The organism is Candidatus Binatia bacterium (assembly GCA_036382395.1).
Taxonomy (GTDB): Bacteria; Desulfobacterota; Binatia; order HRBIN30; family HRBIN30; genus JAGDMS01.
In genome coordinates, this window is sequence record DASVHW010000109.1 from 1 (window position 1) to 42,131 (window position 42,131).

General features: G+C 63.2%; 39 protein-coding genes and 1 pseudogene. 25 read left to right on the forward strand and 15 right to left on the reverse strand.

From position 1 onward, the window contains the following. From VF515_05080 to msrP, 7 genes and pseudogenes are all read right to left on the reverse strand, one after another. Window positions 1-307: F0F1 ATP synthase subunit A (locus VF515_05080; protein ID HEX7407009.1), on the reverse strand; the 307-nt coding region annotated here is incomplete at its 3' end. A 211-nt stretch (window positions 308-518) separates the two neighbouring features. Next, window positions 519-776: pseudogene (locus VF515_05085) on the reverse strand (ATP synthase subunit I). Further along, complete coding sequence (locus tag VF515_05090; GenBank protein HEX7407010.1) at window positions 769-1,101, reverse strand: AtpZ/AtpI family protein; 333 nt, start codon at window positions 1,099-1,101, stop codon at window positions 769-771. Before VF515_05090 ends, VF515_05085 begins: the two are co-directional and overlap by 8 nt. Continuing rightward, window positions 1,094-1,483 carry a F0F1 ATP synthase subunit epsilon gene (locus VF515_05095; GenBank protein HEX7407011.1) on the reverse strand — a complete coding sequence of 130 codons (390 nt, stop codon included), beginning with the start codon at window positions 1,481-1,483 and terminating at the stop codon, window positions 1,094-1,096. Before VF515_05095 ends, VF515_05090 begins: the two co-directional genes overlap by 8 nt. Next, window positions 1,480-2,871 (reverse strand): F0F1 ATP synthase subunit beta, encoded by a 1,392-nt coding sequence (atpD, locus tag VF515_05100; GenBank protein ID HEX7407012.1) that lies wholly within the window; start codon window positions 2,869-2,871, stop codon window positions 1,480-1,482. The genes VF515_05095 and atpD overlap by 4 nt, the downstream gene beginning before the upstream one ends. Window positions 2,872-2,942: 71 nt before the next feature. After that, window positions 2,943-3,644, reverse strand: a complete 702-nt coding sequence (locus tag VF515_05105) for a protein-methionine-sulfoxide reductase heme-binding subunit MsrQ (GenBank protein HEX7407013.1) — start codon at window positions 3,642-3,644, stop codon at window positions 2,943-2,945. A gap of 59 nt (window positions 3,645-3,703) precedes the next feature. Further along, window positions 3,704-4,696: a protein-methionine-sulfoxide reductase catalytic subunit MsrP gene (gene msrP / locus VF515_05110; GenBank protein HEX7407014.1), complete on the reverse strand. Its 993-nt coding sequence runs from the start codon at window positions 4,694-4,696 to the stop codon at window positions 3,704-3,706. 898 nt (window positions 4,697-5,594) lie between these two features. Here msrP and VF515_05115 point away from each other — a divergent pair. The 8 genes from VF515_05115 (at window position 5,595) to VF515_05150 (ending at window position 11,924) form a co-directional block, all read left to right on the forward strand. Continuing rightward, window positions 5,595-5,924: an RNA-binding protein gene (locus VF515_05115; GenBank protein HEX7407015.1), complete on the forward strand. Its 330-nt coding sequence runs from the start codon at window positions 5,595-5,597 to the stop codon at window positions 5,922-5,924. 111 nt (window positions 5,925-6,035) lie between these two features. Further along, the gene (locus tag VF515_05120) at window positions 6,036-6,389 is read left to right on the forward strand and encodes a hypothetical protein (GenBank protein ID HEX7407016.1); all 354 of its coding nucleotides are present in this window, start codon (window positions 6,036-6,038) and stop codon (window positions 6,387-6,389) included. Window positions 6,390-6,403: 14 nt separating this feature from the next. Beyond that, window positions 6,404-6,805, forward strand: a complete 402-nt coding sequence (locus VF515_05125; GenBank protein HEX7407017.1) for a hypothetical protein — start codon at window positions 6,404-6,406, stop codon at window positions 6,803-6,805. Between the two features lie 154 nt (window positions 6,806-6,959). Beyond that, window positions 6,960-8,090, forward strand: a complete 1,131-nt coding sequence (locus VF515_05130) for a DEAD/DEAH box helicase (protein ID HEX7407018.1) — start codon at window positions 6,960-6,962, stop codon at window positions 8,088-8,090. A 25-nt stretch (window positions 8,091-8,115) separates the two neighbouring features. After that, window positions 8,116-8,481, forward strand: coding sequence for a hypothetical protein (locus tag VF515_05135; protein HEX7407019.1), 366 nt, complete (start codon window positions 8,116-8,118; stop codon window positions 8,479-8,481). A gap of 5 nt (window positions 8,482-8,486) precedes the next feature. Then, window positions 8,487-10,088, forward strand: a complete 1,602-nt coding sequence (locus tag VF515_05140; protein HEX7407020.1) for a radical SAM protein — start codon at window positions 8,487-8,489, stop codon at window positions 10,086-10,088. 151 nt (window positions 10,089-10,239) lie between these two features. Then, a complete protein-coding gene (locus VF515_05145) occupies window positions 10,240-11,367 on the forward strand; it encodes a nitronate monooxygenase family protein (GenBank protein ID HEX7407021.1) in 1,128 nt (375 codons plus the stop codon). 404 nt (window positions 11,368-11,771) lie between these two features. Next, complete coding sequence (locus VF515_05150) at window positions 11,772-11,924, forward strand: hypothetical protein (GenBank protein ID HEX7407022.1); 153 nt, start codon at window positions 11,772-11,774, stop codon at window positions 11,922-11,924. A 69-nt stretch (window positions 11,925-11,993) separates the two neighbouring features. Here VF515_05150 and VF515_05155 read toward each other — a convergent pair whose 3' ends face one another. Then, window positions 11,994-12,350, reverse strand: coding sequence for a hemerythrin domain-containing protein (locus VF515_05155; GenBank protein HEX7407023.1), 357 nt, complete (start codon window positions 12,348-12,350; stop codon window positions 11,994-11,996). Window positions 12,351-12,380: 30 nt separating this feature from the next. On the opposite strand from VF515_05155, the gene VF515_05160 reads away from it, so the two are divergent. From VF515_05160 to VF515_05210, 11 genes are all read left to right on the forward strand, one after another. After that, window positions 12,381-12,554, forward strand: coding sequence for a hypothetical protein (locus VF515_05160; GenBank protein HEX7407024.1), 174 nt, complete (start codon window positions 12,381-12,383; stop codon window positions 12,552-12,554). A 256-nt stretch (window positions 12,555-12,810) separates the two neighbouring features. Then, window positions 12,811-13,755, forward strand: a complete 945-nt coding sequence (locus tag VF515_05165; GenBank protein ID HEX7407025.1) for an SDR family oxidoreductase — start codon at window positions 12,811-12,813, stop codon at window positions 13,753-13,755. Continuing rightward, the gene (locus VF515_05170) at window positions 13,752-14,747 is read left to right on the forward strand and encodes a ketoacyl-ACP synthase III (protein HEX7407026.1); all 996 of its coding nucleotides are present in this window, start codon (window positions 13,752-13,754) and stop codon (window positions 14,745-14,747) included. Before VF515_05165 ends, VF515_05170 begins: the two co-directional genes overlap by 4 nt. Continuing rightward, window positions 14,744-15,334: a bifunctional 3-hydroxydecanoyl-ACP dehydratase/trans-2-decenoyl-ACP isomerase gene (gene fabA, locus VF515_05175; protein HEX7407027.1), complete on the forward strand. Its 591-nt coding sequence runs from the start codon at window positions 14,744-14,746 to the stop codon at window positions 15,332-15,334. Before VF515_05170 ends, fabA begins: the two co-directional genes overlap by 4 nt. Further along, window positions 15,334-16,065 carry a 3-oxoacyl-ACP reductase family protein gene (locus tag VF515_05180; protein ID HEX7407028.1) on the forward strand — a complete coding sequence of 244 codons (732 nt, stop codon included), beginning with the start codon at window positions 15,334-15,336 and terminating at the stop codon, window positions 16,063-16,065. The genes fabA and VF515_05180 overlap by 1 nt, the downstream gene beginning before the upstream one ends. After that, on the forward strand, window positions 16,058-16,516 hold the full coding sequence (locus VF515_05185) for a 3-hydroxyacyl-ACP dehydratase FabZ family protein (GenBank protein HEX7407029.1): 459 nt from the start codon (window positions 16,058-16,060) through the stop codon (window positions 16,514-16,516). Before VF515_05180 ends, VF515_05185 begins: the two co-directional genes overlap by 8 nt. After that, entirely contained in the window at window positions 16,513-17,838 is a 1,326-nt protein-coding gene (locus VF515_05190) for a beta-ketoacyl-[acyl-carrier-protein] synthase family protein (protein ID HEX7407030.1), read from the forward strand. The genes VF515_05185 and VF515_05190 overlap by 4 nt, the downstream gene beginning before the upstream one ends. Continuing rightward, the gene (locus VF515_05195; GenBank protein HEX7407031.1) at window positions 17,816-18,064 is read left to right on the forward strand and encodes a phosphopantetheine-binding protein; all 249 of its coding nucleotides are present in this window, start codon (window positions 17,816-17,818) and stop codon (window positions 18,062-18,064) included. The genes VF515_05190 and VF515_05195 overlap by 23 nt, the downstream gene beginning before the upstream one ends. A 20-nt stretch (window positions 18,065-18,084) precedes the next feature. Continuing rightward, window positions 18,085-18,822: a lysophospholipid acyltransferase family protein gene (locus VF515_05200; GenBank protein HEX7407032.1), complete on the forward strand. Its 738-nt coding sequence runs from the start codon at window positions 18,085-18,087 to the stop codon at window positions 18,820-18,822. After that, window positions 18,812-19,453 carry a 4'-phosphopantetheinyl transferase superfamily protein gene (locus VF515_05205; protein HEX7407033.1) on the forward strand — a complete coding sequence of 214 codons (642 nt, stop codon included), beginning with the start codon at window positions 18,812-18,814 and terminating at the stop codon, window positions 19,451-19,453. Before VF515_05200 ends, VF515_05205 begins: the two co-directional genes overlap by 11 nt. After that, the gene (locus VF515_05210; GenBank protein HEX7407034.1) at window positions 19,450-25,047 is read left to right on the forward strand and encodes a carboxyl transferase domain-containing protein; all 5,598 of its coding nucleotides are present in this window, start codon (window positions 19,450-19,452) and stop codon (window positions 25,045-25,047) included. The genes VF515_05205 and VF515_05210 overlap by 4 nt, the downstream gene beginning before the upstream one ends. Here the strand turns inward: VF515_05210 and VF515_05215 are convergent. Together VF515_05215 and VF515_05220 are read right to left on the reverse strand one after the other, a co-directional pair. After that, window positions 25,040-25,828, reverse strand: a complete 789-nt coding sequence (locus tag VF515_05215; protein ID HEX7407035.1) for a HAMP domain-containing sensor histidine kinase — start codon at window positions 25,826-25,828, stop codon at window positions 25,040-25,042. The genes VF515_05210 and VF515_05215 overlap by 8 nt on opposite strands. A 252-nt stretch (window positions 25,829-26,080) precedes the next feature. Then, window positions 26,081-27,373 (reverse strand): hypothetical protein, encoded by a 1,293-nt coding sequence (locus VF515_05220; GenBank protein ID HEX7407036.1) that lies wholly within the window; start codon window positions 27,371-27,373, stop codon window positions 26,081-26,083. Window positions 27,374-27,503: 130 nt separating this feature from the next. On the opposite strand from VF515_05220, the gene VF515_05225 reads away from it, so the two are divergent. From VF515_05225 to VF515_05240, 4 genes are all read left to right on the forward strand, one after another. Continuing rightward, complete coding sequence (locus VF515_05225) at window positions 27,504-29,369, forward strand: DUF1302 family protein (protein HEX7407037.1); 1,866 nt, start codon at window positions 27,504-27,506, stop codon at window positions 29,367-29,369. Window positions 29,370-29,458: 89 nt separating this feature from the next. After that, window positions 29,459-30,475, forward strand: coding sequence for a YCF48-related protein (locus VF515_05230; GenBank protein HEX7407038.1), 1,017 nt, complete (start codon window positions 29,459-29,461; stop codon window positions 30,473-30,475). Between the two features lie 27 nt (window positions 30,476-30,502). Beyond that, complete coding sequence (locus VF515_05235; GenBank protein ID HEX7407039.1) at window positions 30,503-33,019, forward strand: MMPL family transporter; 2,517 nt, start codon at window positions 30,503-30,505, stop codon at window positions 33,017-33,019. A gap of 28 nt (window positions 33,020-33,047) precedes the next feature. Next, window positions 33,048-34,346: a DUF1329 domain-containing protein gene (locus tag VF515_05240; GenBank protein ID HEX7407040.1), complete on the forward strand. Its 1,299-nt coding sequence runs from the start codon at window positions 33,048-33,050 to the stop codon at window positions 34,344-34,346. A 60-nt stretch (window positions 34,347-34,406) separates the two neighbouring features. Here the strand turns inward: VF515_05240 and VF515_05245 are convergent, their stop codons facing one another. Next, on the reverse strand, window positions 34,407-34,748 hold the full coding sequence (locus tag VF515_05245; protein HEX7407041.1) for a zf-TFIIB domain-containing protein: 342 nt from the start codon (window positions 34,746-34,748) through the stop codon (window positions 34,407-34,409). A 189-nt stretch (window positions 34,749-34,937) separates the two neighbouring features. Between VF515_05245 and VF515_05250 the strand changes: the two genes are divergently transcribed. Continuing rightward, entirely contained in the window at window positions 34,938-35,633 is a 696-nt protein-coding gene (locus tag VF515_05250) for a rhomboid family intramembrane serine protease (protein ID HEX7407042.1), read from the forward strand. Between the two features lie 18 nt (window positions 35,634-35,651). Further along, window positions 35,652-38,273 carry an ATP-dependent chaperone ClpB gene (gene clpB, locus VF515_05255; protein ID HEX7407043.1) on the forward strand — a complete coding sequence of 874 codons (2,622 nt, stop codon included), beginning with the start codon at window positions 35,652-35,654 and terminating at the stop codon, window positions 38,271-38,273. A gap of 137 nt (window positions 38,274-38,410) precedes the next feature. On the opposite strand, the gene VF515_05260 is transcribed toward clpB, so the two are convergent. The 4 genes from VF515_05260 to VF515_05275 all read right to left on the reverse strand — a co-directional run. Further along, entirely contained in the window at window positions 38,411-39,406 is a 996-nt protein-coding gene (locus VF515_05260) for a glycosyltransferase family 2 protein (protein HEX7407044.1), read from the reverse strand. Next, a complete protein-coding gene (locus VF515_05265; GenBank protein ID HEX7407045.1) occupies window positions 39,318-40,475 on the reverse strand; it encodes a radical SAM protein in 1,158 nt (385 codons plus the stop codon). The genes VF515_05260 and VF515_05265 overlap by 89 nt, the downstream gene beginning before the upstream one ends. A gap of 13 nt (window positions 40,476-40,488) precedes the next feature. Then, window positions 40,489-41,619 (reverse strand): radical SAM protein, encoded by a 1,131-nt coding sequence (locus tag VF515_05270; protein ID HEX7407046.1) that lies wholly within the window; start codon window positions 41,617-41,619, stop codon window positions 40,489-40,491. Between the two features lie 35 nt (window positions 41,620-41,654). Continuing rightward, the coding region (locus tag VF515_05275) for a hypothetical protein (protein ID HEX7407047.1) at window positions 41,655-42,131 on the reverse strand (477 nt) is incomplete at its 5' end.

Consider the following 42,131-nt stretch of genomic DNA (forward strand, 5'->3'; position numbering starts at 1 on the left):
GCTCGTAGCCGGGAATAATCGTGCAGAGAGCGGCCAGCGCCACAAACAGGAAGAGCGTGCCCAGAAAGCCGATATACTTCTCCGGATGTTGGAGGCCGACTTCTTCGATTTGTTTCTCGATACCGGTGACGACGATTTCCAGCAGGTTCTGCCAGCTGGAACGTTTCAGATCCGTGGAGAGTTTGCGCGTGATCAGTTTTGAACCGACGGCCAGCACGAGCATCAGTCCCCACGTGAACACAATGGTGCCGTTGAGTTTGAGAAACCCATGTTGCCAGAAGATCATCTCGTCGGGACTAAGGCGCATGACCAGCCTCCCTCGCCGGGGAACCGTGGTGTTCGAGCGGTTGGGCAGCACACGCCTCCGGCGTGTGGTTTTCGGCGCCACGCCGAAAACATAGTCCCTCAGACTTTTCCGCACTGGAAAGTCCGGGAATAGCGGGTGACAAAAGTTCGGGCGCGACGCCCGAACTCGCACGCGGGACGCGTGCGCTCCCCATTCTAGTTTCGAAGTTTGAGGTCAGCCGCGTCACGATGAAACGCGCGACGATAAATCCCAGGAGACACAGCAGCAGCCGCTCCCAATGACGGCCCGAGACAAAATAAAATCCAGCCAGGGCAATGCTCATCCGCAACAGCAAGCTGCCGAAGAACCACAGCGCCGGCCGTTGGGATGAAGCGCCCTTGCGAATCGTCCACCAAAGGCCGCCGAAGAAGAGCGCGCCGAGAAGAACACCTGCGCCCCCCGCCAGCACCAGTACCAAGGCTTCAGCCATGGTCATCCTCCTGCTCGTCTCGCATGGCCTTGTCTTCCTTGGCGACCCAATGCCACGCATTGATACAGCCGATCGCCAGCCCGGCAACCAATAGCGCCAGCGTCCAGGAATGGGTGCCCGGATGGTGTTTGTCCAACCAGATACCGAGCGCGGCGCCGAGCAGCGTCGGAACGACCACCGACCAGCCGATCAGCCCCATCATGCCCAAGCCGAACCAGACGCCCGGCGTGGATTTACGCGCCTTGAGCTTGCGAGCCGCTTTCGCGCCGACCTGGGCGGCTAAGGTCGGCTCGTTCTTCGCAGTTTTCTTTGGCTCGTCATTCATGTTGAAAGGTCGCGAAGCGACGCAGAAATCCAGTTTCCAATTTCGCCGTTACCGTGCGCACGCTTTGCTCGTGCTCGTCCAGGGTCAGAAACTCCTTTTCCACCGAAGCGCGCAATTGACCGAGGTCCGTTCCACCTATCGCCCGGCGCACGGAAACGAGCACGTCCAGGCCGGTCTTGACCAGCACCCCTTCATCCACGGCCACGAAAACCTCGCCCTCCGCTTCGGTTTCGTAGATCAGAATTCCCGGCGTGAGCGCCGCCACACAATCGAGTCGGTGTGGCAAGAGTCCGAACGAACCCTCGCGCGTCTCCGCCACCATGCGCGACACGCCGGTTTTCTCAGCGAAGATTTGGAACGGCAGGAGAATCTTAAGATTCATGGGGCCTTTATCTTCGCTTCGCCAATCGTACCGATCATGTAGAGCGCGCTCTCCGGGTAGTCTTTGAATTCATCGCGCAGGATTAGCTCACAGCCGTCCAGCGCGTCCTTGAGGTTGACGAGCTTTCCTTTGAGGCCGGTGAACTGCTCGGTCGTGAAAAAGGGTTGGGTGAGAAAACGCTCCAACCGGCGGGCGCGCGCGACCACGTTGCGGTCCTCCGGCGAAAGCTGCTCCAGGCCGAGCATGGCAATGATGTCCTTGAGATCCGCGTATTGCGCGAGCGTCCGCCGGATTTCCTGCGCCAAGCCGTAATGCCGTTCGCCGACGATACCCGGCGTGGCCATCTTGGAACTGGATTGTAGCGGGTCGATGGCCGGGAAAAGCCCTTCGCTGGCCCGCTTGCGCGAGAGCACGATGGAGGCGGAGAGATGCGAGAACGTATGCACCGCCGCCGGATCAGTGAAATCATCCGCCGGCACATACACCGCCTGGATTGAGGTGATGGCGCCGGTATCGGTGTTGGCGATGCGCTCCTCCAACCTCGACAACTCCGTGCCCATGGTCGGCTGATAGCCCAGACGCGACGGCATTTGCCCCATCAAGCCGGACACCTCCATGCCGGCCTGAATGAAGCGGAAAATATTATCGATGAGCAGCAGCACGTCGCGGTGCTCGTCGTCTCGGAAATACTCGGCCATCGTCAGCGCCGCATGCCCCACCCGAAACCGGCTGCCCGGCGGCTCGTTCATCTGGCCGAAGACCATAACCATGTTCGGCAGCACGCCGGCTTCCTTCATGTCGCGGTAAAGCTCCTCGCCTTCGCGACAACGTTCGCCGATGCCGCAAAAAATGCTTACGCCCTCGTGGTGCCCGATCATGTTGTGGATCATTTCGGTGAGCAACACCGTCTTGCCCACGCCCGCCCCCCCGAAAAGTCCCGCCTTGCCGCCGCGCTCCAGCGGCACGAGCACATCGATGACCTTGATGCCCGTTTCAAAGATTTCAGATTTGGTGGAACGTCGTGCCAGCGGCGGCGGAGCCCGATGCACAGAACGCCATTGGACATCGGACAACGCCGCTTCGCGGTCGACGGCGTTGCCAAACACGTCGAACATTCGCGAGAGAATTCCCTTGCCGACCGGCGCCTTCAACGGCCCGCCCGTGTCTTCCACCGCCATGCCGCGGGCGAGACCTTGGGTGGGGGTCAGCGCGATTCCACGCACGCGATGCGCGTCGAGTTGAGCTAAAACCTCGATGGCAATTTCCCCCTCCTTCGCGTGCAGCAACGAGTAGATGGGCGGCAAAGGTGCATCGAACCGTATATCTACGACACTGCCGCGCACCGAGACCACCGCGCCGAGGTTTGAAGGACTGGTTTTGTTCTTCATGTTTGCTCTCGCTGGTCCACCGTCAGCTTAATTTAGTTACACACGTCTTTTCCCGCCAGCGCTTTCTCTTTCTACGTTCCGTCCCGACTCCACTTCCAGTTTGTCAGTGCCCTGGTACCCCACATGGGTGAGGGTGGGGGCTGACGCGTACGCGGACACTCTCTTGGCTGCGTCTGATAGTCTGTAAGTCCAGGGTTGTTTCTGGGTGGCACCCTAATCTGTGGGGCGCGCGCACGCAGGGTCGTCATCACCCGAACGAGGAGTAGCGCGCCCAGCACGGCGCCGTAGGTTGCGGGCTCGCTGATGTCCTTCTTCACGCGCCAGATGAAGTGCAGCACACCAAGCGTCGGCGCAACGTACGCGAGCCGATGGCGCAGCTTACAACGCGCGAAGCCCATGCGTTTCACGGCGCCGTTGGTCGACGTGACGGCGAGTGGAATGAGGAGAACGAACGCCGCGAAACCGACGAAGATCAACTTGCGCTTGGTCACGTCAGCCCATATCGCTGGCCAGTCGAAGGTCTGATCCAGCCCGGTGTACGTGCTGACGTGCAGCGCCGCGTAGAAGAATGCGAACAGGCCAAGCATGCGGCGCAGTCGAAGCGGCCAGGTCCAGCCGAAGAGCGTCTTGAGCGGCGTACACGCAAGCGCAGCGACTAGGAAAATGAGGGCGACCAGACCCAATTGATTGAGTGCCTGCTCCGTCGGGTTTGCGCCCAGCTCTCCGCTCAGTCCGCGCAGGACGATGGCGGCAATCGGCGTGAGCGAACCCATGAAAACTGCTGGCTTCAGCCACGGCAGCGGCCCCGAGCGTTTTCCCGTTTGTTGCATTGCTAGAAGTAGCCCCGCAGGTCCATGCCGCTGTACAAGCTCGCAACCTGCTCGGCGTAGCCGTTGAACGGCAGCGTCGGACGCCGGCGCAATTCGCCAATGCGGCGCTGGCTCGCCTGACTCCAACGCGGATGATCGACTGCCGGATTGACGTTCGCGTAGAAGCCGTACTCCTGCGGCGCGGCAAGATTCCAAGTCGTCGGCGGTTGCTGCTCAGTCAGGCGAATGTTGACGATCGATTTGATGCCCTTGAAGCCGTACTTCCACGGCACGACCAGACGCAGCGGCGCACCGTTCTGGTTCGGAAGGACCTTGCCGTATAAGCCCGTGGCCATCATCGTGAGCGGATGCATCGCCTCGTCGATCCGCAGGCCTTCCACATACGGCCAATCGAGCACCCGACTTCGTTGCGCCGGCATCTGCTCGGAGTCGAGCAGTGAGGTGAAGGCGACGTACTTTGCCCGCGAAGTCGGCCCGGCGCGTTTAATGAGCGCATTCAGCGGAAAGCCGACCCAGGGTATGACCATCGACCACGCCTCAACGCAGCGCATGCGATACACGCGTTCTTCGAGCGGGAACCACGTGAGGAGCTGGTCAATGTCGGTCACGAGCGGTTTGTGTACTTCTCCTACGACGCGGAGGGTCCACGGATGTGGCTTCAAGGTATGCGCGTAGGCGGCCGGATCGCTTTTGTCCGTGCCGAACTCGTAGAAATTGTTGTACGAGGTGACAGCCTCCTCAGGAGTCGTCGGCTCGTCGCTGCGGTAGAGGCCGCGATTCGCGATCGTGAACGCACTTGCGGGTGCGTTCACCGCGTTCGCTGGGCGCCGGCGCTCGCTCGCTCGGCCGCCCTTCATCAACCACAGCAAGCTTCCGCCGACACCGGTGCTTGTCGCGGTGAACAACAGGGCGTTGCGGAGGAACTCGCGCCGGGGCAGATACCAGTGCTCCGGCGTGATCTCAGCAGTGGGAGGTATTTTGCCGAGCTTCTCCATCTCTCATCTGATGATGCGCAAGCTCCGAGGGTTTCGTCGCCGCGCCGGCTGCTTCAGATTTTCCGTGCCGCGAGCCGAGCGCATTGCTATCTGAACTACGTTTTCGAGGCTCGGTTGGCGGCGCAGTCCCCGCTGGTGGTGTCGCCCACCGCATTCACGTTGGCGATTGCCTCCCGCAGCGTGCACGTCGCATCACCGGCTGTCGTATTGTCCGCAGTGCTGCTTACGGTGATAGTCGCGGCCCTCGCAGAGCACGGTACCAGCGCCATCTCAATCGTGGTGCCCAGCGCCACCGCGGTGCCGAGGCTTGCCCTTGTGCGCCCAGTCACCATTCGACCGAGCTTTCTTAGCATTTTTCAGATGGCTGAACTATGAGTGCCAGGTGAGTGTCCAGAAAAGGGGCCTGTGTCTGTATTCGAGGGGCGTGCCGTGCCGCCGGCAAATCCCATAACCCTACCACTATGGGATTGGACCGGCGGCGATCCCGCCATGACGAAGCGAGTCGTTCAGGCGGCGGCGTGTGCGCCTGCGGCAGCCCGCTGCGGCGCAAGCGGCCTGAGCGTCAGCATCCCTCGCTACTTCAGCTCCGACGACACTCTTCGTGCCACACTCTGCTGCGTGGCCAGGTGGTGTTCACCACACGCTTAGCTGCCTCTTCTGTTGCACCTCTGTGGGGCAGCTGCTAATGTCTAGTTCACACTGACTGTCCGGCGCGAGAATCCCCCCTCGTTTGAAGGCCTCTGAGAGTCCGCACCCCACATTCAGGAAAACATGGCGATGGCAACCGGTGCCGTTGGCCGTGAGGTGCACCGCAAGTCGGTTGCGCCGGGGTCTGGCACACACCGGGCCCAACGTCAACGTGGTCGCTGCGGCGGCCCAAACAGAGGGAGTTCATGCAATGGGTAAGAAACTGTACGTAGGCAACCTGGCCTTCGGCGTCAGCGACAAGGATCTGGAGGAGCTGTTCGCGCAGGCCGGCGTGTGCGAGTCTGCCGCGGTCATCACCGATCGCGCCACGGGTCAGTCCCGAGGCTTTGGTTTCGTCGAAATGGGTTCGAACGCCGATGCGCAGAAGGCGATCCAACAGTTTGACGGGCAGGAGTTCAAGGGCCGCGCCCTGAAGGTCAACGAAGCGCGAGACCGCGAAGGCGGCGGTGGAGGCGGTGGGGGCGGTGGGGGCGGTGGCGGCCGCGGCGGCCGCGGCGGTGGGTTCAACCGGCGCTACTAATCGCATCCGATGCGCCCGCCGTAGGCGCGTGCAGACGCGACCACGGTCGCTGGAATTGCGCAGCCTACGGCGGCGCGCCCGTGTATTCCACGGGATCTGAGGGGAGAACAGATGTCATTCGACAACTTGCCCGCTTCAAAGCCGGCTCCGCGGCGCACCAAGAAAGAACCGGTCTTCTGCGTGGGCTGGCGCGCCTACGTCAACTGGCCACAGCCCGCCGGGCAGCCGTCCGTTCCGGTGCCGTTGACCGATGCGAGCGGCAAGCAGATTGCCAACGATCTCGCCGACGGCCAAGAGGTCGAGATACTTTCCTGGCGGCCCCGCGCGCGTGAAGGCTTGGCCTATCAGATCCGCAGGCTCATCGACAGCAGTGAATGGTGGATCGCCGCCGTTTACCTGCGCCGGCTGCGTGAGGGACAGCCAGGTGCGGGTGCGGAAGGCCGGCTGCACGCCGAGGGCCGGTGACCATGGAGCGACCGATGGACGCTTCGCCCCGTCTGCATCTACGCCGTGAACTTGAGGCGCATTTGACGCAGCTCGGATACTCCAGCGTGCGCGCCAGGCGTGCGAAGACAGCCGAGCCCGAAATCGTGCGCGTGAGCCCGGTGCGCGGTCGCATCGCCTACGGCGAAACCGTGCTGCGCAGCGACCTGCGCCGCCGACAGTGCCACGAGCGATTGCTCTGCTTTTCGCAACGGCGGACGCGTCATCGCGGCACGATCCTGTTCTTCATCGGCGTGGCGGAAGCAGATCAGCGGGAGCTCGAAACTTTGCTGGAGCAGCTCGCAATTCGCAGCGCCCTGCGTGGCGGGCACGTGCACGTGCTGCCGATCGCAGAGCCAGAGGAGCCCCGGCGGCGGACGGCGTCGCGCGGGCAGTGACACTGACCACTTCCACGCACCACCGCCCGACAAGGCGGCAAGAGATGCCGGCCACCGGCACCACCTCCCATCCCATACGGTTCAATGCGCCTCCCGTTTGCATCAGGCGCCACAGCACAGAGGAAGGACATTCAATCTAGTGAATTCTGCAGAAATGACGTTTCAACAATTTCAGCTCTCGCCGCCGATGCAGGCGGCCTTGCGGGCCGCTGGTTACCGGACACCAACCCCAATTCAAGCAGGGACCATTCCTGCGGCCTTGACCGGGCGCGACGTGATCGGCGCGGCGCAGACCGGCACCGGCAAGACCGCTGCGTTTCTCATCCCCCTGGTGGAACGCCTCAATGCCGCGCGTCGCGGCGGCCAGCCCGGCACCGCTTTGGTCTTGGCGCCGACGCGTGAGCTCGCCGAACAAACGCATGGCTGGACTCAGCGCTTGGGCTGCGGTCTGCGCGCGACGCTGGTCGTCGGTGGTGTGGCCTACGGCCCCCAACTTGCGGCGTTTCGCAGCCGGCCCGCAATCATCATCGCGACACCGGGACGGCTCGTCGACCACCTGGAGCGCGGCACGGTGTCGTTGCGCGAAGTATGCATCCTGGTCCTCGACGAGGCCGATCGCATGCTCGACATGGGGTTCAAACCACAGCTCGATCGCATCATGCGGGTATTGCCGACACCGCGGCAGACGTTGCTGTTCTCGGCGACGCTTGCGCCCGAACTCGGTGCCTTGGCCCGGATGCACTTGCGTGATCCCATCCGCGTCGCTGTCGGCCCGCAGGCGGTACCGCCCAGCCGCACCGTTCAGGATGTGTACCTTGTCGAGCACCAGCACAAGACGCCGCTGCTGCTGTCGCTGATCGAGCGGGACGCAGGCAACGTCCTGGTGTTCGCGCGCACCAAGCACCGAACCGATCGCCTGGCACGGACGGTGCACAACGCCGGCCACGCCGTGCAGCGCCTGCACTCCGATCGTTCCCAGTCGCAACGGCGCGAAGCCCTGGAAGGATTTCGCGCCGGCCGCTACCGTATCTTGATCGCTACCGACATCGCGGCGCGGGGCATCGACGTCGCCGGCATTGGGCGCGTCATCAACTACGATCTGCCGCACACGGTCGAGGACTACGTGCATCGGGTCGGCCGTACCGCGCGCGCCGACGCCGATGGCCACGCATCGAGTTTCGCCGCACCGGAGGAACGCGCACAGCTGCACGCCATCGAACGGCACATCGGTAGCTCGCTGCCGCGGCAGTCGCACGGTGCCGACCGCGCGGCGCTCCGGGCGTGAAGTCGAACCTAAAAGGAGGTACAACATGCGCAAGGAAGAGGAGCCCGCCCGTTTCGGGCCAGGACACTGGGTGACGATGCGCGACACCGGCGAAAACGTCAAGGTTGAATCCTGGTCCGCCATCGCCGCCGCCTATCGGGTGCGCTCCCGCAAAGGCGGGCTGCAGTTTGCCGGCCAAGACGAACTGGTGGAGATCTGCGTTCACCCGGAGGATCATCTCGGCAAGCATTGGAGCCGCTGCCCGGCCCCTGGGTGCGGAGCCCCACTCACTCCGGGGCTAGCGCTGTGCGAGCACTGTCACGCCCCGATATGCACCTGCGGACGCTGCCGCTGCCCCCGCAAGCCGGCGCGCAAGCCAGCGCGTAAGAAGGCGGCGCCTAAAGCTCGGTGACGTCCATGCGGGTGTTCTTGGTACACGTTCGTGACCCCCAGTTCTACGCGCTGCCGGCAGCGACCCGCGCCAAGAACGGCAACATCCGCATCATGGGTTTCCCGCCCATCGGCATCATGGCGCTCTCCGCCGTGCTCAAACGCGCTGGCCACGAGTGCGTCATGTTCGACCAAGCGAACCCGGGAACCCCCAATGAAGTCATCATTGAGGAGATGCAGCGACAGCGACCAACTCTCGTCGGACTGAGTTTCTTGAGTACGACCAGTTACCCCTACGCCAAGATCCTCGCCCGCCAGATCCGCGCCGTCGATGCCCAAGTGCGGCTGGCCTTCGGTGGGGTGTTCGCCACACTCAACGCCCAGCTGATCAAGTTGCAGTGTCCCGAGGTGGACTTCGTCTGCCGCGGCGACGGCGAGCAACTCATCCTCGATCTCGTCGGGCAGCTGGACGATCCTGGAGAAGTTGCGGGCCTGACCTGGGCGAAGGACGGCACCGTCGTCCATAACCCCAATCGGGTGCTGGACCGTGCCCTCGACCAGTGGCCGTTTCCCGACCGCGAGAGCCTGCCGCTCGATTTTATCGAGTCGATGCCGCTCGACGTGCCTGCAGTCCTCTCCATGGAGCGCTTCACCACCATGCAGACCTCGCGCGGCTGTCCCTGGCCATGCGTGTTCTGCGACATCCCCATTTTCAACGAAGGCAAGTGGCGCTCGCGCAGCCCGCAACATGTCGTGGACGAGTTCAAACACCTCCAGTCGCTGGGCTACGGTGCCGTCTACTTCGTCGACGACCATTTTCTGCTGCAGCCCAAGCGCATCGAGGCGATCTGCAAGGGCATCAATGATGCCGGGGTCACCATCCAGTGGGGCTGCGAAGGACGTGTAGATTCCACGGCGCAGCATCTGTTCCCCGCCATGGCGAAGGCCCACTGCCGGACGCTGATGTTCGGCATCGAATCCGGCAGTCAGAGAGTGCTCGACCGGCTCCGAAAAGAACAGACGCTGGCGGAGGTTGAGACGGCAGTGAGCAACGCCAAGCAGGCGGGGATCGAGATCGTGCACGGGTTCTTCGTCGTCGGCAGCCCGGACGAGACCGTCGAGGACTTGCGTGCCACCTTTGACTTTGCGGCCAAGCTCCGGCTGGACACCTTTGCGTTTAACCGTCTGTGCGTCTACCGCGGCACTCCGCTCTGGCAGGAGTACCTCCAACGTGGCTTGGTGAACGAAGCGACCGATTGGTACAAGTACTTCAAGTGTTCGGAGATCGATCCCACGTGTCTACCGGGGGAGGTGATCAATGCCGAACGCACCGCTGGCTTCCGGCGGGTGTTCCGGTACAAGCTGACGCGCTACCCGCTGCAGACCATGCGGCTTTTACGCCGCTTCCTGCGTCACATGCCGCTGCGGAACGTGGCTTATTTGCTCATCAAGCCATTCCTCGGGGACAAGCGCGGGCCGACGAAGAATGAAGTACTGTCCCGCGCCGTCGAGCATGGAGCGCTGAAGGACGCGGCAGCGCAGCTGACGCAGGTTTCTGATGCCCAGTTCGAAGAAGTCATCGCAGAATCGAAGGCCGGCCACATTCCGCCAAAGACTGCGGTCGGGTAGACGGACCATTCTGAAGCTGCCCGGGTTGAGTCGGCGCCCGCTACTTGACCGATCGGGTAGCGTTCGCAAACGCTCCGCGTGTCTTGCCGATTCATGCGCCACAAGGCTATACCCGGGTGAACGAACTGCATGAATCCAGGAGGGAAGAATCGTGCGCACAGAACTCTGCGACCAGCTCGGAATCGAGTTTCCCATATTTGCTTTTAGTCACTGCCGCGACGTCGTTACCGCGGTCAGTCGGGCTGGCGGGTTCGGAGTCCTCGGTGCAGTCGGCTTTCAGCCCGCCCAACTCGAGATCGAGCTGAAGTGGATTGACGAACACATCGGCGACAAGCCGTACGGTGTCGACATCGTCATCCCCGGAAAGTACGAGGGGATGGGTGAGGTCGACCCAAAGAAGCTCGAGGAGCAGTTGCTTGCTGCCATCCCCCCGCAACACCGAGCCTTCGCCGACAAGGTCCTTGCCGACCATGGCGTGCCGAAGCTGCCCGAGGGCGAGAAAATGACCGAGTTGCTCGGCTGGACGGCAGCGACGGCAACTCCGCAGATCGCGGTGGCGCTCAAACACGATAAGGTGAAGCTGATCGCCAACGCCTTGGGGACGCCTCCCGCCGACGTGATCGACGAGATTCATGGGGCGGGGCGGCTGGTCGTCGCGCTCTGCGGTTCGGTCAAGCACGCCCGCGCACACAAAGCGGCGGGGGTCGACATCATCGTCGCTCAAGGATACGAAGGCGGCGGACATACCGGTGAGATCGGCAGCGTCGTGTTATGGCCCGAAGTGATCGATGCGGTGGCGCCGACTCCCGTGCTCGCCGCCGGAGGCATCGGTACGGGCCGGCAGATCGCGGCGGCACTGGCTATGGGCGCGCAGGGTGTGTGGACCGGATCGCTCTGGCTCACGGTGCAGGAGGCAGAGGCCCCACCCGCACAGATGGACGCCCTGCTCAAGGCCACAAGCCGCGACACTGTGCGCTCACGGTCGTTTACGGGTAAGCCGTGTCGCATGCTGCGCAACGCGTGGACCGAAGCGTGGGAGGCCCCCGATTCGCCCAAGCCACTGGGTATGCCCCTGCAGTTCATGGTTACCGCAGACGCCGTTGCCCGTGGGCACCGTTATGCCGAGAGAGCCAAGGACGTCATGTTCAACCCGGTGGGGCAGATCGTCGGCCAGCTCAACGCGGTGCGCCCGGTCAAAGAGGTCATTCTGCAATTGGTCGAGGAGTACCTCGAAGCCGCGGAACGCCTGCAGCGCCTCACGAGCAACGCCCTGGGGTGACGCGGCCCGCCGTCGTGCTTTGGGGGCTGAACTGAGCCGGCAACCTATCACGACTCCGGCTCGCCCGCTGCTAAGTTTGCTCAGCAGCTAACTTTCTCAGGTAGCTCGCTCCAAGTCTTCAGAGTCCGGCCTCTCTTGGTTGACGCAAATAGTAGTTTGCGCCCGAGCGCATGCGGGCTACTGCAGCATCGCTCACCAACCCTTCCGGAGTAGGGAAGAGCGGTGCGGCACTGCCCTTGCTCACTGCCATGCACTAGGAGGTAGCGACAATGGGACTCGATATGACGGCACAGTTGGCTCCGGCGGTGTGGGGGATGGTTGTTCTGATGGTGATCTCGAGCGTGGCACTCTTGCTGTCACACCACTGACGCGAGCGCTGCAGTCAAACTGGGAGGAGCGCGACCATGTCCAATATCCTGCAGATATTTTTGATGCCAGCCTTCGGAGGCGCACTCGCGGGGACATTGAGCTGGCCTGCAATCGGAGCCGTATTTGCCTGGCTGCTCATTCTCTCCCTGCTCGGTGACTCTTCGCGGCTGGAGGATCCAGCCACCTGAAATCATTCGCGCCGGTTCATCCAGATCATGAGAGGACACGCATGCGAGGCAATTGGGAGTGAATCGAGTTCAAAGTGCTGATGCGCCGGTCCACTGTACCTTGTTGCATGGTGGCCGCGGAACGCCCTCTCGGAAGCGGCGCAGACGCTTCTGGATCGAGCCGCAACCTGGCGGCGGTGGGCGCAGCGGCTCATCACCGCGTGCGCGCTGGGCGGCAGGAAGGAGGATCTTCTCTTCCATGCCGATGTGTTTGAGCAGGCCGGCGCGGAACTCGGCATAGGTCGCATGGTCGATGGCGCCGGGCTGCGCGCCGGCACGTTGAAGCAGCGCGTCCAGGCGGACGTGGTCGACAACAAGAAACCACGAGACAGGCCCCGGCGCGTGGTGAAGCGTTGTCGTCGGGCTTCCGGACGCTGTCGGTTCCATACTGGTTCCTAGTGTAGGGTGCGCGGAGGAATGTCGACAACCCTCGGAGGCGATGAACTGGAAGGAGGCAACCACGGCGTGCAGTTCCCGTCGGGTCGCCGGCTTCATCCAGTGATGATCGCAGCCGGCGAGCTGCAATCGTCGTTGGGCTTCTTCTGGAGCACGGCTGTCGGGGGAGAGAAATATCCAAAGCGTCTCGCCTGACACACAAAATCGCAAAGCCGTGTGTTGAATAGCACACCGAAATGTGGACGCGGAGGTGCGTGGTTGATAGTTATACTCCTGTCCCGCAGTTGTGAAGTGGTAGGTGTGGAGCCAGGAATGTGTAGGGGTCTCTTAGGGCATAGAGTTCGCACGCCAGATTTCTCTTCCCACCGTGGTTCGTCGAAAGACTCCTGGGTATAGGCCGGCAGCGCGCTGTGGAGCGAGCGCGGCTCTTTGACGTGAGGGGCAGGTGTCCTTGGCGAAAGAATTTGTACGAGACGTGTGGGCGTTGATCCTCGGCGGTTCAAGTGGGTTTGGCCTGGCCGTCGCCCACAAGCTCGCGGAGCACGGCATGAACCTGTGCCTGGTCCATCGCGACCGCCGCGGGGCCATGTCCCGCATCGAGCCGGAATTTGCCAGGATTCGGTCGACTGGCGTATCGCTCCTCACCTTCAATGCGGATGCGCTCGACGCGGCGACGCGCACCACAGTTCTCGACCAGATCGCCAGCGTTGTGGGCGCCACAGGTCACGTGCGTGTGCTGCTGCACTCGATCGCATTCGGCAACCTGAAGCTGATCGCCCCCGGGAAGGCCTCATCTCACCACGCGCGTGGCGCACTGGCGTCGGCGCTCGGTGTCGACGAAGGACGGCTGACGACGAGCGTCAATTCGCTGTTTGAACAAGGTGTCGACGCGCTGCACACGCTTGTAGGCCCACCCGCGTACTCCAACTCGTACCTCGACGACGAGGACCTGGCCCGTACAATCTACAGCATGGGCACGAGTTTGCTGGGCTGGACGCAGGAGATGCTGCGGCGCGGGTTGTTTGCTGACGATGCGCGGATCTTCGGCCTCACGAGCGAAGGCAACCAGCTGGCGTGGAAGGGCTATGCCGCGGTGGCCGCGGCTAAGGCCGCGCTGGAATCGATCGTGCGGGCTATCGCCGTCGAGCTGGCGCCGTACGGCATTCGTGCCAACGTCATCCAGGCGGGCATCACCGACACGCCTGCATTGCGGGCGATTCCGGGGAGTGACCGCCTCAGGGCGCAGGCGCGTCTGCGTAATCCGTTTGGCCGCCTGACGACACCGCTCGACGTTGCCAACGTCATCTACCTACTCTCGCTCGACGAGGCCGCCTGGGTCAACGGCGAGATCATCCGCGTCGACGGTGGCGAGCACATCTCTGGGGGCATGCCGTGACCCTTTATCTCCATGGCCTGGGACACTTTCACCCGGAGAACGAGATTACGAATCGCTTCTTGGAGGAACTCGACATCGGCACCAGCGAGGAGTGGATTTGCGAACGGGTTGGCATCCGCTCGCGGCGCACCACGTTGCCGCTCGACTACATTGTCGACACACGCAACCGTGATCCGCGGGCCGCCGCCGCGGCGGCTCTGTACACACACGCGGAGTCTGGCCGGCGCGCGGCCGAGATGGCCATCGCCCGGGCCGGCATCGCCAAGTCGGATATCGGGATGGTGCTGGCCGGCTCGTCCTTGATGGACACCGCCACACCGGCCGAGGCGTGCAACATCGCACGGGCACTGGAACTCGAAGTGCCCGCCTTCGACATCAACTCGGCATGCACGAGCTTCTTCGCCAGTCTTTATGTGCTCTCGCTGATGCAGCCGGAGCGGCTCCCGGCGTTTGTGCTCATCGTTGTACCCGAGGCCCTGACCCGATCGGTCGACTACACCGACCGCGCGTCCGCCGTCCTCTGGGGCGACGGCACGATTGCCGCGGTGGTTTCTACGCAGGTGCCCGGCCCCGCCCGCATCCTGAGTAACACGCTCATGTCGAGTCCGGCCGGGGCGGACAAGGTGGTTGTGCCGCGCGTCGGCCATTTCCGCCAAGACGGGCGCCAAGTGCAAATGTTCGCGATCAAGAAAACGGCGCTGCTCCTGAAGCAGTTGCAGGATGCGTTTCAGCAGGACCGGCGCACCCTGCACTTCGTCGGCCATCAGGCCAATTTGCGTATGCTCGAAGCCGTCTGTCGGCAGTGCGGCATTCCGCCGGAGCGGCATCACTCTAATGTCGAGTGGTTCGGCAACACCGGGGCGGCCAGCGCCCCCGCGGTGATCTCGATGACGTGGGAGCGCTGGACGCCAAATGACGACATCGCGGTTGTCGGTGTCGGTGCGGGACTGACGTGGGCCAGCTTTCTCCTTCGCTTTGAGGCGGCGGCATGACCTACGCGGAGTTCCGCAGCCGATCGAGTTTCACGATGGTCGAGCTGCTCGCGTTCGCACACGGAACGCTGGTGAACGCCGCGCCGGACGGCTTCCGTGCACGTCTGCCCGCGCCGCCCTTGCTGATGCTGGATCGCATCCTTGAGATTACGCGACAGGGTGCACGCGGGCGGATTGTGGCCGAGCGCGATGTGCGTGTGGACGACTGGTTTTTCCAGTGCCACTTCCTTGGCGATCCGGTACAACCCGGCTGCCTCGGCATCGATGCCGTGTGGCAGCTGCTCGGCTTTTACGGTGTGTGGAACGGCGGCCTGGGCAGCGGTCGCGCGCTCGGCTGCGGCGAGGTCGAGTTTGCCGGACAAATCCGCCCGCACGACCACACGGTGCGCTATGACGTTGAGATCCTGCGCTGCGCCGACCTGCCAAAGTCGGGCTCGATGATCATCATCGGCGATGGGACGGTGTGCATCGACGGCGAGCCCATCTACACCATCAAGCGTGCCAAGGTCGGGGTCTTTCGCGACCTCGATTATGCCGATTACCCGCATCCATCGCCGCGCTCGCGCGGCGGCCGGCTCGGGAGCTGATGATGAGCAAGCGAAAAGTCGCCCTGATCACCGGCGGCGGGAACGGAATCGGTGCTGCCTGCTGCCGCGCGCTTGCTGCCGAGGGCTTTTGCGTTGCGGTCCACTACCGCTCGAGTGAGGCGGCGGCGCTCAGGTTGGCCGCCGAGCTGCCGGAGGCATTCACCGTGCGGGCCGACCTTGCCGTTGCATCCGACATCGAGGAACTTGTCGCGACGTTGCGGGCCAAGGCCGGGCGGATCGACGTCCTGGTGAACAACGCGGGCCTCAATCGCAACGGCGAGACCGCGTTCATGGAGATCGCCGATTACGACGCGGTCGCCAGCCTGGCGCGCGGCACTTGGTATCTCACCAAGCTCGTGCTGCGCCGCTTCATGCTGCGGGCGGGCAGCGGGCGCATCATCAACATCACCAGCGTGGTCGGACACACCGGCAATCGCGGCCAGGTGCCGTACACCATGGTGAAGAGCGGTCTCGACGCCATGACCAAGTCGCTCGCGCACGAGCTGCGTGGGCGTGACATTTTGGTGAACGCCGTGGCCCCCGGCTTTATCGACACCGGCATGACCGCGGAGCTTCCCGCCGAGATCCGTGCCGATGTCCTTGCCCGTATCCCGCTTAGCCGGATGGGCACGCCCGCAGAGGTGGCCGATGTCGTGAGCTTTCTGGCGACCCGGGGCAGCTATCTCACCGGAACCGTGATTCACGTGAATGGGGGGCTCTACGGTGGCTGACGTCCTGACCCCGGCTGAGGTGCTGGCCGCGATCCCGCAGCAAGAGCCTTTTCGCTTCGTCGACGACATTCTTGCGATCGATGATGACCACATCGTCGCCAGATATCGCTTCCGTCCGGAGGCGGAGTTTTACCGTGGGCATTTCCCCGACAGGCCGATCACACCGGGCGTGCTGCTCATCGAGTCCATGGCGCAAGCGGGCGTGGTCGGTCTGGGCATCTACTTGCTGGCGAAGGAACGCGGAAGCGACGCGCTCGCGAACTTTGTCACCTTTTTTACCGACGCCACGGTGGAGTTCTCGGGCATCGTCCGCCCGGATGAGCGGGTCGTCATCACCGGACGGAAAGTTCTCTTCCGGCGCCTGAAGATTCGTTCCAAGGTTGAGATGCGTCTCGAGAACGGCACGCTGGTATGCGCGGGAGTGCTGGCCGGAATAGGGGTGGCCAAATGAGGTGCCGCGCCGTCGTGACGGGGCTCGGCGTGGTTGCCCCCAATGCCAACTCCGTGTCGGGTTTTGAAGAAGCGCTACGACAAGGGCGTTCGGGTATCCGCGCCATCGAGCGGCTCGCGCAGCTGGGCTTCGCGTGCCGGGTTGCCGCTGTGCCACAGGGCATCGACACGATCGCAGCGTCGTATTTTGGTGAAGACGAACTGATGGCCATGAACTCGAACCTCCGCTACGCGAGCATTGCGGCTGTCGATGCGTGGTGCGACGCAGGGCTGGTGCGTCCGCACCCGGACGACGACATCGTGGATTGGGATGCCGGCGCCATGCTGGGCACCGGCATCGGCGGTTTGGATACAGTGGGTGAGAAGATCGTCCCGCTCACCGATGCCGGCAAGGTGCGCCGTCTCGGCAGCACAATGGTCGAGCAAGTGATGGGCAGCGGGGTCTCCGCCAAGGTGGCCGGCCTGCTCGCCCTTGGCAACCAGGTGACCACCAACTCCAGTGCCTGCTCCACCGGAACCGAGGCCATCGTGGAGGGCGCCCTGCGCATCCGGCACGGGTTGGCGACACGCATGCTGTGCGGTGGCTCGGAGGGATCGAGTCACTACATCTGGGCGGGCTTCGACGCCATGCGCGTGCTATGCCGCACGCACAACGACACACCGGAGCGCGCCTCGCGACCGATGAGCGCCTCGGCTGCCGGTTTCGTTCCGGGCGCCGGCGCTGGCGTGCTGCTGCTGGAGAGTCTGGAGAGTGCGTTGGAGCGCGGAGTGCGGATCTATGCGGAAGTGCTCGGTGTCGCGGTCAACTGCGGCGGCCAGCGCGGCGGCGGGAGCATGACCGCTCCCAATCCCGAAGGCGTTCGCCGCTGCGTCCGCAGCGCGCTGGCGGATGCCAACATCAGACCCGATGAAGTCGATGCCATCAACGGTCACCTCACGGCAACCGGCGCCGACCCGCGCGAGGTGCGCGCGTGGGCGGCGGCGCTGGAGCGCACACCGGAGCAGTTTCCGCCCATAGTGTCCACCAAGTCCATGATCGGGCACGCCCTCGGCGCTGCGGGCGCGATCGAAGCGGTGGCCGCGGTGCTGATGCTGCACCGCGGTTTCATTCATCCATCAATCAACTGCGAGGACGTGCACCCGGAAATTCTGCCGTACGCGGCCTCGATCCCGCACACGTTCCGCGTCATGCCCACGCTGCGCGTAATGGCCAAAGCCGGTTTCGGCTTCGGCGACGTCAACGCCTGCGTGATCTTTCGCAAATGGGACGAGTCAGACAAGGTTGAAAGGAGAGAAACGTATGCAGCAGACGGAAGTGCTTGAGAAGGTGGTGGAGATTCTCACCCCTTACGTCAAGAACGAGGCGGCGTTGACCGCCCTCACACTGGAAACCAACATCCTCGATGACCTCAAGGTCAACTCGGCGCGGCTGGTCGACGTGGTGCTGGCCTTCGAAGACGAGTTCGGCATCGAGGTGGCTGATGACGAAGTCGATACCGTCAACACGGTGGGCGACGCGGTACATTTGATTTGCACGAAGCTGCAGTAAGACTTCCTGACGAGCCGGTCGTGCCCCGGCGCCGGCGGCTCGCCCTCGTGCTGCAGCGGGAGATCGGTCGCGTCCTCGGGCCGGTGTGGATCCCCGTACTGGGCGGGCTGCTGCGCTTGTGGTTCGGCTACCGTATCGAGCGGTTGGCCGACACCCGGCGCGCGTACCGGCGCATCTGGCGTGAAGTCGACGGGCCGTTGCTGATCTGTGCAAACCACCTGACGATGATTGACTCCGCCATCATCGCCTGGGCGCTCGGGTCTCCGTGGTGGTACGTGCGGCACTTCTCGGCCCTGCCGTGGAACATGCCGGAGCGGAACAACTTTGCCCGCTCACTGCTGGCGCGGATGCTGGCTTACATCATGAAGTGTCTCCCGGTGACCCGCGGTGGGCCGCGCACCGAGGTGATGCAGGTGGTGCACTCGTTCATTGCGGTGTTGGCGAACGGCCATGTCGGTCTGATCTTTCCGGAAGGTGGCCGGAGCCGGACGGGCCGCGTCGACATCGAGCGCGCCGCGTATGGGGTCGGGCGCATCGTTCGTGAGCTACCGGGCTGCCGGGTGCTCTGCGTGTATCTGCGCGGCGCCCACCAAACAGACTTTTCGGACCTGCCGGCGCACAACGAGCGCTTTGGTGTTGCGGTGCGGCTCATTGCGCCGACATCTGCGGTCAACGGCCTCCGCGGCGATCGCGAAATCACACGGCGCATTGTAGAAGAGCTGGCGGATATGGAGCGGCAGTACTTCGATGGTCGGTAACGACGTGGTCGATCTCGCGGATCAGGACTGCCAGCCAGGGAGAACTCACCCGCGGTTCGACCGCCGGGTGTTCAGCCCCAGTGAACTGTGCCTGATCCAGACTAGCTCGGCGCCGGTACGCATGCGCTGGACCCTTTGGGCCGCGAAAGAGAGCGCCTACAAGCTGTTACGTAAGCTCGATCCTAACCTCGGGTTTGCACCGTCCCGGTTTGTCGTGCAACTGGATCGTGTGGCTCGCGCTGATGTCCGCTTTCTTGGCGAGGTAGACGGTGACGGGTCGACAACCGGAACCGTCGTGCGTGGTAACCGATGCGTATCCTTCCGTGCAATCGCAGACGCTGAGGCACTCCACGTCATTGCGACGTGCCATCGCGGGCAGAGCCGGCGGCTGCTGGCAGGGGTGGCGGAGGCAAGCGCCGAGTCTCCCAGCAGCGCTGTGCGGCGCATGGCGATTGCTGCGATCGCAGCGGCGCTGGGTGTGGCCCCCGGAGAACTGAGCGTCGTGCGCGAGGCGCGGATACCGCGGCTGCGGCGAAATGGAGAGCCGGTGCCGATCGATTTGTCATTGTCGCACCACGGTCGCTTCGTGGCCTTTGCCGCCGTGGATTCTCTTCGATGGAGCGCGGCGTGACGCGTGGTCCGATCCACTGCCTTGGCATCGTCAATCGTGGCGAGGCCGCGATGCGCTGTCTGCGTGCGGTCAAGGCGCTGCGGGCCGCGGAGCGGAGCACGCTGAGGGCACTCGCATTATACACCGAGATCGACCGTGATGCGCCTTTTGTCCGGCACGCCGACGTGGCGGTCGCGTTGCCGACACGCGGCGGTGGCGTCGGTGCCTACCTCGATCACGACCGGGTCATGGATGCGCTGCGACGGGGCGGAGCGGACGCCGTGTGGCCGGGATGGGGTTTCGTGGCAGAGGATCCCGACTTTGCCGATCGTGTGGTGGGCGAGGGCCTGCGGTTTCTGGGGCCGAGCGGCGCCACCATACGAAAGATCGGCGATAAGATCGCCGCCAAGCGGTTGGCGCAGCGCGCCGGTATCCCGGTGGCCGCCTGGAGCGGTGGCGAAGCTGCGGACGCGGATACGGCTCTGCTGCATGCTCGCGATTTGGGCTACCCGCTAGTCATCAAAGCCGTGGCCGGGGGTGGAGGACGCGGCATTCGCATGGTCACCGCCGAGGCCGAACTCGCGCCGGCCTTTCAAGCCGCCACGGCAGAATCCCATGCTGCCTTTGGTGACGGCCGACTGTTTCTCGAACGACGTATTGTGGGTGGCCGTCATATCGAAGTCCAGATCGCCGGCGATGCATACGGTCGCGTGCTCGCGCTCGGGTGCCGCGACTGCTCGGTACAGCGCCGCCATCAGAAGGTAATCGAAGAGGCGCCACCATCGGGCCTGTCGTCGGCGGAACTGGAGAGGTTGGAAGCGGCGGCGGTGCACTTGGCCATGCTCGTCGGGTATTGCGGCGTCGGCACCGTCGAGTTTCTCGTGACCGCGGCGGGGTTTTATTTTCTCGAGGTCAACCCGCGGCTCCAGGTCGAGCATGGGATCACGGAAGCCACCACGGGAATCGACCTGGTGCAGCTGCAGATTCGTATCGCGCGTGGTGAGCCGCTGCCAGCGGTGGCGCCGCCGTGCCGCGGCGTGGCCATCGAGGCGCGTGTGTGCGCGGAAGATCCGGATGCCGGTTTTCTTCCCGCTCCCGGGCGTGTCGTCCGTTTCGATCCGCCGCTCGCCCCGGCGGTGCGGGTGGATACCGGCGTTGTGGCGGGCAGCATCATCCCCGCCGATTTCGATTCGCTGGTTGCCAAGGTCATTGCCACCGGTGACACGCGGGAGGAAGCGCGGGTGCGGCTGGTGTGCGCGCTCAGCGACCTCGAGCTGGTGATTGCTGGCGGCGCCACCAACAAGGGCTATCTCCTCGATCTCCTCGCCGCGCCGGAGTTCTGTGCCGGGAAGATCGATACCACGTGGCTCGAGCGCTGGGCCGCCGTACGGGCGCGTGACCAGTTTGCGGTCGAGGCGCTGATGGTGGCCGCAATTTTAGCCTACCAACAAGCCCGCCATGCGGCGCGGTTGAATTTCTACGCCGACACGGCGAATCTCCTGCTGTGGCGTGTGCCGCCGTCAAGCGGGCAGCAAATCGACCTCCGATACAGCGGTGAGCCATACCAGCTGCAGGTGTTTGCCCTCGGCGCCTGGCGCTATCGTGTTTGTCTCGATGGGCGTGCCGTCACCGCTACGCTGCGTGAAGACAGCCCGCATGCGGCGCGACTGGTGCTGGGCGCACAGAGACTGCGGGTGCTGTACGACGTCAGCGAGGCCAGTGTGCGGGTGGAGGTCGAGGGACGCCCGCACCGTTTCGGAAGGCAAACCGCCGGCCAGGTTTGTGCGGGCACGCCGGCGCTGGTGATTGCGCTGCACGTTCGACCCGGTGACCCGGTGGCGGCGGGGCAGCCGATCGGCCTGCTGGAAGCGATGAAGATGGAGCTCGCCGTGCACGCACCGGTAGCTGGGGTGGTCAAGGAGGTCCGCGTGCGCCAAGGCGAGCAGGTGGCGGCCGGCGACGTGCTGCTGGTGATCGATCCCACCGCGGACACGGCCACCGACGAACCCGGTGCGCAGTTGCGGCTGCCTGACTATCCCGACCCGCTCGCGCTGTTCTTCCCGCTGGACGCGGGCGAGCCGCCACAGACGCCGGACTTTCGGGCAGTTGATTGTGCGGAGGCGGCAGCCCGGCACGCCGCTGTCGCCGCCGAGCGCGAGGAAATCCGGAGTCTCCTGCTTGGTTACGACGCCGACGCTCACCGCGGCGAGCTGCTCTTGTCCCTGCTCGACGCCGCGCTGCCGGACGGGTTGTCCGAGACCTTCCGGCGCGAGCTGGCGGAGATTCGGAACGAGTTGACCGCATTCGCGGACATTGAGCAGCTGTTCATTCGCACCCCACGTCTGGCCGCATCGGGCGTGCTGCGGCCGTCAAACGAGGCGCGGCTGCGCACCTTTGTCCGCCGCCTGCGGGCGGGCGGCGCGGGTCTAGCCGAAGGCTTTCTGGCGCTGTTACGGAAGGCGCTACGGCATTACGGGGTTCCGGATCTTTCTCCGAGCGATGTCCTGCAGCGTGCCTTGCTGCGGTTGCTGGCGTCGCAGCGTGCGTCCGAGTTGCGCCACCGCCTGGTGATGGGCGTCATGCGCCGCGTGGTTGCACTGGCGCGCTCTGGCGTTGCGCTCGACGATGACCGTGCGCTGGCAAAGGCGCTGGCGCGCATAGCGCGCATGCGCGGGCAGGTGCCCGATGCCTTGGCCGACGCTGCGATTGAAGCGCAGCATGTCATCTTCGAAGCCCCGACACTCGAGCGCCAACACGCCCGCCGGGGACAGCCACTGTCCGCCTGGCTCACGGGGGCAGAGGCTTCTTTCCGCGAGCCGCCCGAAGCCGTGCTGCGCCAGCTTGCCGCCGCGCCGCGCGCCGTCTTCGCTCGCGTGGAGGGGTGGTTCGACGATACCGATCCGCGCCGCCGCGCCGTGGCCGTGATGGCCACCTTGCGGCGACTGTACCCTGCGAGCGTTCCTCTGGCAGGCGTGGCGCCGCCTCGACGCCAGGCTGCGGTGCAACGGATCGAGTTCCCCGACGCCCGCGTCATCGTCGGCGGCGCGTGCGACCGCGAGGCCGTCCGTCAGACGCTCGAGCGGCTGTGTGACTGGGCATCCCGCGAGACACTACCGCTGGAGGCGATCGAGCTGATCGTGATTGCGCCTGTCCTGCAGGCCCTGGTCGACGCAGAGACCGGCCATGGTAAGAGCCCTGGGCCTGACGAACCGGACGCGTTCTCGGAGATCGCCCTGCTGTCCTCCCTGCCAGCGCGCCGTTTGACGGTGACCCTGCTGACACCCGGCGCAGCCATGGTACACCGGACGTTTGTCGCATCACCGCAGGGTGTGGTGGAGCGGCGCGATCTCCACGGCATACACCCAGAGACGGCGGCTCGCATTGATCTCGACCGCCTCGCCCGCTTCGATCTTGAACGCCTCGACAGCTCGGAGGACATCTACAGTTTCTATGGTCGAAGCCGTGAGGTACCAGGCGACGAGCGGGTCTTCGTCCTGGCCGACGTGCGGGGACCGCTCGAGGACGAGCCGGACGCGTTCCTCCAGGTGGCGACGTTCGAGCGCGCCTTCGATGCGGCCACCCGGGCACTACGCGCAATCCTGGGGACGCGCGATCAGCGGCGGCGCTTGCACTGGAACCGGATCGCGCTGTTCGTTGCACCCGAGGTCTCGCTCGATGCGGCGACGGTCGAGCGCATGGCGCGCCGTTTGGCCCCGGCCACGCGGCACCTCGGATTGGAGAAGGTTGTCGTGCGCTTGCCGGTGATCGATCGCCATGTCCTGGGCGAGCGCGCACGCACGGTTGAGATCGTCATCGCCGATCCCACCGGCAGCCGCATAGCGACTACGTGGCGCGAGCCGCATCGGGAGCCGCTGCGGCCAGCGAGCGACTACGAGCGCAAGGTGGCGGAGGCCCGGCGGCGCGGGGTGATCTACCCGTACGAAATCCTGCGTCTGCTGACTGGCGGTTCGGGTGGAAACGGGCGCTACGATACGACGGCTGGGGACTTACCGAGCGGTAGGTTCGAAGAGTATGACCTTGACCAGACCGCCGTGCCTGTGGCGGCCGTCAGTGTCACCGGTCGGCCGTACGGACTGAACACCGGCTCGGTAGTTTTCGGGATCATCTCGACGCCGATCGACAAGGTGCCCGAGGGCATGCGGCGGGTGCTGCTTCTTTCCGATCCCACAGTCGGCATGGGCGCGCTCGGCAAGGAAGAGTGCGACCGCATCGTAGCTGCCATTGATCTCGCCGAGCGCTTACGGCTCCCTGTGGAGTGGTTGCCGGTGTCGAGCGGCGCGCGCATTGCAATGGACAGCGGGACGGAGAATTTGGACGCGACGGCACGCGTGGTGCGCCGCATTGTCACCTTCACGCAGGCGGGCGGTGTCATCCACGTGATCGTGCATGGCGTGAACGTCGGTGCGCAGAGCTACTTCAACGCACTCAGCACGATGCTCATGCACACGCGTGGCGTGCTGATCATGACCCCGGGTGCCTCGATGGTCCTGACCGGCCGTGCGGCGCTGGAAGCCTCCGGGGCGGTCTCTGCGGAGGACGAAGTCGCGATCGGCGGCTTCGAGCGGATCATGGGGCCCAATGGGGAGGCGCAGTATTACGCCCATAGCCTGGTCGACGCCTACCGCATCCTCTACCAGCACTACGGTTACACGTATGTGGTTCCGGGCGAGCATGGGCCGCGGCCATGGGCGACCACCGATCAGACAGGTCGCCCCGTGACGGAGATGCCGTTCGATCCACAGGACGGCCAGGAGTTTCGCACGGTGGGGGACGTCTTCAACGACGGTATCAACCCGGGACGCAAGCGGCCGTTTGCGATGCGTGCGCTGATGCGGGCCTTGATCGATCAAGACGGCGGCCAGCTCGAGCGCTGGCGGGCGATGACCGGTGCGGAGATGGCGATCGTTTGGGATGCGCACCTCGGCGGGCATCCCGTCTGCCTGATCGGAATCGAAAGCCAGAACCTGCCGCGCGAGGGCTACCGGCCGCTGGACGGGCCCGCCACCTGGAGCGGCGGCACACTGTTCCCGCTGTCGTCGAAGAAAGTGGCGCGTGCGTTGAATGCTGCCAGCGGCAATCGGCCGGTGGTGATCCTGGCAAATTTGTCTGGCTTCGACGGCTCACCGGAATCCATGCGCAAGCTGCAGCTCGAGTACGGCGCCGAGATTGCGCGCGCGGTGGTGAACTTTCAGGGGCCGCTGCTGTTCGTGGTGGTCTCCCGCTACCACGGCGGGGCCTACGTGGTGTTCTCCCAGGCGCTCAACGACCAACTGTACGCTGCGGCGCTGGAGGGCTCGTACGCCTCGGTCATCGGCGGCTCCGCGGCAGCTGCGGTGGTCTTCCCGCGCGAGGTGCGGGCGCGCGCGGCGGCCGACCGACGCATTGCCTGGCTCCGCATGACCGGCGCGCCGCGCGAGGCCCTCGAGCGGACAATGGAAATCGTCATGCTTGAGAAGCGGGCAGAACTGGCCGCCGAGTTCGATGCGGTGCATACCGTCGAGCGCGCCCGAGACGTGGGCTCGCTCCAGAGCATTATTCCCGCCAGCGAGCTACGGCCGCACCTGATCCGGCTTCTGGACGGAGGGACTAGATGAAGTAGTTGTCGGCGGAGTAATCATCTCCCTGCCCGCGTGGTTCTGGGGGGCCTTGGCGGGGTAGGTCGATATGGAAGACGGTCCCATGCGGCTTTCGGTGTGTAAAGCGGATGCCACCGCCATGGGCCAGGACGATTTGTTTGGCGACGGCGAGGCCGAGGCCCGTGCCTTCCGCTTTGGTGGTTTCAAACAGCCGAAACGGTTCCACCGTGTCGGAAATCCCTGGCCCGGTATCCTCCACGGAAACGCGAACGGTTTCCGGGGTCAGCACGCTCACCTGGATGCTGACACATCCCGGACCGCAGTCGATCGCTTCGATGGCGTTCTTGACGAGGTTCTCGATCACCCGCCGCAGCTGTGCCGAGTCTGCCCGGATCTCTCCCACGTCGTCCGTGATCATGTTGATGTCGATTGTCCGGGCACCGGCCAACGGTTGCCAGAAATCGAGCACCTCCTGCAGCAAGTGTGGGAGATGGACGGCGTTCAGCTCCAAGCGCGGTTCGCGGGCAGCGGCCATGAACTCCTTCACCAGCCCCTCGAGCCGGCGGACGGTTGTAAGGATCTGCTCGGCTGGCTTGCGCACCGCGTCGGCGGGAGACACCTCGCCGGACTGGACGCGGCGGAGGAGCAGCTGTGCCTGCATCGACAGCCCCGCCAGGGGATTGCCGAGATCGTGAACGATCTGGGCGGCGATGGCGCCGATGTCGGCCAAGCGCTCTCGCTCGCGGCCCAGCTTGTACAGCTCAGGGGTTGCGGTTTCCGCGCGCCGTCGCGTCGGCATCAGCGGCTCTCCCGTTCTGTTCGGTCACCGTCAAGGCAGCACGACTTTCCGTGATCCCCGACCGTGGACTCCGATCCACACCCTCTACCGCGCATCATTGTTGGCTGTCCGTCCCGACGGAACCCATAGGGATGCTCGTACAGTTGGTGGCGAGTTGTCAAGCGAACTTATGCCCGCCGTCATGCCGACCCTCCGCCGATCATCCCGAGAAGAAGTACGGCGAGGTATGGGCGACGTGTCGAACAAATCTTTTCAATCGCGGGGCGGCTGAACCGTTACCCGCAAAGGTGTGGTGCGCGCAGCCATGAAGGCGCGCACGTCAACCTCCGGTGGCAGGGCATAGCTGACGGATTCCAGCTGATGGAGTCCCGCACCGACTTGTTCCCATCGATCCAGGCGGAAACCGACTCCCGGCTCTTCACCAGGCACAACTTCGGGCGGGTTTGGTTTCGTGCTCTCCCCGTAGAGGAGACGGTGGCGAACGGTTGCCAAAGACGGGCTGACGCCCATCGTTTGCACCAAGGTTATCTGTGAACCCCGCAACGCAAACCATGAATCGGCGGAATCGTTCAGGGCAGCTTTCTCTTTGGTCATGGTGCCGTCGATGGCGATGGGCGCTGGCGAGCTCGGGGCCAACAGCGACCAGCCCCTGAGGTCCCTGAAGTCAAGGACAACGCGCACGGCGATTCCGCCGAAGAAATAGCGTGGTGGAAAATTCAACCGGAGACTCACCGGTAGCTCGGCGAAGTCGCGATAGAAATAGGTATAGGATCCGAAGGTCGGCGAGCGGATGCCCCACCCGATTCGAACCCATTGCCGCTGGCGCCGGATGACCCGGATCGGTCCTTGCCGCCAGGCAATGAACTCGGTGCGCAGATCGCTTTCGTCGCGCGAGAAGCGGATCAGGCCCCAGAGGAACGTGGCCGTTGCCCGCACCTTGAGCCGATCCAGGAGGTTCGGCCCGTCCGGTGTGTCACCACTTGGCCCTGCCACCGCCAAATAGTCGGGCACGCCGTTGTTGAACCCGAGGCTGACTCGCCGTCCGCGAACGCGATCGGTGGCAGGATCATAGCGGACATAGTAAACCTCGGAGCGCGGGGCCGCGTGCGGAAACGCAACCAGGTATGCCCAACGGGGTGTGCCCGACAACGGGTCATGCACCGTAATCTCTACGGCGGGCCAACCCGGGAGATCGGCACGTCGCGCCTGATCGCCGGCGTCGGTGGCCATGAAAAGGAGGAGGTCGTTGTGATCGAGCACTCCGGAGGCTTGACCGGCGTTGGGCTCCGGCCCTTGGTCGAGCACCCAATTGCCGGTGGCGTCGCGCTCATCGATCTGAAACGGGATTGCACGGCACGCGGTCCGAACGCAGGAGACCAGCGTCAGCTGATCGAGGCGGTGACCATCGAGCATCCCGAGGTCGCTACCCGCTACACGGACAACCTCGCTGAGCCGTACGGCAGGATCACCCAATGCGAGCGCGGTGCTGAGGATGCCGGCGACTGCCACCAGCGACACGCACCCGCAGGTTGCGAGGCGTGTCATTCCGCCTCGCCGAAGCCGCACACTGCAGAAATTGCTTGACAATGGAATCGGGGCTCGCATATGGGAGCGCAGGCGCCAATCGGTCCCTATTGTATCATTCGGACGACGTCGAGTCGGAGAGGAGGTCCTGATGGCACGGAGTGGAGTGTGGTCTTGGCGGGTCCTAGGGTTGGTCATTGGCACACTGCTACTCTGGCGCGCGCAGGCTCCCGCGATTCCGTTGGACAAAGATGAGACCATCAAATTCGAGGCACGGACCTACGTCAACGCACGCGTCGGCACACAAACTACGCAGGACGGACCACCCGATACAGCGGACACTGTGCTCAGTAAAGGCACTTTCCCACACTCGGCAGCGGGGCACCTGAGGCAGAACCGTTTGTTCATCGAAGCGGAGATCAACCACGATCTCACTCGGATGGTCAAGACCGTGGGCTTGTCGGACTATCTGCCGTTCAAGGTGAAGCGTCTCGCTTACCATCTTACCTTCCGCGGCGAGGGAGAAGGCTTGTATGACTGGGGGCCCTCTGAGTACAGCACCGCCAGTGAATTTAAGAAGGCGCTAATAACAAAGGCACCTCTTTTCGTTGTGAAGAACCAGGCCTTTGTCGATGTTCTCGGCAAACGGCGCGAGCTACGGCAGCTCGGGACCGATCGGGAACGGCTGTTTCAGGCGTATATCGAGGGCGACACGGGTAACTTGTTCTGGCGGGTGGGCCGGCAGGTCCTCTCCTGGGGCGAGACAGACAGTTTTCAATTGTTGGATCATATCAATCCCATCGACAATAGTTTTGGCGGCTTCATGATCCCGCTGGACGAGCGCCGCGTTCCCCTCGATATGGCGCTCGCCAATTACTACATCGGGGACTTCGGTCCGATCAGCGAGATGTACCTGGAAGGGTACGTGGCGGTTGACAACAAAGTCGGATTCGATCCGGGTACGCCGGCAGGTTCGGCCTGGACCCTGCCTAGTTTGGGTGCCCCGGACAATAACACCCGAACCTTCATCGAAGCGCCCGCACGGACCATCGGTGACGCACGTGGAGGATTTCAACTGAAATTCAACGCGTTTGACGCCACCTTCAGCCTGGCGCACTACTACACGTACTTCGATACGCCGGCGCTCCAGATTGTCACGCACCCGGGCAGCGGGCCCGGCGGCAGGACTCCAGGCCTCTTCGCTGCCTTCAACGACGGACTACCATGTCCCATCGATGTTAATCATCCCGAACTAGGGAACGATCCAACGAACCCCTTCATTTGCGGCGCCCCAACGCGGGCGTTCCAGACGGCTCCGAAGGTCCAGGTTTCGGGTGCAGCCACAACCTTTGCCGTGCCTCGGTTCTATACCGTCGTGCGTTCCGAGTTCGCGTATTTCAAGGACGAACCAGCCTTCACCCAAGGGCAGCTCGACCCCTTCATCTTCAACCCGCTGAACGGAAAATCAGCTAATCCCAACCCGACTACGACAGGCGGGCGGGTGACTCGCGATTCGCTCAATGCCGTGCTCGGCCTCGATTCAAACGTGTGGGTTCGGTCCATCAACCCCAACCAAACGCTTCTCGTCTCGACGCAGTTTTTCTACAAGCATATCAATGGCGCTGCTCCTGGCGGTCCCATCTTTCTTCCGAACGGTCAGATCAATCCGAACCGGGAGGTTCTGCCGGTTAATACGGCATCGTACGGCCCAACCTACGCGGGCAGCACTTATAAAGGACTTGGGCCAGTTTTCGTGACGCAGCCCGCCGACCAGTTCCTGCACACGCTGTTCATCGGGACGTCGTACCGTAGCGGCACGGTCAATCCCGGTGTGACGTTCTTCTACGATTGGGGCGGGGCCATTCTGTACCAGCCCGCTCTCACGATCAGCCATGATCCCTACCGCTTCACGGTCAACTACACCATCATTGATGCCCACACGTACAAGGGCGGAAGCGGCGTGAGCCTGCTGAAGGACCGTGACAACGTCGAATTCCGTTTCGAATACGTAATCTGATGATGTTGGTCATTGTGTCGGCGACTCCGCAGCGCAAGACTCACGGCGAAGGGTGATCTCGGCTCCGAGTGTGCACTGAAAGAGGGCGTATGCTGAGGCATGTACTTTTCGCCATCGTGGTCGCAGCGGTAATAGGTAGTGTTCGTTACGGCGCTGTGGCCGAGCCGTTGCGGGCAGCGGATCTCCGGCAAAATCTCTTCTCCAGTTGCTTCGTCAGTGATCAAGAAGGCTGGGTGATCGCGGACCTCGGCCGGACATTCCATACGGTGAATGGTGCGAAGACTTGGGAGCGACAGGATTCGGGCACGAAGCGCGCCGCGGTCAGCATTACCTGCCCGGACAGGACCCAATTGTGGGCGGCCGGCCAGGTGGGGCAGATCTGGCACTCCGGCGATGGCGGCACCACGTGGCAGAAACAGACCAGCGGCACCAAGCGACAGCTGCTGAGCATTGCCTTCGCGAATACCAAGCGTGGTCTGGCTGTGGGTGACTTCGGGACGCTGCTGTGGACCGATGACGGCGGCACGACCTGGACCAATGTCGCGCTCCCCACGAACATCAAGTTGCCTCCCGATGTGGCCGAGGTGGTTGACCCGGGAGACGTAGTGCTCTCCGGAATCTCCTTCGCTGATCCGGAGCATGTCTGGGTCGTGGGCGAGTTCGGCGTCATCTTGGCGTCGATCGACGGTGGTCTGACCTGGCACTCGCAGGACAGCCCGGTGCAAAGTACGCTGTTCAGTGTCTTCTTTGCTGATCAGCAGCGCGGATGGGCGGTCGGGCTCGAATCCACGCTCCTTCGTACGTCCGACGGCGGCAGCACCTGGCAGAAGCAAGAGATCCAGACGCCGTGGGGCTTCTCGCTCTCTCTCTTCGACGTAGCCGTGCGTGGCGCGTACGGATGGGCGGTCGGGAACAGTGGGTTCCTCTTGAACAGTAAGGACGCCGGGGTGACCTGGGAGTTGGTCAAAGTGCCCGTACAGATGGGAAGCAGTTGGCTGCGGGCGTTGAGCCTGCTTCCTGATGGGCGCGGCTTCATTGTCGGTGCCGGTGGTTTGGTCCTGCTGGCGGATCGCGACAAGTTCACGCCGTTGAAAGAGCGCTTCTAGCGATCCCGTCAGGAGGTTTTTCTCAGAATGATTCCGCAGCGATGGATTGAAGCGTACCTGCGGTTCCTACTCCGGAATCGTCGCGGGGTGGCGATCCTGGTTGCCGTCATGACGGCGTTCTTCGCGTACTCAATGAAGGACCTGCGGCTGCACACCGACTTTTTCGATTTCTATCCCCGGCGTCACCCGTACATCCAGTTTTACAACGAGTTCCGGCGCATGTTTGGCACCGCGAACGTCATGAACGTGATTCTCGAGGTGAAGAAGGGCGACATCTACAACCCCGAGACCCTGCAAAAACTCGATCGCATCACCAAGTTCATGATCAACACCAAGGGGGTGGTGCCGTACCAGATCCTCTCCATCGCCCACCCGGCGGTGAACAGCGCCACGGTGACACAGGGATCGGTGCAGGTCCGCCCCGTTTTCTACCCCGGGGTACCGAAAACCCAGGAGGACGCGGAGCGAGTCCGCTTTGCCGTCTATGCCAACCCCAACATTCGCGGAGTCTACGTGTCCCACGACGATACCGCCGCCGTGGTCAACACCGGATTCTGGGAAGAGGCGCTGGATTTTCAGTACCTGCATGACCGGATGATGGAGCTGAAGCGGGCCGAGGAAGACGCGAATCACACCATCTATATTACTGGCTTCCCGTGGCTGTACACCTCCGTGCTGCAGTACGCACAACAGCTGAAGTTCGTTTTTGGGTTCACCTTCGTGGCGCTCGGGTTTCTGCTCTACGCGTACTTCCGCACCTGGACAGGCATTTGGGTGCCCATCTTCTCCGGCATTCTGTCGAGTATTTGGGGGCTGGCGATCGCCGCGCTGCTCGGATTCAGTGTCGACCCCCTTGTGCTGGTCATCCCGATCTTCCTGACCGCGCGGGCACTCAGCCATTCGGTGCAGTCGATGGACCGCTACCATGAAGAGTTCTACCGGTTGCGGGACAAGCATCAGGCAATCGTGGTGTCGTACTCGCACCTCTTTCCACCGGCCATCGCTTCGATCGTTGCCGATGGCGTCGGCCTGCTGATCGTTGCGGTGGCGCCGATTCCTTTGATCCAGAAAGTGGCGATCTTCGCCAGCTTCTGGGTTGTGTCGATGTTCATCAGCGTCGTGACCCTGCATCCGATCATCCTTTCCTACATCAACCCCCCGCCGCCACCGGACGCACACGCACAGCAGAGCACGGGACCGCTGAGTGTCGGAACCGCAACGGCAGTGCTCGGCGGGATCATTGCTGCGGCTGTGGTGGTCAGCTGGATGGCTCTGGTCGATGGGCGATGGGCCTTTCTGGCCATTACGCCGATCATTGGATGGTACTGGCTGACCTATTCGGAGCGGATATATCCCGCCGTCACACAACTCGTCATCAACGCCAGCGAAGGCTCACGGCGTTGGGTGGTGATTGGGATCACGGTGGCTCTGTACCTCGTTCTGCCGATATGGGGGTGGACACTCAAAGTCGGCGACATGACTCCCGGCGCGGCGCTCCTTTTTCCAGATCATCCGTACAATGTTGCCTACAAGAAGCTGAACGAGAAGTTTTTGGGGGCCAGTCAGCTGATCTTGATCGCGGACGGCATGAGGCCCGACGGGATGAAGGGCGAGGGCGCACTCACCGCCGTCGATGAAATGGCCGATCACATGCAGTCGGTCAGGGGTGCCAGCCGGACGATTACGATCGTGGATATCGTCAAGCAGCTCGAAGGGCTGCAGCACGACGGCGACCCGAAGTGGGCGCTGGTGCCGGTCAATCCCAAGGAGATCAGCCAGGTCATCTACCAGTTCCAGCAAAATGCGGCGGCGAACTCGCTCAACATGTTTCTGGACAGCAGCGGCCGGTACGGCTCGGTGATCACGCTGTTCCGCGACTACTCGCACGACATCATCATGAACTCGATTGCCCATGCCAAGGAGTTCGCCGACCGGTACACCGGCGGCGAAGTCCGGTTCCGCTATGCGGGCGGCCTGTTCGGCATCCTGGCCGCGGTCAATCAGGCGGTCGAGAGCTCTTACTGGATCAACCTCGGCCTCATCTATTTCGTCGTGACCTTCTGCCTCTACCTCACCTACGGCTCATGGTACGCGGCCGGGATACTGATGATCCCGGTGATTCTCTCGCAGCTTGCGGCCGAAGCGCTGATGGTGCTGATCCACATCGACCTCAACGTCAATTCCCTGCCGATCGCCGCTGCTGGGGCCGGTGTCGGGGTGGACTACGGGATTTATCATTTCAGTCGGATGATCGACACCTACGACGAGATCGGCAAGCTCGATGAGGCCGTGGACTACGCCACGGCGACGACCGGCAAGGCGATCATTTTCACTGCCACCACCATGGTTGCCGGCACGATCTTCTTCTGGCTTTCCGATCTGAAATTCCAGGCCGAAATGGGGTTCTTGCTGGCGTTGCTGATGACCTTCAACACCCTCGGAGGCTTGGTCGTGGTGCCGGCGTTTGTGAAGGCGCTCCGTCCCGGCTTCCTGGTGAACCGCAAACCGAAAGCGGTAGTGCAGGAACTGGCGGCGGCAAGTTGACGGACGGTTGGACGAATATGGAGGTTGCATGATGAAAATCACGAAGTGCGCTCTGTCTGTATGGGTCTCCTGTGTGGTAGCCGGCACGCTGTTGTTCAGCGGTGCGGCCGGCGCGGACGAGAGCAAACCCTGGGTCCTCGACAGCAACAATTGGCAGCTCGGTAAGGATCTGCTTCCCGAGGTCATCTTGAACCGGGTGAAGAGTGGCGACTACTCGTACAAGGTCGTGCCCGTGGACCCGGAGAAGTTCCACCAGAATTACTCGAAGAAGTTCTGGGACGCCAGCGAGGCCAATGCCGGCAAGTACGACATCGAAACCAAGTACTGTGGCTTGAAGGACGTCAAGACCGGCAAGATGCCGGACTTCTATTTCGGGTATCCGTTTCCGAAGATCGATCCCAAAGACCCCAATGCCGCGTGCAAGATGGCGTGGAACTTCTCTGCCGCCAATCAGATGGGAAATGGTCAAGGCGCAACCTTCACCATCAACGGCGTGGACAGCAGTGGGGAATTCAAACGCCTCAAGCTGTTTCTGCACACGAACTCCTTCCTCGGCCGCTCCGCCGGTCCCATCCCCAATCCGGAGAACCTGCGCGACACTACCATGACGGACCTGCTCGAGCCGCAGGACGTTGATGGCGCCGCGGGGTTGACCAAACGGCCCAATGACTGGACCTCACAAGACCAGATCTGGTTCTACCTGCCCGCGACGCGTCGGGTCCGCCGGGTCAATTCCGCCACGCGCTCTGACCCCGTTGCCGGTCTCGACATCTTTGGGGACGACGTGAACTGCTACAGCGGCAAGGTCGAGTACTACAAGTGGAAGCTGGTCGGTGAAGGAAATGTGCTGGCCGCGGTGCTCAGTCCGTATCCCCTGGTGCAGAAGCAGGTCAACCCGACCCGCTGGGAAGTGGACATCCCCTATTTCAAGGCGGCGTACGAGACTCCCGGAGCCAAGGGGGCGCCATGGCTCATCGTCGATAACCTGCAGATGGTCCCCCGGCCGGTGTGGATCATCGAAGGTGAGTCCGAAGATCCCTACTACAACTTCGGCAAAGTCGTCATGTATATGGACAAGGAAATGTACCGCATCTGGTGGAAGATGGTGCACAACCGTGCCGGCGAGTACTTTTACAACGCCATGTGCGCTTACCACTGGTCGAAAAACGCGGCCGGTGATACGGCGGTGACGCCGAACATGGTGGTCGGCGTGAACGACAAGACGAATCGTTCCGGGATAGGCGGTCGCTACAGCTCACAGTTCATCGAGACGAAATTCGACGACGACTACTTCACGCTGCATCACCTGACGCACATGTCGGACTAGCCGTAAATCGTAATCGAGAATCGTGCTCGGCTGCGCCTCGTCAGCGAGCACGATTCCCGATTACGTGGTTTCGGGGAATTCCGTTCGCAGCCAGCGGGCGATCCAGCCGTCGTTCTCGCGCTGCCCGATCTTTTCCAGCGCGCCTTGGTCGAGCCACATGCCGCGGCAGGCGGTGCATTCCTTGACCTCTACGCCGTGGAGGCTGCGCTCGTGGAGACGCTCGCCGCACTTCGGACAGCGCATGTGCGCCGCTTGCTTGAGTACGGCTTCCGTTTCGCTCTCTTTCACATGGCGCAGCTTCGCCACCATCTCCCGGTCGCGCTCGGCGAAATAGACATCTTCCCGCGCCCGTTCGACATCGCGCAGCTTGTCCCCGAGGCGATCTTTCTCATTTGTGGCCATCGTTTCGCTCCTCGCTCCAGCGGCTGTTGGCGGCGCCCAGCCCTCATACCATCACCGTAGCTGCGCCGGATCTGGTTTGTCAACGCACCCTTCCCTGGCTATGGTGCACGTTGAAATGCGGACCGCGCGCAGGCTGACGCGCCCAAATCGGGCCGACGCAGAAGCCCCGGCTGGCTGCGGGGTTCCGGCATGATCCCGCTACGCGACACGATTCCGTCGGCACGATTCCCGTTCGTGAACGTGACGCTCATCGTTTTGAACGGGGTGTGCTTCCTGTACGAGCTGAGCCTCGGCCCAGATCTCAGCCACTTCATCTACGCTTTCGGACTGGTCCCGGCGCGGTTGCATACCCTCTCCGTCGCCGGCCTCGGCGTTCTGCTCAGCAGCATGTTTCTGCACAGCGGCTGGCTGCACCTGCTGGGCAACATGCTCTTCCTCTACATATTTGGCGACAACGTGGAGGATCGCCTGGGGCACGCCCGTTACCTGATTTTCTACCTGCTCAGCGGGGCGGCCGCCGGTATGGCTCAGGCGTACGCCTTGCCCACCTCGACATATCCGATGATCGGGGCCAGCGGCGCGATCGCCGGGGTCACGGGGGCCTACTTCCTCTTCTTCCCGACCGCGCGTGTGGTGACGCTGGTGCCGATATTCTTCTTCTTCCAGATCGTCGAAATCCCGGCCGTGGTCTTCCTCCTGTTCTGGTTTGTGATGCAGATTTTATACGGCCTTGTGACCGTGTCAGCCGCGGGGCGGGTTGCGGGCGGCGTTGCGTGGTGGGCGCACATTGGCGGTTTCGTCTTTGGAATGATCGTGGCGCCGCTGCTGGCCCGCACGACGTCTCGACGCCGGATGCCGCCAGCAGACTTGCCTTGGGGCGATTGATGATTATGTTTCGCGCGTATGAATATTAGTCGCTTTACCGAAAAGTCACAGGCTGCCTTGCACCAGGCCCAATCGATGGCCACGCGCCGGAGCCACCAGGGAGTGGATGTGGAACATCTCCTCCTGGCCATGCTGGAGCAAGCGGACGGTCTCGCGCCTGCCATCTTGGAGGCGGCTGGGGCCAATGTGGGAGCCCTCAAACAGCGCATCAGCCAAGAACTCGACCGCCTGCCGCAGGTCAGCGGTCCCACCGGCGCCCCTGAACAAATCTACGTCACCCCGCAGCTCAATCGGACGCTCACCCGCGCGGAAGAGGAAGCTGCCACCCTGAAGGACGAGTACGTCAGCCTCGAGCACCTGCTGCTGGCCATCATCGATGAGGGTGGGCGGACTGCGAAGCTGCTGAGCGATCAGGGCGTGTCCCGCGAGTCGCTCATGGCCGCGCTGCAGAAGATCCGAGGCGGCCAGCGCGTGACCAGCCCGACCCCCGAGGCGACCTACCAAGCCTTGGAGCGTTACGGGCGCGAGCTGACCAAGCTTGCTGCCCAGGGCAAGCTGGATCCCGTCATCGGCCGCGACGAGGAGATCCGGCGCGTCATCCAGGTGCTGTCGCGGCGCACCAAGAACAACCCCGTGCTCATCGGCGAGCCCGGTGTCGGCAAGACCGCGATCGTCGAGGGGTTGGCGCAACGCATCGTGCGCAAGGACGTGCCGGAGGGGCTGAAAGACCGCCGCGTCGTTGCTCTCGACATGGGAGCCCTCATTGCCGGGGCCAAGTTCCGTGGCGAATTCGAAGAGCGCCTGAAAGCCGTGCTCAAGGAAGTACAGGATGCCGGGGGCGAAGTCATCTTGTTCATCGACGAGCTGCACACCGTCGTCGGCGCCGGCGCGGCCGAGGGCGCGATGGACGCCAGCAACCTGCTCAAACCCATGCTGGCTCGCGGCGAGCTGCACTGCATCGGCGCCACGACCCTCGACGAGTACCGCAAGCACATCGAGAAGGATGCGGCCTTGGAGCGGCGCTTCCAGCCCGTCCTGGTGGACCAGCCGTCGGTCGAGGATACCATCTCGATTCTGCGGGGTCTGCGTGAGCGCTACGAGGTGCATCATGGCGTGCGCATCAAGGACAGCGCCCTGGTGACGGCCGCTGTGCTGTCGCAGCGCTACATCACCGACCGCTTTTTGCCCGACAAGGCGATCGACCTGGTCGACGAGGCGGCCGCCAAGCTGCGCACCGAGATCGATTCCATGCCGACCGATCTGGATGAGGTGTCACGGCGCGTCATGCAGCTGGAGATCGAACGCCAGGCGTTGAAGAAGGAAACCGACAAGGCCTCTCGCTCCCGCCTGGAGAAGCTCGAGAAGGAACTGAGTGAACTGCGGGGCGATGCCGATGCCTTGCGGGCTCGCTGGGAATTGGAGAAGGGCGCCATCGGGCGACTGGGCGAGCTGCGCCGGCGCATTGAGGAGACCAAGGTCGAGATCGACAAGGCCGAACGTCTGTACGATTTGAACCGCGTCGCCGAGCTGAAATATGGCACCCTGGCGCAACTGGAGCGCCAACTGGCAGGCGAGGAGCAGGAGCTGGCCAAGAAGGAAGGCGGCACACGGCTGATCAAAGAAGAGGTCGACGAGGACGACGTCGCTCAGGTGGTCGCCCGTTGGACCCGTATCCCCGTGACCAAGCTCCTGGAAGGGGAGATGCAGAAGCTCCTGCATCTCGAGGAGCAGCTGCACAAGCGTGTCGTCGGGCAGGACGAAGCGGTTACCGCGGTGGCCGATGCGGTCATTCGCGCGCGTGCCGGCATCAAGGACCCGAATCGTCCGATCGGATCGTTCATCTTCCTCGGTCCCACCGGCGTGGGTAAGACCGAGCTCGGCCGAGCCTTGGCCGAGTTCTTGTTCGACGACGAGGCCGCGGTCGTGCGCGTCGACATGTCCGAGTACATGGAGAAGCACACCGTGGCACGCTTGATCGGCGCACCGCCTGGGTACGTGGGGTACGAGGAAGGCGGCCAATTGACCGAAGCGGTACGGCGCCGGCCGTACTCGGTCATCCTGTTCGACGAGATCGAAAAGGCACACCACGACGTCTTCAACGTCATGCTGCAGATCCTCGACGACGGACGGTTGACGGACGGCCATGGGCGTACGGTGGACTTCAAGAACGCCGTGGTCATCATGACGTCCAACATCGGCAGCCAACTCATCCTGAGCTACCGCGGCGGCGACGACCCGGAGTCCTACGAGCGTATGAAGGCGGAGGTCCTGGAGGCGTTGCGCCAACACTTCCGGCCGGAGTTCCTCAACCGCGTCGATGAGATGGTCGTGTTCCACAGCCTGACCCGCGAGCAGCTGAAGCAGATTATCGCCATCCAGCTCGGCCGCCTGCGGGCGCGTCTGGCGGAGCGCAAGATCGAAATCGAGCTGACCGACGCCGCGCTCGAGCATTTTGCGCACGCCGGATACGACCCGGTCTACGGCGCCCGTCCGCTGAAGCGGCTGCTGCAGAAGGAGCTGGAAACCAACCTCGGCCGCAAGATCGTCGCGGGCGAGATCCACGATAGCACCCGCGTGGTGGTGGACTACCAAGGCGGCGCCCTGCGCGTTACCAGTCAGCCGGTAGCCGAAGCGGCGTGATGTCGTGATGCGGGATGTGTGATTCGGTATTGTCCGAGCAAGACTCACGAGCGCGATTCACGGCCATGCACAAGATCCATTATTTCCAAGTCATGTTTCCCAGGCTTGACGACCCCCATCTGCCTGCCCGGGCGTAATCATCCCGGCATCCCATTCGCCGCCGGCCTGCCCTTCGTATATCCCAGGAATTCGCCCCAGGCGCGTGCCGTCAGCCCCAGGAGAACAAGGGGAGACGAAAGAACAAAGGGACGGAGATGGACCCTCGATCGAACTACACGCCAGGCGATCACGGAGAACAAGAGCAACGGTAGGAATCCAGCAGCGAGCGCCGCGGTAACGCGTTTCCGAATTGAGAACTTCTTTTCCTGTGCCGTGACGGTGGCGAAGCATCGACGATGTTCAACGACGTGCCGTAGAAATTCTCCCAAGTCGTGCCGGGCCGTGTGGAAGACTCGAATGCCGGGAACGAAGAGGACCGGGTGGCCATCCTCCGCCATCCGCCAATGGAAAACCGTATCCGAGCAATACGTGCCCTTCAGGAACGGTCCGTATTGTTCGAAGGCGCGGCGCTTGATGGACAGGCCACACCCAGCCATTTGGGGGATTTCACAGCTTGTCGGTCGAGGCAGCCAAAGATTGAACTCGCAGAAATAATAGGCCCACGCCAGCAGGCTCTCCGGCGTGCCGTTTTCGATGACGCCTCCCACCGCCCAATAGGGCGATTGATGCGCCCGAACAATCTGCTCGATCCAGTCGCTCTCGACGAAGCAGTCGGCATCCAGAAAAGCGATGATGTCCGCTCGGGCCAGGACGAGCCCCTGGTTGCGTGCGTCTCCGCAGTATTTCCGTTCTGCGAAATGCCGCAGGCGCACAAACCGAAACCGCCGCGCCACGGCGTCGGTGCCATCGGTGGAACTGTCGATCAGGATGACTTCGAAATGTCTGCTCGTCTCCTGCTTCTCCAACGAAGCCAAACACCTTTCAATGGCGTTCCTCTCGTTGAAAGAGGCGATCACGACGGAGACATCCGGACGGGGTTGGGCCTCACTCATTGTGCAATGGCAACGCCGGCCTGGGGAAGAAGAAGGCCTCGGCGATGGTCTCGCGGCTGCAATCGCCGCCCTCGTATGCATAGCTGCATTCGCGGCAGAGCGGGATCTGGTTCCAGCCCTCGCGGAACTGGCGCCGCAGGCGGCGGTAGGGCTCGTCGGACCAGATCTCGCGGAAAGTTTTTTCGCGCAGATCGCCCAGCGGGTATTTCTCCCGCGGGTCGTAGGTGCAGGAGCAGACGACCCCATTCCAGTGGATGCTGGGATGATACCAGGGATGCTTACACGGGTTGCGCTTGCGGCGGATGCGCGAGTCCATCGCGTCTCCCTTGAAGCGCCAAAACCGGCGATCCAGCGGCAGGTAATCGCCGTGCTTCTGCCCCTCTTCGTCGGCGGCGTAGGGGTCCTGTGAGCACGGGTTGAGCGTCTTCAGGGTCAAGGCGTCCACCCCGAGGGACCGCGCCAGCTCCTCGAGCTGCGGAATCTCGTGCTCGTTGTGCCGCATGACGATGAAGCGGAAGTTGATGAACGGCTTCTTGTACCCAAGTACCTTTTTCCGCGCCACGACTGTCCGGATTCCCTCTAGAGCCAATTCGAGTTCGCCCCCTTGCCGGAAATGCTCGTAGCTCTCTTGGGTGATTCCATCCACGGCGAAGATGAGCGTGTCGAGGCCGGACCTAATAACCTTGTCGGCCTTCTCCTGCCTGGCGAACAGGTGCCCGTTGGTGCTGGAGATGGTTCGGATCCCTTTCTGCCCGGCGTAGGCGATCATGTCGAAGATGGCCGGGTTCATGAATGGCTCGCCCCAGTCCCAGAGCAGGAGGGTGAAAATGTACTCCCCGACCTCATCAAGGACCTTCTTGAATGTCTGAAACTCCATATGCCCCTGCGGTCGGTCCAGACCCGTCGTCACCGGGCAGAGGGTACAGGAGAGGTTACAGTGGGCGGAGGGCTCCACCATCAGGTGCGTGGGCCAACCCCACGGGTGCGACGGCTTGAAGTGAACGGAGGCTTCCACCAGGCAGGCGTTGACTAGCTTCTTGAGCGGCAGCCGTTCGAAGTCGTAGGGGATGCGATCCGCGTAGATCCGCAGGCGTCGCGTGATCAGCGCTCCCACGGCCTGCCCCGCGAGGGTCATGAAGTTCGTTCGCACGACACGTCTCATTTCACCGGTGCATGAAAGGTGCAAGCGTGCGAAACACGGGATGCAGCCGACGGTTGGCAGTCAGATGGCAACAGAACTCGCAATCGCAGCGCGCCGCGAGGTCCTTGAGCCCCTCGCGGGTCAGCGTCCGCCGGCGGAACTCGCGGTAGGCGGGGCCGTTCCAAATCTCCTGAAGCGAGTTGACATGAAGGTTCCCCATCGCCAGATCGCAAGGATTGCACGGCGCAACGTCGCCGTTCGGTTTGACGCGCGCATCGATCCATCCGATGTAGCAGGGGAATGCGTTCCAGACCGTGCTTCCGGCGTCATAGCGGCGCATCAAGTCATCAATGTTGTGCTGCAGCGGTCGCCCGCGCAGCCACGTCCGCAGATGCCCGAGGGAGCGGCGGAACGAAACCTCCTCGTCCGCCGTCAGCGCATGCGCACCAAATTTCCCGCGATGGGTGAACAACGGAGAAAAGGAAATGCCATCACAGGCCGTCGCCAGGGCCAGTTCCGCGAAGCGCTCGACTTTCTGGAAGTCGTGACGATTGATGGGGTGATGCAAGACGACGCGCGGCCGCTTTTTCCCCTGTGCCGATTTCTGCGAGGAGAGGAGTTGCACGCCGCGGACCACCCTGTCGAACATCGTGGCAGGAGTTCCCGGATGATTCCGTTGGTAATCGTCGGGGGCACTGGCCCACAGGCTGACCTGGATCTTGTCGAGCCCCGAAGCCACCAGCGAGCAGGCCATTTTCTCATCCAGCAAGGTCCCGTTGGTGACCAGGAACACCTCCAGCCCGGCGGCCTTTGCGGCGGAGATGATGTCGATGATGCGTGGATGTAACAGGGGTTCGCCCTCGCCAATCAAAACGAGCCGCCACGCACCCAGCGATCTCAGTTGGTCACAAAGCCGGAGGACCAGCTCATACGGCATGTCTTGCATGCCCCCACCGTCCGACTCGGACTTCATCTCGGGAGAATGGAACCGACAACCGAGACAGCGGAGATTGCAGCGCTGCGTCACGTCAATGGTGACGTAAAACGGGCCTGCCCCAGCACTGTCGCCCGTCAAGACGCCACGAACAAACCGGATCGCCTGGAAAGCCTTTCTGATTCTCCCTGACGAAACGCTGTTGTTGGATGGTCGCATACGGCGAAGCACCGGCTGTGGGATGGCGCTGCGTTTCAGGCGGCGCGGTTCGGCACCGCCTGGGAGGTGAGGTCGCCGAGTGCACACAGGGCGATGATTGGCGTAACCACGGCGCCGAGGAGACCGGCGTAGATGGCCTTGAAGATGACGAAAGGCCAGAAGTGTACCTGGTGAAAACCGGCGGCCGACAGGAACACGACAGTCAGGGGTGCGAAGAGGACAAGACACGCCGCGCCGAAGGCAACCCCGCGGAGGAATCGGCCGGCCGGTAGTCGCCCGAGGATCGGGTGTGACGCGCGGCGCCAATCCGGTGCCGGGAAGCGGCCGCGAGCCACTTCGCGTCGTGCCAGGCCGGTCACGATCAGACAGGTGATGAACGGCAGCAGGAAGCAGGTCGCAAACGTATCTCCGGCGATACTTTCCTGGCCCCACAGCGGTACGGCGACCAGGTGCCGGAACAACGCCCAAGCAATGATCCCGTTCAGCACAAGGTTCACGACTCCCCCACCCAC

Bases quoted from the DNA above. Each gene is read 5' to 3' on its own strand.
- VF515_05090 (HEX7407010.1), bottom strand. From the start codon at position 1,101: ATGAATGACGAGCCAAAGAAAACTGCGAAGAACGAGCCGACCTTAGCC.
- VF515_05095 (HEX7407011.1), bottom strand. From the start codon at position 1,483: ATGAATCTTAAGATTCTCCTGCCGTTCCAAATCTTCGCTGAGAAAACC.
- atpD (HEX7407012.1), bottom strand. From the start codon at position 2,871: ATGAAGAACAAAACCAGTCCTTCAAACCTCGGCGCGGTGGTCTCGGTG.
- VF515_05105 (HEX7407013.1), bottom strand. From the start codon at position 3,644: ATGGGTTCGCTCACGCCGATTGCCGCCATCGTCCTGCGCGGACTGAGC.
- msrP (HEX7407014.1), bottom strand. From the start codon at position 4,696: ATGGAGAAGCTCGGCAAAATACCTCCCACTGCTGAGATCACGCCGGAG.
- VF515_05115 (HEX7407015.1), top strand. From the start codon at position 5,595: ATGGGTAAGAAACTGTACGTAGGCAACCTGGCCTTCGGCGTCAGCGAC.
- VF515_05120 (HEX7407016.1), top strand. From the start codon at position 6,036: ATGTCATTCGACAACTTGCCCGCTTCAAAGCCGGCTCCGCGGCGCACC.
- VF515_05125 (HEX7407017.1), top strand. From the start codon at position 6,404: ATGGACGCTTCGCCCCGTCTGCATCTACGCCGTGAACTTGAGGCGCAT.
- VF515_05130 (HEX7407018.1), top strand. From the start codon at position 6,960: ATGACGTTTCAACAATTTCAGCTCTCGCCGCCGATGCAGGCGGCCTTG.
- VF515_05135 (HEX7407019.1), top strand. From the start codon at position 8,116: ATGCGCAAGGAAGAGGAGCCCGCCCGTTTCGGGCCAGGACACTGGGTG.
- VF515_05140 (HEX7407020.1), top strand. From the start codon at position 8,487: ATGCGGGTGTTCTTGGTACACGTTCGTGACCCCCAGTTCTACGCGCTG.
- VF515_05150 (HEX7407022.1), top strand. From the start codon at position 11,772: ATGTCCAATATCCTGCAGATATTTTTGATGCCAGCCTTCGGAGGCGCA.
- VF515_05155 (HEX7407023.1), bottom strand. From the start codon at position 12,350: ATGGAACCGACAGCGTCCGGAAGCCCGACGACAACGCTTCACCACGCG.
- VF515_05160 (HEX7407024.1), top strand. From the start codon at position 12,381: ATGTCGACAACCCTCGGAGGCGATGAACTGGAAGGAGGCAACCACGGC.
- fabA (HEX7407027.1), top strand. From the start codon at position 14,744: ATGACCTACGCGGAGTTCCGCAGCCGATCGAGTTTCACGATGGTCGAG.
- VF515_05180 (HEX7407028.1), top strand. From the start codon at position 15,334: ATGATGAGCAAGCGAAAAGTCGCCCTGATCACCGGCGGCGGGAACGGA.
- VF515_05190 (HEX7407030.1), top strand. From the start codon at position 16,513: ATGAGGTGCCGCGCCGTCGTGACGGGGCTCGGCGTGGTTGCCCCCAAT.
- VF515_05195 (HEX7407031.1), top strand. From the start codon at position 17,816: ATGCAGCAGACGGAAGTGCTTGAGAAGGTGGTGGAGATTCTCACCCCT.
- VF515_05205 (HEX7407033.1), top strand. From the start codon at position 18,812: ATGGTCGGTAACGACGTGGTCGATCTCGCGGATCAGGACTGCCAGCCA.
- VF515_05215 (HEX7407035.1), bottom strand. From the start codon at position 25,828: ATGCCGACGCGACGGCGCGCGGAAACCGCAACCCCTGAGCTGTACAAG.
- VF515_05220 (HEX7407036.1), bottom strand. From the start codon at position 27,373: ATGACACGCCTCGCAACCTGCGGGTGCGTGTCGCTGGTGGCAGTCGCC.
- VF515_05225 (HEX7407037.1), top strand. From the start codon at position 27,504: ATGGCACGGAGTGGAGTGTGGTCTTGGCGGGTCCTAGGGTTGGTCATT.
- VF515_05230 (HEX7407038.1), top strand. From the start codon at position 29,459: ATGCTGAGGCATGTACTTTTCGCCATCGTGGTCGCAGCGGTAATAGGT.
- VF515_05235 (HEX7407039.1), top strand. From the start codon at position 30,503: ATGATTCCGCAGCGATGGATTGAAGCGTACCTGCGGTTCCTACTCCGG.
- VF515_05240 (HEX7407040.1), top strand. From the start codon at position 33,048: ATGATGAAAATCACGAAGTGCGCTCTGTCTGTATGGGTCTCCTGTGTG.
- VF515_05245 (HEX7407041.1), bottom strand. From the start codon at position 34,748: ATGGCCACAAATGAGAAAGATCGCCTCGGGGACAAGCTGCGCGATGTC.
- VF515_05250 (HEX7407042.1), top strand. From the start codon at position 34,938: ATGATCCCGCTACGCGACACGATTCCGTCGGCACGATTCCCGTTCGTG.
- clpB (HEX7407043.1), top strand. From the start codon at position 35,652: ATGAATATTAGTCGCTTTACCGAAAAGTCACAGGCTGCCTTGCACCAG.
- VF515_05260 (HEX7407044.1), bottom strand. From the start codon at position 39,406: ATGCATACGAGGGCGGCGATTGCAGCCGCGAGACCATCGCCGAGGCCT.
- VF515_05270 (HEX7407046.1), bottom strand. From the start codon at position 41,619: ATGCGACCATCCAACAACAGCGTTTCGTCAGGGAGAATCAGAAAGGCT.